This is a genomic window from Streptosporangium sp. NPDC048886, from assembly GCF_055586905.1.
The window spans coordinates 112,742-168,755 of the sequence record NZ_JBVJHH010000005.1; the positions used below are offsets into that span (position 1 = coordinate 112,742).

A 56,014-nucleotide genomic window follows, 5' to 3' on the forward strand; every position below is an offset into this window, starting at 1 on the left:
CCACCTGCCACCAGGCGCCCGGCTCACTCCTGGTCCTGGAGTCGGTGGCGGTGGAGCCGTCGACCACCCGGTCGGCGGTCGCCGTGCCCTCGGTGGAGGACTGGGCGGCCGCCCTGCCCCGCGCCAGGTCGGGCCGGAGCTGCTCCACCTCGCCGCCGCCGGCCCCCGCCTGCCGGGCCACCGCGACCACCTCGGCCGGGAGCGTCTCCAGCGAGGTGTGGTTGTCGACCATCTGCGAGCCCCGGCCGGACAGCTCCGGGGCCGTGGTGTCCGTCCAGTTGCCCCGGGCGATGTTCTCGATGCCGTATCCGGCCCAGTTGGACACCCACTTGTATCCGATCCGGGTGATGACGTTGCCCTCCACCAGGATGTGGGAGCTCTGCTCGTCGAGGTAGACGCCGTTGCCGTCACGCTCGGTGTTGCCGTACGCCGAGCGGTTGAGGTAGTTGCCGGAGATCACCGTGCCGGGCTGCGGGCCCTGGGTGTAGATCGCGCCGCCGTCGTGCTGGTCGTGCTCGACCATCATGGCGTCCACGATCCGGTTGTTGGTGATCTTGTTGTCCCGGAGCGCCGGCCGCTGCGCCTCCGGCTGGTTCCAGCCCCAGCCGACGGAGACGCCGGAGTAGGGCAGCTTCTCCAGCGTGTTGTGGTCGATCGTGAGCCCGGCCTCGTAACCGGCCCAGATGCCGACCGCGTCGGTGTACTCCACACCGGTGTGCGTGATCGTGTTGCCCGACACGGTGTTGCGCATCCCGGCCAGCTCGGGCTCGGGGTTGGGCTCGGTGTCGCCGACGTAGACGGCGCCGGAGGACAGGTCGGTGAAGCGCGAGGCGGTGACCGCGCTGTCCTGGGTGCCGCGTTCGAGGACGGCTCCGGCGCCGCCGAGGCGGGTGAAGACCGCGCCGTCCACCACGACGTTCCGGCCGCCCCGCACGGTCAGCGCGGCGGCGGGCTTGGTGTAGTGGCGGCCGGCGTGGTCCACGGGGCCGGTGGCGCCGGTGAGGGTGAGCCCGGCCTGCGTGCCGGCGTAACCCTCGTCGGTATCGGGCTGCCGGTAGGCCGCGTGCGCGAAGGTCAGGCCGTCGATCCGCACGTTACGCGCCCCGTCGAGGACCATCAGACGCTCGGTCACCGGCGTGACCGCCGTCTCCGGGTCCTCCCCCTGCCGGGGCAGGTAGGTGACGGTCCGGGCGGCGGAGTCCCAGACGAACTCGCCCGGCCGGTCGAGCAGCTCGACCGCGTTCTCGAAGAAGGCGACGCCCTTGTAGCGGGAGGAGTCGACGGTGGTGCTGTCCCAGGCGGGGCCGGTCCGGTCGGTGCCGCTCGCGGAGTTCCGCCAGCAGGGCTGGGCGAACGTCAGGGTGTCGCCGTCGACCCCGGTGATCCGGCAGTGGTAGTTGCGCCACCGGACCCGGATCACGGCCTCGGCGTCGACCGGCCGCCGCCAGCCGGCGACGCCGGCCGCGACCGCCCCGGTCATGCCGGTCCCCGTCGCGTCGCAGACGCTCGCCGCGCACGCCTCGCCCCGGGCCCGTACGGCCCGCACGCCGTTGACGAAGAGCTGTCGCGGGGTGACGCCCTCCGGCACCCGGGCCGTCCAGCGGTCGCCGTCGCGCCGCCAGCCGGTGACGGCGGCGCCGCCGTCCAGCACCGGCGTCTGGCCGGGCTCGGCGGCCCAGGTGACCGGGTGGCCCTCGCCTCCGGAGTCCTCGGCGGTCAGGGTCAGCGGTTCGACGAGCCGGTAGCGGCCGCCCGCGAGCTGGACGCGGATGTCGCGGTCCTTGCCCTTGGCCAGGGCCCTACGTACCTCCTGCCTGGCCGAGGCCAGGTCGCACGGCCGGCCGGGCGAGCAGGCGTGCCCGGAGCCGCCCGGCGCGGCGTGGAGGACCTTCGGTCCCGGCGCGGCCTGCGCCGGCAGGGCGGGGACGGTCACGGCGGCCAGCGCGGCGGCGGCCAGTACGAGCGCTCTGTTCACTGGGTTCCCCTGCTTCCTCTGCCGGTCCCGGCCCGTCACGGGCTGACCCAGTCGGGGTGTCCGGGCATCGGCGGGTTCTTCTCGCCGTACAGCCAGCCCCGCAGGAAGCCGTCGAGGTCCTGGCGGTGGGTGGTCTGCACCGCGTGCGCGACGAAGTCCTCGGTGGAGGCGTTGCCGTGCTTGTGGCGCCGCACCCAGGTGCGCATGACGCGGTCGAAGTCCTCCTCGCCGACCTGCTGCCGCAGGGCGTACAGGACGAGGGCGCCGCCGTCGTAGATGTTGTAGCCGCCCAGCCCCTTGGGTCTGCCGGGCGGGCCGTCCTTGAGCCGGACGGCGTCGAGTTTGCCGTAGACGGTCCGCATCTTGTCGGCGACCTGCTCCCAGCCCCGCTCCTGGGCCCACACGGCCGCGTAGTAGACGGCCGGCCCCTCGTTCAGCCAGGCGTCCTGCCAGGTGGCGGGGGTGACCGAGTCGCCGAACCACTGGTGGACGAGCTCGTGGACCATGGTGGTGGTGTATCTGTCGGTGCCGTCGGGCCGGTTGAACCAGCCGGTGCCGAACAGCGAGAGCGTCTGGTTCTCCAGGGCGTCCTTGTAGCCGTCGTAGATGTGGACGCCGTAGGTGCTGAACGGGAAGCGGCCGAACCGCTTCTCGGCCCAGGCGATCTGCTCGCCGGTCAGGTCGGCGATCGGACCGTACTTGGCCTCCTGCCCGGCGGGGATCACGTGCCGGAGCGGCAGGGCGTGCGGGCCGGTGCCGGAGCGCTGGACGCCCTTCACCACGGCGATGCCGAGCAGCTCGGAGGCCATCGGCTCGCGCGCCTCGAACGTCCAGACGGTCTTGCCGCCGCCGCTGTCGGCCGTGCCGGTGAGCACGCCGTTGCCGGTGGCCACATACCCCTCGGGGGCGGTGACGCGGAAGGTCCAGGTGGCCTTGTCGGAGGGGTGGTCGTTGACCGGCAGGAAGGTGTCGGCCCGGCTGGCCTGCGCGGCGGAGGCGAAGCCGCCGTCGGCGCCGAAGCTCCAGCCGCTCAGGCCGGTGTAGGGGCCGGTGCCGGTGCCGTGGTAGTCGACGGTCACGGTGAACGGCCGGCCGTACCCGATCGGCCGGTCCGGGGTGACGACCAGCTCCCCGCCGTCGTGGACCCAGGTCGCCGGCCGGCCCTCGACCGTGATCGCGTCCACGGTGTGCCGGTCGAAGTCGAGGTTGAGGGCCGACAGCGCCTGGGTGGCCTTGGCGCGGATCTCCACCTTCCCGGTGAAGGTCCTGGCCCCCGGCGTGTAGTCGAAGGACAGGTCGTAGTGCCGGACGTCGTAGCCGCCGTTGCCGAGCAGCGGGTAGAGCGGGTCGCCGAGCCCGGGGGCGCCGGGCGAGGGGACGTGGTCGGCGGGGGTGGCGGCCAGCACCGGGGGGGTGAGGGCCGCGGCGGCCAGTACGGCCGCCGCGACCGTGGCGAGACGCTTCACCGGGTGGGTCCTCCTGCCTGCTGCAGAGCCTGCTCGTACTCGGCGCGGGCCTTGTCGCCGCCCTGCGCCTTCCAGTCCTTGACCATCTGGTCGTAGTCGCTCATCGGGGCGCGGCCGGCGATGATGGACTTGATCCGGTCGCCGCGCAGGGTGACGAGGCTCTCGAATCTGCTGTCGTAGGTCGGGGAGTAGAGGCCGAGGGTGGGGTCGTCCACGCTGATCGGGATCAGCTTCGACAGGGCCTCGTGGACGTGGCGCACCCCTTCGGCGGAGGCCGCGTCGAACAGCACCTGCGGCGGGGCGGTGACGTATTTCCAGGGCACCGCGATGTCCTGGGCGCCCTGCTCGGTCACGATGGGGTTGCCCTTGTCGTCGCGCTTGTGGTCGGTGCCCTCGACGCCGTAGTTGATGAGCGTGTACTCCTCGCTGCCGAACGGCGCGGCGAAGAAGTCGGCGACCCTCAGCAGCTCCTTGATCCTGGCCTCGTCGGCCTTCTTGACCAGCGTGTAGGCGTAGAGGATGTTGTCGTTCCAGGAGACGGCCCGGCCGCCCACCGGGGCGAACGGCCGGGGGTCGAAGCTCTTGTCGATCTTCTTCATCGTCTCCAGGTGCTGGCCCGGCCCGAGGTAGGAGGGCAGGCCGTCGTAGATGTAGGCCGCCTTGCCCGCCCGGAACTCGTTGCGCATCTGCAGCTTCTGCATCCCGTCCGAGCCGGGGTGGTACACCCCGTCCTCGCGGAGCTTGCGGGAGAACTCGACGGCGGCCCTGTACTCCTCGGTCTCGATGTCGGCGACGAGCTTGCCGGTGGCCTGGTCCAGCCGCCACCAGTACGGCGCGCCGTACATCTTGGCCATGACCGTGGAGATGCCGCCGATGATCGCCCATCGGCCGTCCTTGGGCCGGGTGAGCTCCTTCATCAGCTCGGCGAACCGGTCCAGGTCCGTGATCTCGGCGAGGTCGGTGACCCCGGCCTCGGCGAACAGGTCGTGCCGGTAGAAGCCGGAGCCGCCGGTGAGGCTCCGGGGGATCGGCAGGCCGTACAGCTTGCCCGAGGTGACGCAGGACTTCCAGGCCGTCGTGGGGATGTTCGCCAGGTTCGGATACGCCTTGATCCCGTCACCCGAGAGGTGGGGGGACAGGTCGGCGCACTTGGCGGCGAGGAAGGCGGGGAGGTTGTTGACCCCGGAGCCGCCGATGTAGAGGAAGATGTCGGGCAGGTTGTCCCCGGCCACCATCGTGTTGAACTTCGTCACCCAGTCGGCGTCCGGGACGATCATCATGTCGACCGTGCCGCCGAGCCGCTTCTCGATCTCCTGCCAGGCCGGGTTCCGCTCCCTCGGCGGCGGCGGGGGCAGGAAGGTGGAGACCGCGATCTTCACGCTGCCGCCGGAGAGCGGCGGCCGCGGCACCGCCCGGAAGAGCTTGTCGGGGTAGGTGAAGTAGCCGGCCGGGACCCCCTGGGCGGTGGCCGCCAGGTCCGGAGCCCCGCCGCCGGTCAGCGCGGCGTAGGCGGGCAGCTTCACGCTCACCCCGGACGCACTGGCCGGCGCCGCGGCGCCGCCCCCGGAACACGCGGCGAGCAGCGGTGCGGCGGCCAGGCCGAAGGCCGTGCCGGCCCCCAGACGCAGTAGGTTGCGGCGGGACATGCCCGGTAGGTCGTTGCTGGACACGTCGGTATCTCCTTTCGAGGGCGCGGACTCAGCCCTTGATGGCGCCGGTGAGCACGCCCTTGGTGAAGTAGCGCTGGAGGAAGGGGTAGACGAGCAGGATCGGGACGAGGGCGACGACCAGCACGGCCATCTGGATGGCCTGGACGGGCGGCGGCGCCTCGCTCGCCGCGGCGGCGGCGTCGGTGAGCGACTGGCCCTGCAGCACGAAGGTCCGCAGGATCAGCGGGAGCGGCCACTTCTCGGTGTCGTCGAGATAGAGCACCGCGTTGAAGAACGCGTTCCAGTAGGAGACCGCGTAGAACAGCGAGACCACCGCGATCACGGCCTTCGACAGCGGCAGCACGATGCGCAGCAGGATCCGCAGGTCGCCCGCCCCGTCCATGCGGGCGCTCTCCATGAGCTCGCGGGGCAGCCCCATGAAGAACGACCGGAGCACCACCAGATTGAAGGCGCTGACCAGGCTGGGCAGCACCAGGGCCGCGAAGGTGTTGAGCAGGCCGAGCTCCCGGACGAGCAGGAAGTTCGGGATGATGCCCGGGTTGAACAGCATGGTGAACAGCGCCACCATGAGGATCACCCGGGAGCCGGTGACCTCGCGCCGGGACAGGCCGTAGGCCATGGCGACGGTGACGGACAGGCTCGCCAGGGTGCCGGCCAGCGTGACGCCGACGCTGACCAGCAGCGCCCGGGTCACCACGCCGCCCTGGAAGACGATCCGGTAGGCGTCCAGGGTCGGGGCGGCGGGCAGCAGGACCAGCCCGCTGCTCGTGGCGATCTCCGTCTCGGTCGAGAGGCTGGTCCCGATCACCCCGATGAACGGGTAGATCACGAGCAGCGTGACCAGCATGAGCAGCAGCGCCTTGAGGGCCAGGCCCAGCCTGCTCGGCGGCTCCATCCACGGCGGCCGTTTCCCCGCCGTCCTGGTCGCCGTCCTGGTCGTGGTTTTGGTTGTGGACCTGGTCGTGGGTCCGGTCGTGGGCCTGGTCGTCGGCTCATCCGCCGGCCTGGCCGTCTGCTTACTTGTCGGCACCGCGGTACACCCCCTCGTGGCCGAACAGGTGGGCCACCTTGTTCGCGCCGAGCACCAGGGCGGCGCCGACGATCGCCTTGACCATGCCGACGGCGGCGGCGGTCCCCCACTGCCCGTCCCGCACGCCGTGGAAGTAGACGTAGGTGTCGAGCACCTCGCCCGCCTCGGGGCCGACCGCGTCGCGCTGGAGCACGATCTGCTCGAAGCCGGCCGACAGGATGCTGCCGAGGTTGAGGATGAGCAGCAGGATGATGATCGGGCTGATGCCGGGCAGGGTGACGTGCCAGAGCCGCCGCCAGCGCCCGGCGCCGTCCATCGCCGCCGCCTCGTACAGCTCCGGGCCGATGCTGAGCAGCGCCGCCAGGAAGATGATCGTTCCCCAGCCCGCGTCCTTCCAGATGAGCTGGAGCGTGACCAGCCAGGGGAAGGCCCCCGGGTCGGTCATCATGTCGTAGCGGGGCAGCCCCAGCCCCTCCAGCGCGTCCGGCAGCACCCCGGTCCCGCCGAGGATCTGCTGGAAGATCGAGACGATGATGATCCAGCCGATGAAGTGCGGCAGGTAGACCACGCTCTGCACGAACCGCCGGACCCGCTCGCTGATCACGCTGTTCAGCAGCAGCGCAAGTCCGATCGGGGCCGGGAAGAACAGCAGGAGCTGGACCACGGTGATCTGCAGGGTGTTGGCCACCGCGTCCCAGAACCCGGGGTCTGAGAAGATCGTCGCGAAGTTGCCCAGGCCCACCCACGCGCTCTCGGCGAAGCCGAGGAACGGCTGGTAGTCCTGGAAGGCGATCACGTATCCGGACAGCGGCACGTAGTGGAAGACCAGGAAGTAGATCAGCCCGGGCAGGGTCAGCAGCAGCATGACCCGGTCCCGCCACAGCCGCCGCCACAGTGACTGCCCGCGGGAGCCCCGCGAGGAGGCCGCCCGCGGCGGGGACGCCTCCCGCGGAGCGGGGTCGAGCCGCGTGGGCGCCGTCTCTCCCACGACGGCCTCCGGTGGAGCACCGGAGCGGCGGAGGGCCGCCTGCGGCGGCCCTGTCTCATTACCCATGATCTTGTCCCCTTCGGCCGGGGGGCGGCCGCCCGAGGGGTGGCCGGAGTCGTTCTCGGTCCTTCGCGGATGACCCGGAAAACATCCGATGTCCACGGCGAGTTGCCCGAAGTCTGGTAAGCGCTTACGCCTTTCGTCAAGACCCCAGCGCACCCAAATTTGCGCGATCAAGCATGGATAGCCCGGTTTTCCAGCAGATATATGCATGGGAACGGCCATCGTGGTTGACGAACCCCGCCGAGTTGCCTATCGTCCAGCACGATTCATAGAACGCGCTTACTATCGGGGGCGGCGGTGCACACGACAGGCGAGACGGTTCCGGACCCACCCCGCGTGCGACGGCCCCGCGTCGTGCTCGCGATGAACACCCCGGACACGGCCGAGGTGTTCACCCCCGAGGCGTGGCGGCGCCTGCACGAGGTCGCCGAGGTCCGCCCCGGCGTGCTCACCGGCTTCGCCGGCCCGGCGGCCGCCGAGGCCCTGGCCACCGCCGAGGTGCTGCTGACCTGCTGGGGCTGTCCCAGGGTCGACGCGGCGACGCTCGACCTGGCGCCGGAACTGCGGGCGATCGTGCACGCCGCGGGGACGGTCAAGACGTTCATCGCGCCGGAGGTCCTCGACCGGGGCGTGCGGGTCACCTCCGCCGCCGCGGCCAACGCGGTCCCGGTGGCCGAGTTCACCTTCGCCGCCATCGTCTTCGGCGCCAAACGGGTCTTCCCCCTCGCCCACCGCTACCGGGCCCACCACCGCAAGCGTGACCTCTCCGGACTGCCGTGGCTCGGCACCCGGGGCATCACCGTGGGCGTGGTCGGGGCGTCGAGGATCGGCCGGCTCGTCATCGGGATGCTGCGCGCGCTCGACGCCACCGTGCTCGTCCACGACCCCTACCTGGACGCCGCCGGCGCCCGCGCGCTCGGCGTGGCCCCGGTCGGCCTCGACGAGCTGTGCCGCCGCTCCGACGTCGTGACCGTGCACGCCCCGGACATCCCCGCCACCCGCGGGCTGCTCGACCGGCGGCGCCTGGCCCTGATGCGGGACGGCACGCTGATCGTCAACACCGCCCGGGGGCCGCTGATCGACGGCGCGGCGCTCGCCGACGAGCTGGTCTCGGGGCGGCTGGACGCGGTGCTCGACGTCACCGACCCCGAGCCGCTGCCCCCGGACTCCCCGCTGTTCGACCTGCCGAACGTGCTCATCACCCCGCACGTCGCCGGCGCCCTCGGCAACGAGCAGGCCCGGCTGGGCACGCTCGCGGTCGAGGAGCTCGCCCGCTACGCCGCGGGCGAGCCCCTGGCCCACGAGGTGCGGGCGCAGGACTGGGAGCGGATCGCGTGATCCCTCCCGAGAGCCCGCGCGCACCCGGCCGCGCCGATCACGTGAACCCCCAGGCGAGCCCGCCGGCACCAGGCCGCGCCACCCGCGTGATCCCTCCCGAGAGCCCGTACACACCCGGCCGTGCCGATCATTCGGACTCTCCGGGGGGCCCGCGCGCACCCGGCCGTGCCACTACCCTGAAGCCCAGAGGAGGCCGTGTCGTGGACAGTCAGCCCAGGGGCCGCCAGCGGACGTCCGCCACCATCGCCGACGTGGCCAGACACGTGGGCGTCTCGGCGGCCACCGTGTCCCGTGTGCTCAACCAGAACTACCCGGTGGCCGCCGCCACCCGCGAGCGGGTCGAGCGCGCGATCCAGGAGCTCGGCTACGTCGTCAACGCGCACGCCCGGGCGCTCGCCGGGGTGACCACCCGCACGGTCGGCATCATCGTCAACGAGCTGGTCGACCCGTTCTACGCCTTCATCGCCCGGGGCGTCGAGACCGAGGCCACCGAGACGGGCCGGCTCTGCCTGGTCTGCTGCACCAAGGGCGACCCCCGCAAGGAGCTGGCCTTCATCGACCTGCTGCACGAGCAGCGCGCCGACGCGGTCATCCTGGTGGGCGGCAGCGTGAACGACCGGGCCTTCACCGCCGAGGTGGCCAGGCGGGCCCACGCCCTCGACGCCGGCGGCTCGCGCCTGGTGCTCTGCGGCCGCCCCTCGATCGGCTCCGACGTGCCCACCTCCGTGATCGAGTACGACAACGAGGGCGGCGCCTTCGCGGTGACCGACTACCTGCTCAACCAGGGTCACCGCCGCATCCTCTACGTCGGGGGCCCGCCGTCGCTGTCGACCACGCTCGCCCGCCTGGCCGGCCACCGGCGCGCCCTGGAGATGCGCGGCCTGCCGGGCGACCCGGCCCTGGTCCAGACCGGCGCGTTCAGCCGGCGGTTCGGCTACGACCGGGTCCGCGCCGTGCTCGCCGAGGGGCTCGACTTCACCGCCGTCTTCGCCGCCAACGACATCGTCGCGGCGGGGGCGGTGCAGGCGCTGGAGGAGGCCGGGCTCCGCATCCCGGCCGACGTCTCGATCGTCGGCTACGACGACGTGCCGGTGGCACAGGAGCTGCGGCCCATGCTGACCACCGTGCACGTCCCGCTGGAGGAGATGGGCAAGCAGGCGGTACGGCTGGCGCTGTCCGATCCCGACGACCATCTGGCCCCGGTGACGAGCTCCATCCGGATCGGCACCCACATCGTGGTGCGCTCCTCGGTGGCGCCGCCCGCCGCCGGCCGTCCTGGGACCCGCCGCTGACCGTCCTGGGACCCGCCACGGACCGTCCCGCCGGCCACCGCTGACAGCCCTGGGCCCTCCGCCGACCGTCCCGCCGGCCACCGCCGCTGACCGTCCTGGGGCGGCGGCGTCCGGGCCCTACCGATGCCGTGTCTAGTAAGCGCTTGCATCCCGAGCGGCCATCGACCGGTCAGAAGGCGCAGAAACGGCCATAGAAAGGGATAGAAAACCCATTCTGGCCTTGATCCGGCTTAGAAATCGCTTACATACTCAGCGCAGCCCCCCACGCGAAGGGACAGCAATGACCGGATCTCTTCCCCCCAGCCGCCGCGCCGTTCTCACCGCGGCCGCAGGCGCCGGCGCGGCCCTCCTGCTCGGCCGGCCGGGCACCGCCCAGGCCGCCGTCCCAGGACACCGCGCCACCCGGACCGCCGCCCCGGCGCACCGCACCGTCGTGGTCCGCGGCCGGCCGTCGGCCGAGAGCGAGCGGCTCCGGCTGCAGCAGGCCCTCGGCACCACCGAGTTCACCTCCACCGGCCTCTACCTGGCGCCGGGCGCGGCGCTGGCCCTCGACGTCAAGGCGCACGGCGGCAAGGTGCCGACCCTGCACGTCGGAGCGCCGGCCACCCACCTGGACCCGGCCTACGACAAGCCCCGCGCCCATCCGCTCGCCGAGAGCGCCAACACCGTCACCGACCCCGGCGGCGGGATGCTCTACCTGTCGCTGACCGGCGACGGGGAGCAGGCCGTGGTGCGGTTCCGCTCCGGGGCGGTGCGCGCGCCCCGCTTCGTCCTCGGCGACAGCACCGAGAGCGAGTTCGCCGAGCGGCTCGACACCTGGACCGACTCGCCCTACGCCGAGCTGGTCTCGCCCAACGCGATCGTCACCGTCACCCGCGATGGAGCGCTGCTGCACCGCGGCGAGGACCACGCGGCGCTGCTGCGCGAGCTGGAGACCGTCATCTCCTGCCACGCCGCCACCAGCGGCCTGGACGGCTCCTCCGCCCTGCACGCCCGCACCCCGCTCTCCTTCCACCTGGTGGAGTCGCCGCGCATGCCGGCCGGGGCCGGGGCCTACGCCACCCACGGCTGGACCGCCTACCCGCGCGCCTACCTCGACCGGCTGATCACCGTCGAGGGGCTGCACGGCCGGGGCTGGGGCGTCTGGCACGAGCTGGGCCACCAGCACCAGCAGATGGCCTACAAGCCGAGCGACCTCACCGAGGTGACGACCAACCTCTACCCGCTGGCCGTGCAGCGGGCCCACGGGCTGCCGTCCAACCTCACCAAGCCGGACGCCAAGACCGGGCTCACGCCGTACCAGAGCGCGCTCGCCAAGCTCGGCCAGGGCGCCGAGTTCGTCAAGGGCTACGCGCTGATGGAGAAACTGGTCATGCTCCAGCAACTCACGCTGGCCTACGGCGCGGACTTCTGGCCGCGGCTGCACCGGCTGGTCCGCGAGGAGGCCCCGGCCTCCGACTGGACCGAGACCGCCAAGCGCTACCGCCACCTCGCGCTGTACACCAGCCGGACGGCCGGCCGCGACCTGACCGGCTTCTACGACCGCTGGCGCCTGCCGCTCGACGCCGAGGGCCGCACCCGGCTCGCCGCGCTCGGGCTGCCCGCCCCCGATGTCGACCCCAGCACCCTGAGCGAGTGACGCGTGGACCTCAACCGCCGCGGGATGCTCGGCCTGGGCGCGGCCGCCGCGCTCCTGCCCCTCATGACCGGTACGGCGCCCTTCATGACCGGTACGGCCCGCGCCGCCGGTGACGAGCTCGACACGCTCAGGGCCCGCGCGGCCGACCTGATCGGCGGGGGCGCCGTCGATCCGGCCGACCCCGTCTACGCCGCCCCGCTGGCCTCGCTCACCGCGCAGGCCGCGGAGCTGCGGGGGTCGATGATCCGGGACGCCGGCCGTACCGCGCTCTGGAGCGACCTGCCGCTCGGCACGGTGCCGGACAACTTCTCGATCAGCTACACCCGCATCCGGACGATCGCCCGCGCGTGGGCGACTCCGGGCACGGCGCAGCACCGGGACGAGACGGTCGTCGCCGAGCTCCTCGGCGCGCTCGACCTGGTGTACGGGCGGGCCTACAACGAGACCAGGCGGGAGACCGGCAACTGGTGGTTCTGGGAGATCGGCGCGCCCCGGGCGCTGATGGACACCTGCGTGCTGCTCCACGACCGGCTGGGCACCGCGCGGATCGCCGCGTTCACGCGCGTGGTGGACCGCTTCTGCCCCGACCCCGACCGGCGGACCAACCTGACCGGCTTCTCCGAGACGGGGGCCAACCGCGCCGACAAGGCGATGATCGTCGCACTGCGCGGCATCGTCGGCGGGGACGCGTCCAAGATCGTCACGGCCCGGGACGGGCTGTCCGACGTCCGGGACGCCGGGCGCAACAGCCTGTTCAGATACGTCACCTCCGGCGACGGCTTCTACCGGGACGGGTCCTTCGTCCAGCACAACGACATCGCCTACACCGGCTCCTACGGCAGCGTGCTGCTGGCCGCGGTGGCACAGCTGGTGGGGCTGCTGGGCGGGTCCACCTGGCAGGTCGCCGACCCCGGCCAGACGGTCGTCCTGGACGCGGTGGAGCGGAGCTTCGCCCCCTTCCTCAAGGACGGGCTCCTGATGGACCTCGTCCGGGGCCGCGCCATGTCACGGCCGTCGCAGCAGGACCACGCCGCCGGCCGGAGCGTCATCACCTCCGTGCTGCTGCTGGCCCAGGGGGCGCCGGAGCCGTACGCGTCGAGATTCCGGGAGCTGGCCAAGGGCTGGATCACCCGGCAGACCTTCCGCCCCTACCTGGAGCACGCCGACGTCCCGGCCATCCGGCTGGCGCGGGCCGTGCTGGCCGACGGATCGGTCGCGGCGGCCGCCGAGCCGGTGGGGCACCACGTCTTCGCCGACATGGACCGCGTCGTGCACCGGCGCCCCGGGTGGTCGTTCGCGATCAGCCTGTCGTCCCGGCGGATCGCCGCCTACGAGGCGGGCAACGGGGAGAACCTGCACGGCTGGTACACCGGGGACGGCATGACCTACCTGCACACCGGCGATCTCGGCCAGTTCGGCGACGACTTCTGGCCGACGGTGAACCCCTACCGGCTGCCCGGCACCACCGTCGACACCCGGACCAGGGACGATCTGGGCGGCACGCCGGGCACCAGCACCTGGCGGCCGGCCACCGCCTGGTCGGGCGGCACCACCCTGGACGGGCTCGGCGCCGCCGGGATGGAGCTCGCGCAGAAGGACTGCACGCTGCGGGCCAGGAAGTCGTGGTTCTGCCTGGACGACGCGGTGGTGGCGCTCGGCGCCGGGATCACCAGCACCGACGGGCGGACCGTCGAGACGGTCGTGGACAACCGCAACCTGCACGACGGCTCACCCGCCTTCCTCGTGGACGGGCGGGCCGCCGGGGACGGACGGTCCACCCCGCGCTGGGCGCACCTGGAGGGCGTGGGCGGCTACGTCTTCCCCGACGGGGGGACGGTCGTGACCCTACGCGAGGACCGGACGGGGAACTGGCGGGACATCAACGTCGGCTCGGACACCTCGGGCGATCCCGGCGACGCGACCCGGCGCTACCAGGCCCTCTGGTTCGACCACGGGGTGGACCCGTCCGGCGCGACCTACGCCTACGTGCTGCTGCCCGGGGCGACCCCCGAGCGGACCCGCGCCTGGGCGGCCTCCCGCCCGGTGCGGACCCTCGTCAACAGCGCCGACGTCCAGGCGGTCGAGGACCACCGGTCCGTGGCCGCCAACTTCTTCGCGGCGGGGACGGCCGGGGAGCTCAGGGCCGACGGACCGTGTTCGGTGATCGTCAGGCGGGAGGCGGGCCGGATCAGCGTGGCCGTGGCCGACCCGACCCGGACGGCGGACACCGTCACCGTGGAGCTCGGCCATCCCGCGCACGGCGTCGAGAGGGCCGACGATACGGTGACCGTCAGGCCCGGGAAGCGCCCGGTGATCACCGTGAGGGTGGGCGGGTCGAGAGGACACACCCACACCGCTGTTCTGACGGTTGGACACTGATGACACCTCCTCACCAGGAACTGCCGCCCTACCTGGAGCTGCCGCCGAGCGACCGGATCCGCTCCCCGCGCACCGGGTGGACCCGGGCGCACTGGGAGGCGACGGCCGACCACCTGCTCGACGCGCTCGTGCCGTACGCCTCGCCCGGCTTCGCGCGGATCCGCCTGCCCGGCCGGGCCAGCTGGTCGGGCGTGGTCCTGGACGGCCTGGAGGGATACGCGCGCAGCTTCCTCACCGCCGCGTTCCGGATCGCCGGAGCGCGGGGCGAGGTCCGGCCGGACCTCGTCGAGCGCTACGCGCGGGGCCTGGACAGCGGCACCGACCCGGCGAGCGGCGAGGCGTGGCCGGTGATCACCCACTGCTCGCAGCAGATGGTGGAGGCGGCGTCGATCGCGGTCGCCCTGCACGAGACCCGGCCGTGGATCTGGGACCGGCTCTCGGACGGCACCCGCGAACGGACCGTCGAATGGCTGTCGGGATTCGTCGGGAAACGGACCTGGGACAACAACTGGATGCTGTTCCAGACGGTGACGGAGGAGTTCCTCAAGTCGGTGGGCGGCCCGTACGACCAGGGTGAGATCGAGCGCGGCCTGGACCGGATCGAGGAGTGGTACGTCGGCGACGGCTGGTACACCGACGGACCGGGACGCAACTTCGACTACTACACCGGCTGGGCGCTGCACCTCTACCCGCTGCTGTGGACGCGGATGTCGGGTGAGGAGGAGCGCGCCACGGTCTACCGGGAGCGGCTCGCGGAGTTCCTCACGACATATCAGCATTTCTTCGGGGCGGACGGCGCCCCGGTCCACCACGGCCGGTCGCTCTGCTACCGGTTCGCGTCACTCGCGCCCGTCTGGATGGGCGCGCTGGCGGAGGCGACCCCGCTCGGCCCCGGCCAGACCCGCAGGCTGGCCTCCGGCGTGTTGCGGCACTTCGTGGAGCACGGCGTGCCCGGCCGCGACGGCCTGCTCTCCCTCGGCTGGTACGACACGTTCCTGCCGGCCACGCAGTCCTACTCCGGCCCCGCCTCGCCGTACTGGGCCTCCAAGGGCCTGCTCGGCCTGCTGCTCCCGGCCGACCACCCGGTGTGGACCGCCGGGGAGGGGGCGCTGCCGATCGACGACGACGACGTGACGGCGGCGATCCCCGCCGCCGGCCTGCTGCTGCACGGCACCCGGCACGACGGGATCGTCCGCCTGGTCAACCACGGCAGCGACCACAACCCGCCCCCTCCCGAGGGCCCCGACCACGCGCGGGACGACCCGCACTACGCCAGGTTCGCCTACTCGACGCGGACCGCGCCCGAGGCCGCCGCGCACGCCTGGCGGCGCAACGTCGACAACCACCTCGCGCTGGTCGCCGACGGCGTGGCGACCAGGCGCCGGCGGATCCACCCGCTCGGCTGCGCCGGCCGCCAGGCGTCGTCGTGGCAGGAGGTCTCCGTCTCCGGCCGGCGGGGGCGGATCGAGACGCATTCGACCGTGCGCGGCCCCTGGGAGTTCCGCGTCCACTTCGTCGAGGCGCCCGAGGGCGTCGGCGTGCGGGAGGGCGGCCACCCGGTCGCCGGCCCGGCCGCCCCAGCCGCGGCCACCGGCCCCGGCTGGGCCTCGGTCCGCGGCCCCGACGGCCTCACCAGCGCGGTCGTCGGCCTGTACGGCTGGCAGGAGGCCGACCTGGCCCGCGAGGTGGAGGCCAACGCCTTCGGCCCGCACTCGGCCACGCCGTACCTCTGGACGCCCGCCCATCCGGGCGGGGTCTCGATCCACGTGTCCCTGGTCGTGCTGTCCGGGGACGCCGTCCACCCCGGCGCGCTGCGCGAGGCCGTCACGGTCGGCGTCCAGGGCTCCTCGGTCACCGTCACGCTCCCGGACGGCGACCGCTTCGAGGTCCGGCCCGCCGCGGACCCCGACGCCCCCCTGATCCGCCCGCCGACACCGGACGGAGATGCCGCTTCGCGCCCGGGAACCAAGATCGGATAGGTACCGTGGCGTCGTAGGCACGCTGCCAATCACGGGCGCTCTGCCCCGGGCGGGAGTAGGAATGACGGCGACCGTGGACTCATCGCAGCCAGCGCCCTTCGACGCGCTCTGCCCGCTGGTGGGGGTGGAGGAGGAGTATCTGGTCGTCGACCCGGTGACGCGGGCGGTGGCGCCGCGGGCCGCCGCCGTGGTGGAGCGCGCCGCCGCCGAGCTGGGCGAGCAGGTGGGCACGGAGATCACCCGGTTCCAGGTGGAGGCCAAGACGCTGCCGTGCGCCGGCATCGCCGAACTGGAGGGGCAGCTACGGCGGATGCGGGCGGCGGTGTCCGCCGCGGCCCAGGACGGAGGGCTGGCCGTGGTCGCCTCGGGCACGCCGGTGCTCGGTGAGGTCGTCCCGCCGCCGATCACCGACCACCCGCGATACGGGGTGGGGATCGGCACCTACCGGGCGCTCCACGACGAGCAGAGCATCTGCGCGGGCCACGTCCATGTGCACCTGCCGGACCGGGAGCGGGCGGTGCTGGTGAGCAACCACCTGCGACCGTGGCTGCCGGTGCTGATCGCGCTGATGGCCAACTCCCCGTTCTGGACGGGCCGCGACACCGGATACGCCAGCTGGCGGACGCTGAGCTGGGGGAAGTGGCCGGTGGCCGGGCCGCCCCCCTACTTCGCCTCCCTGGCCGAGTTCGAGGAGCTGATCGGCACGCTGACCGACACCGGGGTGCTGGTCGACCCGGGAACGATCTTCTGGGACGTCCGGCCCTCGGCGCGGCTGCCGACGCTGGAGGTGCGGGTGAGCGACGTGCCCGCCACGGCCGAGGAGTCCGCGCTGCTCGCGGCCGTGGTGCGGGGGCTGGTGGTGGTGTCGCTGGAGCGGGTGGAGCGCGGAGACCCGGGCCCGCCCCTGTCGGCCGAGCTGCTGCGGGCGGCATACTGGCGGGCGGCCCGCGACGGCCTGGACGGCCACGGCGTCGACCCGCTGACCGGCCGCCTGGTGCCCGCCGCCGAGCTGTGCGGGACGTTGCTGCGGCACATCCGCCCGGCCCTGGAGCGGACCGGCGACCTGGAGACGGTGGCCGGACGGCTGGAGCGGCTGCGCGCCGCCGGCACCGGCGCGGCGCGCCAGCGGGCGGCCCACGACAGACGCGGGCGGCCCGCCGACGTGGTCGACCATCTGATCGACCACCTGGTGGATCAGGACGGCTCGGGAGTGTGGGCCTGATCGGTCTCCGGGGCGTGGGACCGGCCGGCCTCGGGACCGTGCGACCGGCCGGCCTCGGCACCGTGCGGCCGGTCGGCCTCCGGGGCGGCGGGGAGCCGGGAGGTCAGGAACGCGCGTAGCGGCTGCACGTGCCGGACCGGGTCACGCCAGACGGCGAGGAGGTCTTCCAGCAGGTGCTGCTCGGCGACCATCTCCCCGTGCCGCCAGGCCCGGGCCACGGGATGCAGGAAGGCGCTCTCGTCCGCCCGGTCGGGGGTCGGGTGCCGCTGGATGGCGAACACGTCGCCGTGGTCACGGGGCCCCCACCGCAGGGTGAGGGTGAAATACAGGGCGTGCTCGGCGAACCGGCCGGCCGCGTAGTCCTCCGGCAGGTCCTCGTAGTGCCGGATCCGCCCGGCGTCCTGGTCGACCACATACGTGTCGCACAGGTATTCGAACTGGGTCCACAGCGCCGAGCTGTAGTTCACCCGCTCCAGCATGGTGGCCGTCAGCTGGTCGGGGTCGACCGGCAGCACCCGGTGGTCGAGCGGGGTCTCGTCGTAGCGCTCGGCGAGCAGCCGGGCCATGGTCCGCAGGTTGTAGCGGAACCCGTCGATGAACGCCGAGGAGGCGCCCTTGAAGTCGCGGCCCTGCATCAGGGTGCCGGCGAAGTAGAGGCCCTCGACGTTCGTCGACCGGAAATCGGGGCCGATCGCCGGCATGCGCCCGTTCGGGGCGAGCTCGGGCCGGCAGGAGGGGTCGAAGACGGAGGTGTCCATGGTGAAGCCGGTGCAGCGCAGCACCACGTCATATTCCAGCAGCGCCTTCTCGTCCTCGGCCAGGGTGTAGGTGATCTCCACCTTGAACCGGTCGCCCTCGCGCCGGATCTGGTCGACCTCGCACTCCAGCACACCGTGCAGGGTCTTGAACCAGTAGCTGTCCAGCAGCGCGCCGTACTGGCCCCGCACGTCGCCGGGGTGTTTGCTCGTCCACGCGAAGCGGACCGGATGCCGGCTGGCGAGATGGACGACCGCGGCGTGGCCGAGGAGGGCCTGGGCGGTCTCGAACGCCGAGTTCCCCTTGCCGATGATCAGCACCCGCCGGCCGGTGAAGTCCTCCGGGGCGATCGGCATGTCCTCGTATCCCACCGCCAGCTCGATCCCCGGGATGTCGGGGATGTTCGGGCCGCCCCAGCCGGCCGCCATGACCAGGCATTCGGCGCGGAAGGTCTGCTCCCCGGCGTGCGCGACGAAGAGGCCGTCCACCTTCTCGATCCGGTCGACGGGGGTGGAGAAGCGCACGTTGAGGGCGTGCTCGCGCTGGAAGTCGGCCAGGTAGCGCACCATGTCCTCGGCGCACGGGAAGTATTCCTGCGAGTAACGGGGGAACTGCAGGCCGGGCGCGTCGTTGAGCAGGGAGTTCCAGTCCCAGCGCAGGTTGATCTCGGGGTCCTTCTCCCCGGTGTGGACCTTGTTCAGCGAGATCAGCCTGCGGTGGCGCGGATAGCGGCGGAAGAAGCCTCCCGGGGCCTCCTCCCGCTCCAGGGTGAGATAGTCGGCGCCGGCCCGCTGCAGGAAGTAGCTGAGCTGCAGCCCGCCGGGCCCGGCTCCGATGATCAGGTAGCGGTGGACGTGCTCGCCGGATCCCGTCGTCGTCATCGGCCCCGGCCCCCCGCCGCGGCCGTGCCGGTGGTGAGAGCGGTGTGTGGCAAGGGCACTCCTTGTGCGGTCGAGGCGGTCGAGGGAACGGGGCGCCTCACGCACGGCGTGGGCGGTCCCGCCGGTCGGCTCGGACTCCCCCGGCGTGGGGCCGGAAGCGTCCGGCGGGGGCCGGCGACGTCGTCGCCGGCCCCCGTCTCACGGGGCGACGGTCTGGGAGAAGGGCGCACCGGTCAGGCCGCGGCGGGGGCGCAGCGGCAGGTCATGGCCGTCCGCTCGGCCGGGCTCGGCCTGCGGTGCAGCCACATCGCCACCACCATGGGGGCGAACACGATCGCGTTGTAGAACAGGTGCAGCTCGACCCGGGGCACCAGCAGCTGGATCAGGCTGGTCGGCACCGGCCTGCCCAGCAGGTTGTTGCCGGTCAGCGCCTGCAGGAGCAGCAACAGGTGCTCCAGGTGGTGCCAGACCTGGATGCCCAGCGAGATCGTCCACCAGGTGCGGGCGCGCCCGGTGAAGCCCCGCCGGAGCAGGAGCAGGCCGGCGAGCATGACCAGCGCGTAGCCGTAGTGCATCCATTCGGAGGTCACCAGCCACGGGAACGGCAGCCCGAGCACACCGCGCGCCTCCGGGACCGGCCAGCCCATGACATAGATCTGTACGGCCTGCACCACGTGCTCGGCCCAGTGCGCCAGCACGATCACCAGATAGACGTTCAGCCCGATCCGGTGGTAATCGGTGTTCATCGAGGTGACCAGACCTGGCCTGGCCGGTAACGCACCTGAGTGGCTCGCCATGGGTTGTCCTCCGCGGGGGTCGGGTCCGCCGGGCAGTGGATGTGTCTCAGCCCCTCTCCCGCTCGCCGCTCGGCGGAGGGACCTTCTCACGGAGCGGCGCCCGCTCCGGCCCGTCCGCCGGACGGATGCCGCGGGGGCGGCTGGTCTCGGAACGGTTGCTCTGGGAACGGTTGCTCTGGGGACGGCTGGTCTCGGAGCGGCTGGTCTCGGGACGGCACGGGAAGGCGCCCCGGAATATCGGCCCGCCCGTTTTAAGCGTGATGTTGAGCATAAATGGTCCTCTAACGGCGAGATGAAGGAATCTCCACGCCGCCTCAGCGCATAAAACCATCCGTCAAACGCTCATGATCGCCATATCGGCGCAGGCTGTCAACGGCCACTTTCCCGTCCGCGCATTTCCGCAGGCCCCGGCCATTCTTCACATCCGCCATAGCTATATGGCCCCACGGTAAGTGTGTCCTCACTCCCTTGTCGGGCCCCGTCCGTCAGGCGTAGCGTCACCGACGCCACGCAAATACACCCCAGCTACCACAAGGTGGGCATTCATGACCGAACACCCCAACATCGCCCTTGCCCGTGACAGCTACGACGCCCTCTCCAAGGGAGACCTGGACCACCTCCGCGACAATCTGCTCGCCGACGATGTCGTCTTCCACGTTCCAGGCCGTGGCCCCCTCGCCGGTGACTATCGCGGAAAGGACCAGGTGCTGGGTTATCTCGCGCGATTGACCGAAACGACTGACGGTTCGGTCCGTTTCGAACCGGAATCCATTCTGCCCGGCGACGACCGCGCCATGGCGACGGTCCGGGTCCGGGGAGAGCGTGCCGGCCGGCAGTTGGACGACCGCGGCGTCCACGTTTTCCGCATCGCCGACGGCAGGATCAGCGAGCGCTGGAGCTACCCGGAGAACCTTTACAGCACCGACGACTTCTTCGCGTAACCGGATGGGCCGTTCACGTCCCGCCCCGGCGGCCGTCCGGCACTGACCCCGGCCGCCGGTCGATCACAGCGGGCAGGCCCGCCGCCGTCCGACTGTCGCCCCCGGACCTTCCGGGCGGCGCCGGAAACCTCCGCGGCGGCCGGGTCTGCCTCTGGGCCGGCGTCTCTTCCACCACCTCTCCACGCCCTCCCACGCTCCTCCTCCTGTCTCCTCCTGTCTCCTTCTGCCTCCTCCTGTCTCCTTCTGCCTCCTCCTGTCTCCTCCCACGGTCTTTCCCTGCTTCCTCCTGTCCCCCAGGGTCCTTCTGCTCTCCCCTCCCTCCTCCCACGGTCTTCTTCCTGTTTCCTCCGGCCCCTCCCACGGTCTCTCCCGGGCACGGGCACGCCTCTCACCAGCCTCCTTCCGCTCGGATCTCCTCCGGCTCCGGCTTCCTCGCTCCAGCCTCCCTCCCCGCTCGGTCCTCCTCCGGCTCCGGCCTCCCTTCCCGCTCGGGTCTCCTCGGATCCGGGCCTCCTCCGGCCTCCCTTCTCGCTCCGGTCTCCCTTCCGGTTCCGGCCTCCTTTCAGCTCTGGTTCAGCGAGTCGGTCAGCACGGCCAGGTATCCGTCGCTGCGCTGCGCGCGCGCGGCATAGTGCGCCGGGTCGTCGGTGGCGACCGTGGCCAGGCCGTCGACGTAGCGGTTGTACATGCAGAACGCCGCCGCGATCAGCACCGTGTCGTGGATCTCCAGGTCCGTCGCGCCCGCCGCCCGCGCGGCGGCGACGTCCTCCTTGGAGACCTTCTGCCCGCTCTGCTGGACCGCGGCCGCGATGGCCAGCAGAGCCCTCAGCTTGTCCGAGACCGGCGCCGCGTCCAGGTCGGCGCGGACCTGCTCCACCAGCGTCATCCCCTCGGACAGGTGGGCGGCCGCGATGGCGGCGTGCGTGAAGAAACAGAACCGGCACTCGTTCAGCGCCGACACATACGTCGCGATCAGCTCCCGCTCACCGCGCGACAGGGAATTCTCCCTGAACAGCAGCACCTCCACCAGCCCGTTCAGCGGGAAGGCCGCCTCCGGACGGTATTTGAACAGACCGCGGATCCCGGGCTCGTCGGAGTTAAGGGTGATGTGCGGGGTCGAGGAACCCTCGTGGTTGTACTCACCTGGACCGTTCCGCACCGGCCATTCGACGTCGCATGGTAAGACCCGGGAAGAAAGTATGTCCGCGAGTTTGTCGGCGACATCCGAGCGGACAATTTTGTCGGTGGCATCCGGACGGACCGGAAGTGCGACTGCGTTCGTCATTTCTCGGCTCCCTTGCAGGCTGTTCATCTGTCCTCGCACGGATAACTGTGCGCGCTCCGCGACCTGCGGACCAGAGAACCGGAAGTCAGCAACCTGACCGCCGACAACCGCTTCCTGCCAGCCGGAAATTTGACATCCCGCACGTGCCGGATTAAACGACCCGACATCAGCCGGTAACCACGGCGTGGAATGCGCCGGCGAACATCCCTTTTATGGACGGCCAGCCGGATCCTCGTCTCCCCGTGCGCCGCCTCCAGCGCCGCCTCCACGGCGCCGATGCGGCCCGGGGATGCCGGGGTCAGAGGGGAGCGCTCCGGCTCTCCTCGGGGTCAGGGGGATCGCTCCGGCTCTCCTGGGCGGGCCATCCGCCGAGGAGGCGGCGCGGGCCGGCCCCTTCGTCGCCGAGCCGGTCGTCGGGGTTGCGCAGGACACACCGGTCGATGGACAGGCAGCCGCAGCCGATGCAGTCGGACAGGTCGTCGCGCAGGCGGGCGAGCTGGTCGATGCGGGTGTCGAGTTCGGCGCGCCAGGCCGCGGACAGGCGGGTCCAGTCGGCGCGGGTGGGAGTGCGCCCCTCGGGCAGCTCCGCCAGGGCCTCGGCGACCATGCGCAGCGGGACGCCGACCTGGTGCGCCACCCGGATGAAGGCGACCCGGCGCAGGGTGTCACGGGGGTAGCGGCGCTGGTTGCCCGCCGTCCTGCGGCTGCGGATGAGGCCTTTGTCCTCGTAGAAGTGCAGGGCGGTGACCGCCACGCCGGAGCGCGCGGCGAGCTGGCCGACGGTGAGTTCGGCGGCATCGAAAGGGGGTTTGGCCATGGCCGGATGCTATGGGTTGACCTCGACTATAGTCGAGGTTTCCTGTCGGCCGGGTGACGGCGGCTCAGCCGGTGGACGTGCCGCGACCTCATACGGCCGACGGCGGGGACGGGGACCCCGCGGTGCCGGTGATCGGGCCGAGCGGCGGGGCGAGCGTCCTGGCGGCCGACGCGTTCGACGCGGCCGGGCTGCCCGCCCTGCCGCCCTCCCCGGAACCGACCGTGACCTACCTGGCGCACCGGGGGCCTGATCACGGCCCCGGCGGTCCCGATCGGCACCGTCTCCAGCGTCTGGCGGACGCCCCCGTCCGCCACCGAGGTGGCGTACATGGTCAGCCCGACGAGTGTCGTGGTGGCGAGCAGGATCGCGCCGGAGGCCGCGAGCAGCGGGGGCGGCTCGCCGAACGCACGCCGGGACACCAGCGGTGCCCGCCCCGGCATGGAAGCGCTGCCTCCCGCGCGTCCGTCGCGTGCCGCTGTACGCACGTTCCGGTGAATCAGCGCTATAGGCAAGTTTGAGGAGAATACGGTGATAGATCCGATATATCGCGGCAACAGGGAAGTGATATTGAAATCGTGACATTAGCCGTTTCTGACGGTATTCCGACGTGCTGAACTGCGGTTCTGCCCCGGTCGACCGGAGACACCGCTGGCCCGACGTCCGCGCAGCGCCCGGCCCGGAATCCGCGCCGCCGGTGCCGGGAGGCGCGGCCCGGAATCCGTACGGCGGGCCCCGGGGGCACGGTCCGGAACCCGCACAGCCGGCGCCGAGGCACGGTCCGGAACCCGCACAGCCGGCGCCGGGACGCGGCTACGGCTCGGGCGTCCAGGTCTCGTGCAGATGCCGCCAGCGCAGTCCGTGAGGCGCGTCCGGATCGCGGAGGAACACCACGGTGGCACGGCGGTTCCGGTCGGCGCCCGTGCCGTGCTGCCACTCCTGGTAGGCGGCGACGAGCAGCGGCCCGGCCGCCGCGACCAGCTCCACCTCCCGGATCCGTATCTCGATCCCGGGCACCCGGCCGTGCGCGGCCTCGACCCAGGCCAGCACCTGGCCGCAGGTGAGCGAGGCGCCGTCCGGCCCGCTGAGCGTGAAGTCCGGCAGATGCGCCTGCGCGAATGCCGCGAACTCCCCGGTGGTGCGCGGCGTCCTGCCCGACAGCCAGCCTTCGATGATCTCGTGCAGGCGGACGATCTCCGCCCGGCAGGCCGCCACGTCGGCCGCCCCGCCAGGATCCCCGGCGGCCGTGCCGTGGGCATCCGCACCGGCCGCCCCGCGAGGATCGCCGCCGGTCGTGCCGTGGATGCCCACGCCGGCCGCCTCACCCGGGACGTCTCCCGCTGTGCCGCCCGCCGTACGACGCGGGGCGGTCATCACGCGGCTCCGGCGAGGGCGTGCCAGGGCTGGGCGGCGATCCAGGCGCGCAGCGGCGTGAGCCGGATCCCCAGGGTCTCCTCCACCGCCCGGTGGTCCACGCCGTACAGTGCCTCGCCGGCGCCGGCGACCCACCGATAGGTCGCGGCCACCCCGGCCGCCGCGGGGGCGCCGAGCGCGTGGGCCAGCCCCGCCTCGAACTCGGCGGGCTCCTGGGCGAGGTAGTCGACCCGGCGGCCCAGCTCGGCGGCGAAGGCGGCGGCCAGCTCCGGACCGGTCACCGTGTCGGGCCCGCCGAGGTCGAGGACGGTGCCGGCCAGGCCGTCCCGGGTGAGGGCGGCCACCGTCGCCGCGGCGAGGTCGCCGTGGCTGAGCCACGCGACCGGGGAGCGGGCGGGCAGCGGGTAGCGCAGCACGCCGTCACGGACGAGCGGCCCCGCCGTCCAGGGGGCGCAGAGGTTGTCGAGATAGATCGGCGGGCGCAGGACGACGGTGGGCACGCCCGAACCGAGCAGCGCCGCGGCGGCGGCCCGCCTGGTCTCGAAGGCCGCCACCTCGGTGACGGCCTCCGGCAGGCGGTTGCCGGTGTTGAACACCAGGCGCCGCAGGCCGGCCGCGAGCGCCGCGTCGGCGACGTTGCGCACGTAGGAGGCGACCTGCTCCGGCCCGTAGATCATGGGGAGCAGCACCGAGGCGTGCGTCATCCCGGCGAAGGCCGCCTTGGCCTGCCCGGGGTCGCCGAGGTCTCCGGCGAAGGGTTCCACCCCGTCCGGGAGACGGCCGCGGCCGTCGGCCGAGCGGGTCAGCCCGCGGACCCGGTGCCCCTCCTCCAGCAGCCGCCGGGCGACGGCGCCGCCCTGTGCTCCCGTCGCGCCGACCACGAGGTGGCGCTGCGGCTCGGTCGATGTCATCACATACTCCATCAGTGATCGGGGCTGTGTGCCGGTGACCAGTCTGCGCAGCCCTGTTCGATACGATCGATATAGACGGATCCCCGGAGATTTAAGGATCGTCCGTGGAATGTGACGGAGATCTGCTGAGCGAGCTGCTCGCCCCGCTGCGCCTGCACGGCGTCTTCCACAGCCGGTGGTCGGCCCGGGCGCCCTGGGGCATCGCGGGCGAGCGGGAGCACTGCGCCCTGCTGCACTACGTGCAGGAGGGCGAGTGCACGGTGGAGATGCCCGAGGCGACCGGGCCGATCCGGCTGCGCGCCGGCGACCTGGCCGTCTTCCCCCGCGGCAGCGGGCACCGGCTCGCCGACCGGCCGGGCCGTCCCACCGTCCCGCTGACCACCGTCCTGCCCGCCAGGCAGCCCGGCACCGTGCGCACCGTCGAGATCGACGGCCCGGGGCCGGCGACGACCATGCTCTGCGGCGGGCTGCACTACGACGGAGCCGCCGCGGCCCCGCTCTACCACGCGCTGCCGGCGGTGTTCGTGCTCGACCGGGCGATGCTGGAGGGTCAGCCGCTGCTGGCCGACACGCTGCGGGGGCTGGCCGGCGAGTGGGCGGACGGCGAGCCCGGTGCGGGGCTGGTGGCGCTGCGGGCCTTCGAGCTGACGTTCGTGCTCGCCCTGCGTGCCGCGCTGAGCGAGCTCACGCTCGGCGAACCGGTGCTGCGCGCGCTGCGCCACCCGGCGATCAGCAGGGCGCTGCTGGCGGTGCACAGCCGGTTCGCCGAGCCGTGGACGCTGGAGTCGCTGGCGGCCGAGGCGGGGCTGTCGCGGTCGGCCTTCGCCGCGACCTTCCGCGACCTCGTCGGCGAGCCGCCGATGCGCCATCTGACCGGCCGCCGGATGCAGGAGGCCGCCCGGCTGCTGACCGAGACGACGCTGGCACAGGGCCGCATCTCCGAACGCGTCGGCTACCGCTCCGGCGTCGGCTTCCACCTGGCCTTCCGCGCCTGGTGCGGCCAGACGCCCGGCGAGTATCGCCGCTCGCGCCCGGGCCCCGGGATCGCCGCCGGCCGGGCCCGCTCCGGCTCCGCCGTCAGAAGTAGTTCGGTGTGAGGTCGGTCGTCGGCCAGGTGGTCACGGCGCCCGCCGCCTTGCCGAGCAGCGGGTCGATCGAGTCGAAGTCGGGCGTGCCCTCCTCCTCGCGGCGGTTGAAGATGGCGCAGTAGCTGATGCCGTTCTGGATCCGGGCCAGGAAGCTGAAGGTGCCGGGCATCGAGCCGTTGTGCCAGGTGTTGAGCCCGCTGCCGTTCGAGCGGACCCACCAGCCGCCGCCGTACCACGACCCGTTGCCGTTGACGCCGATCTCCGGCTTGGCGAACACCTTGGCGATCGAGGCCGCGTTGAGCACCGGCCCGGCGGCGTCGAAGACCATGCCGAACTTCACCAGGTCGACGGCGGAGGCCAGCCAGCCGCCGTTGGCGTCCTGGTTGGGCATGTTGAAGCCGCCGTAGGGGTAGGGCACCACGGCCCCGGAGTCGTCCACCACGCTCTTGTTGGTGTATTTCGAGACGTAGGGCACCTCGGTCAGCACGGCCTCCGCCTTGAGGCTGTGGCCCAACTGCATCCGGGTGATGCCGACGGGGGCCAGCAGCTTCTGCTTGACGTAGGACTCGTAGCTCGTGCCGGAGACCTTCTCGATGATCCGGCCGAGCAGCATGTAGCCGTAGTTGCTGTAGACCATCTTCGAGCCGGGGTCGAAGTCCAGGGGGCGCGCGGTGGCGTAACGGATGATGTCGTCGTGACCGATCGGCAGCGGCACGTCCAGCGTGGCGGAGATGGTGTGGTCGATCCAGAGCTGGTCCTTCGAGACGTTCCGGTCCCAGCCGCCCAGGTGCTGCATCAGGCGGAGCACGGTGACCTGCGCGAGGCGCGGGTCGGCCTCGGCCGACAGACCGAGCAGCGTGGTGACCGGCGCCGACAGGCTGAGCTTGCCGTCCTGGACCAGCCGCATGATCGCCGCGGAGGTGAGGTGCTTGCTCAGGCTGGCGACGCGGAACAGCGCGGTGGGCTGCAGCGGGGGCAGCCAGACCGGCATGTCGCCCGATTTGCGGTCCGCGTAGCGGTAACCGCGGGCGAGCAGGATCTTGCCCTTCCTGGCCACGGCGAGCTGGGCGTGCGTGATCTGGCGTTCGGTGATGTACGTCCGCATGGCGGTGTCGAACCCGGCCAGCGCGGCGGGCACGGTCCCGGTGCCCCTGATGACGGGTGTGGCCTGGGCGGTCCCGGTGCCCAGGGCGACGGCGGGCACGAATCCCACGCCCGCTTTGAGAAGGTTCCGACGGCTGAGCACTGTCACTTCCGACCCCCAAGTCACACGCGTATCACGAGGGTCAGCATCCTAAACGCCCACGGGACCAAATAAACGGTCATATCAGAACTAGTGAATGTGTGGACCGTTTCAACGCCCCGGTTCGATGGCCCGGCCGGGCGAGGTCAGCCGGAGTCGGCGTTGAAGGACAGCTCGGAGGTCACTCGGTAGCGGTCACCCCGATAGATCGAGCGGGTGAACTCGACGATCCGGCCGGCGGCGTCGCGGGTGGTGCGCTCGAAGAGCAGGGCCGGGGCGTGCTGGGGAACGTGCAGCAGGGCGGCCTCGGTCTCGTCGGTGACGGTGGGCTCCATGGTCTGCACGGCGGTGTGGACGCCGACGTCGAAGCGCTCCCGCAGGAGCCGGTGGAACGAGCCGGACTCCATCCTGTTCGGCTTCATCACCGCGTGGAACGAGTTCGCCTTCGCCGACGCCCTGATCATCAAGGACCAGGCCGACCGGACCCTGCCCGCCTGGCTCTCCTCCCTCGGCAACGTCTTCGGCACCGACTGGGGCGCCACCATGGCCGCCTCCACGCTCTTCATGCTCCCGGTGCTGCTCGTCTTCCTGGTCCTGCAGGTGTCCGGCGGTCTGGTCAGGTATTACGTCGACGGCGTGCTCTTCGCCGAGCCCGGCGGCACCTACTGTCCGGAGACGGTGCAGTCGGTCGACTTCGACCTGTGGTTCATCAGCGGCGGCCTGGTCGGCAGCTCGGCCCAGCGCTCCTACCTCCAGCGGGTCGACTGGTTCTACCACGCCAGGAACGAGGTCGTCGCCCCCGCCGAGGTCCTGAACCGGGTGGCCGGCTACCGGTCCGCCTCGACCGCCTGAGTGGACACCGTCCCCGGCCCCTGAGCCCCCTCCGAGTCCCTGAGCCCCCACCGGCCGTACGGCCCGCGCGCTCCGGACGCCCGCCGTACGGCCGGAGCCCCGGGGGTGACCCTGAGGCTCGGCGGGGAGGTCACCGGCCGGCCGTGACCGGCGGCGGCCCGGGTGCGTGACGACAGGCCGTCGTCACGCACCCGCCGCGCGTCTCAGCGGGCGGGGGCCGCCGCGGGGCCGAGCCTGGTCTCCAGGCCGTCCAGGATGCGCTCCACGCCGTAGACGAAGTTCTCCTCACGGATCTTCTGCGGGTCGTCGTCATGCCGTGCGGCGTATCCGTCCCGCAGCCGGGGATGGTCCTGCACGGCCTGTTCGGCGGTCGGCCGCAGGTTGGCGGTCCACTCCTGCTCGCTCTGACCGCTGCGGGCGAGCATCGACAGGTAGGCCGCCTCCCTGATGGACATTCCGATGACGTAGGCGATGAGCGTGTTCATCGCCTGATCGGCCTCGACGGGCGCGAAGCCCGCCGCGTCGAACAGGGCGAGCATGCGCTCCGACTGCCGCATCAGGTTGGGCCCGAGCTCGGCGAGCCCGACCTGGCCGAGCACCGAGGCGATCCAGGGGTGGCTCAGGACCATCGAGCGCAGGCTGTGGGCGCAGCTCGTCACGGCCGCCCGCCAGGCCGCCGGGTCGTCGGCGCCGGGCACCCGCACCTCGCCGTAGACCTCGTCCACGACCAGCTCGATCAGCTCGTCCTTGCTGGCCACGTGCCGGTAGAGGGAGGTGGCCCCGGCGCCCAGCCGGGTGCCGAGGCTGCGCATGCTCAGGGCCTCGATGCCCTCGGCGTCCAGCAGCCGGACGGCCTCGGACACGATCCGGTCCCGGCTCAGCGCGGGCTGCTCCCGCTTCGTGCGCGGGCGGGCCCACACCGAAGGGACGGGCTGTTTGTCGGCTGGCATATGGGTCTCCTCTCCCTCCGGCCCCACGGTAGCGCACACCGTGCGCATCACGCGTACAGGCCGCGGACGGACACCGCGTCCGGACGGGGCCGGCCCCGGCGGCCGGTCGCCGGAGGCGCCGCCCACCTGCCACGGCACCGCCGGCGCCCGCTCGGCTAAGGTGTGCCCGGCGGGGAACCTCTGTCCGGCAGGTGAGAATGCTGCATTACGAGATCGACGGTCCCGTGACGGCTCCGCCGGTCGTGCTGTCCGGCTCGCTGGGCACCACGCTGGAGATGTGGGAGCCGCAGATGGAGGCGTTGACCCGGCGCTTCCGGGTCATCCGGCACGACCATCGCGGGCACGGGCGGTCACCGGCCGGCGGGCGGTGCTCGATCGCCGACCTGGGTGGTGACCTGCTGGAGCTGCTGGACCGGCTGGAGCTGCCGCGGGTCTCCTTCGCCGGGCTGTCGCTGGGCGGCATGGTGGGCATGTGGCTGGCGGCGCACGCGCCGGAGCGGATCCACCGGCTGGCGCTGCTGTGCACCTCCGCCAAGCTGAGCACCCCCGAATTCTGGGCCGAGCGGGCGGACGCGGCGCGGACGGGCGGCACGGCGTCGATCGCCGACGCGGTCGCCGCCCGGTGGTTCACGCCGGGCCACATCGGGCGCGAGCCGTACGTCGCGATGCTCGGCGGCGTCTCGGCCGAGGGCTACGCGGCCTGCTGCGAGGCCATCGGGGCCATGGACCTCCGCCCCGACCTGGCCGCGATCAGGGCGCCCACGCTGGTGCTGGCCGGCGCCGACGACCCGGCCACCCCGCCCGAGCACGGCGAGCGGATCGCCGCCGGCATCCCCGGCGCCCGGCTGGTCGTGCTGCCCGGAGCGGCCCACCTGGCCTCCGTCGAACGGCCCGGCGAGGTCTCCCGCGAGCTGATCGGTCACTTCCTCGGAGAGTGACCCGGCGAAAACCGGTGAGGTAACCCGATGACGCGATAGGCGAGGGGGGACCATGGGCACCGTTGCGGAGCAGTTCATCGAGGTGTTGCGCCAGGCCGGGGTGGAGCGGATCTACGGGGTGGTGGGCGACAGCCTGAACCCGATCGTGGACGCGATCCGCAAGAGCGCCGGCATCGAGTGGGTCCACGTGCGCAACGAGGAGGCGGGGGCGTTCGCCGCCGCGGCCGAGGCGCAGGTCACCGGGCGCCTGGCGGTCTGCGCGGGCAGCTGCGGGCCCGGCAACACGCACCTGGTCCAGGGCCTCTACGACGCCCAGCGCAGCGGCGCCCCGGTGCTCGCGCTGGCCTCGCACATCTCCAGCGCGGAGATCGGCACCGGATTCTTCCAGGAGACCCACCCCGGACGCCTGTTCGTGGACTGCAGCGGCTTCTGCGAGATGATCAGCACGGCCGCGCAGATGCCCCGGGTGCTGCGCACCGCCGTCCAGCACGCGATCGGCCACAGCGAGGTCGCGGTCGTGGTGCTCCCCGGCGACGTGGCGGACCTGCCGGCCAAGCACGACACCGGCACCCACGACGTCCTCACCCGGCGCGGCACCGTCCGGCCCCCCTCCGACCAGGTGGCGGAGCTGGCCACGGCGCTCAACGGCGCGGAGAAGGTGATGCTGTTCTGCGGCGCCGGAGTGCGCGGCGCGCACCAGGAGGTCATGTCGCTGGCCGCGCGCACGCTGGCGCCGGTCGGGCACGCCCTGCGCGGCAAGGAGTGGATCCAGTACGACAACCCCTACGACGTGGGGATGAGCGGCCTGCTGGGATACGGCGCGTGCTACGAGGCCATGCACGAGGCCGACCTGGTGGTGCTGGTGGGCACCGACTTCCCCTACGACGACTTCCTGCCGGGCAGGCGCACGGTCCAGATCGACCACGACCCCGCGCGGCTGGGCTGCCGGACCCCGCTGGAGCTGGCCGTGCACGGCGACGTCGGCGAGACGCTGCGGGCGGTGCTGCCGCAGGTCGCGCAGAAGACGGACCGGCGCTATCTCGACAAGATGCTCTCCAGGCACCTGAAGACGCTGGACAACGTCGTCAACGCCTACACCCGCGACATCGAGCACCACACGCCGATCCACCCGGAGTATGTGACGAGCGTCGTGGACGAGCTCGCCTCCGACGACGCGGTGTTCACCGTGGACACCGGCATGTGCAACGTCTGGGCCGCGCGCTACCTCACCCCCAACGGCCGGCGCCGGGTCATCGGCTCCTTCAAGCACGGCAGCATGGCCAACGCGCTCCCGCACGCCATGGGCGCGCAGCTCGCCGACCGCGGGCGGCAGGTCGTCTCGCTCTCCGGCGACGGCGGGCTCGGCATGCTCATGGGCGAGCTCCTCACCGTCAGGATGAACGACCTGCCCGTCAAGATCGTGGTGTTCAACAACTCCTCGCTCGGCATGGTGAGGCTGGAGATGCTCGTCGACGGGATGCCCGACTTCGGCACCGACGTCACCCCCGTCGACTACGCGGCGATCGCCGCCGCGATCGGGCTGGGCTCGGTCCGGGTCGAGAAGCCCGCGCAGGTCCGCGAGGCGCTGGCCACGGCCTTCGCGACGCCCGGCCCCTATCTGGTGGACGTGGTCACCGACCCCGACGTGCTCTCGATGCCGCCGCGCATCACCGCCAAGCAGGTCAAGGGGTTCGCCCTGGGGGCGGGGAAGGTCGTGCTGACCGGCGGGGTGGGGCGCATGATCGACATGGCCAGGGCGAACCTGCGGAACATCCCCCGCCCGTGAGCGCGCCGCGCCGGAGCACGGCGGGTACCCAGAGCGTGCCGCGCCGGAGCACGGCGGGCACCCGGAGCGTGCCGGATACGGCAAGCTGGTGGGGTGAGCAGACTTGAGCGCCGGATCGTGGAGGCGGCGGAGGCCGCGCTCGCCCAGCGGAAGTTCGTCACCGCGGTCGACGTGCTGACCGGGATCCGCTGGCTGCACGCCCGGCACGTCGACACCTGGCGGCAGGGCCGGGTGGCGGCGCTGGAGGAGCTCTCGGCGGTGGACGGCGCCAAGATGACCGACGCGGTGGCCGTGCTCCGGCGCTGGGCCCTGGCCAAGGGGCTCACCCCGAGCGAGACCGCCTACGTGTCCGGCGGCCGCGACCGGGGGGAGCTGCGCTTCGTCTCCGCCGGGGACGACAGCGCCTTCCGGGTCCACTGGATCTCACCGGACATGAGCGAGACCCGGCGGCGGCAGCTCGCCGAACGGCAGAGCAAGGCCCCCGACCTGGTGGTGGTGGAGTCGCAGCAGCCCTGGGAGTGCACGGGCTGCGGCGACACCGGCCCCTACATGATCATGGAGAACGCCGGCCCCCACTGCCTGACCTGCGCGGACATGGACCACCTCGTCTTCCTCCCGGCGGGCGACGCGGCGCTCAGCCGGCGGGCGAAGAAGGAGAGCGGGCTGGCCGCCGTGGTGGTCAGGTTCAACCCCCGGCGCAGGCGTTACGAGCGGCGGGGCATCCTGGTCGAGGAGGCCGCGCGGGAGCGGGCCGAGGAGCAGTGCCTGGCCGACGAGGAGCTACGGCTGCGCCGCCGCGAGCGCGACCGGGAGCGGCGGGCCGGCGAGGACGTGGAGTTCCAGGCCGGGATGGCCAGGGAGATCACCCGGCTGTTCCCCGGCTGCCCGCCCGAGCGGGCCGAGGAGATCGCCCGGCACGCCGGGCAGCGCGGCAGTGGCCGGGTGGGCCGGACCGCCGCCGCCAAGGTGTTCGACGAGAACGCGATCACCCTGGCGGTGGTGGCCTCGGTGCGGCATCTCGACACCGACTACGACCGGCTGCTGATGTCGGGCGTGCCCCGCGCGGAGGCCAGGGAGCGGATCCGGACGGCCATCGACCGGGTGCTCGGCCACTGGCGCGCGACTGTCGGCGCCCCCTTGCACAATGGCTCCCATGGAGAAGTGGCGTGAGGTCCGTCAGACGCTGCGCGAGTCCGCGCTGGGCCTGCCAGAGGCCTACGAGGACCATCCGTGGGGCGAGAGTGTCATCAAGGTCAACAAGAAGATCTTCGTCTTCCTCGGCGTCGAGGAGCCGGCCGGGAAGTGGAGCCCGGCCGTCGGGGTGAAGCTGCCGGAGTCCAACGGCCACGCGCTCTCCGTGCCGGGCGCGGCGCCCTCGGGATACGGGCTCGGCAGGGCGGGGTGGGTGACGATCCCGCTGATGGGCGTGCTGCCGGAGACCGAGGTGCTGCTCGACTGGGTCGAGGAGAGCTACCGGGCGGTCGCTCCCAAGAAACTCGTCGCCAGGCTCGACGCCCCCGGCCCGCTGCGCTGATTCCGAGCGCCCGCCGGACCAGGTGGTCCGGTGACCGGCGCCGCAGGCGGGCCGTAACCGCGAGCAGATATCCGACAGACCGGCAGCGGACCGGCGTAAACGCCTTTTCACCGTGCCTTTCCCTGTTTAGTGGACTCCGCCTCGGCATGGCGTCGCGAAGCCCTCCTCGGTGGCTGTAAGGATCTCCAATGTCACGCTGAGTCACTAAGCGGACGGGCATGGGCCGTACTCCGGCCCGCGAGTTAGTCGCGGCCGCGGGCCGCGTTCCGGAAGGAACGGTATCTCCATATGTTCATGTCCAATCCCCGGAGGGGAGCCACCGCCACCCGTCCCCGGCCGATGCGGAGGCTGGCGACCCTGACCCTGGCCGGATCTCTCTCCATGACCCTGGCCACCGCCGTCGCCCCGCCCGTGTTCGCGGCCGACGACCCGCACGGGGGGCGCGACCCGCGGAACGCCACGCTCAGGGATGAGGCCGACAGGAGGTGCTCGCCCGGCAACTTCTTCAGGTTCCACTCCTTCAAGCCGAGGAACTTCTTCGTTCCCCGCACCCGCTTCATCGACGGCCCCGGCGGCACGATGACGGCGTCGGTCCGGCGGCAGCACCGGGTCTACTTCGAGGTCGAGATCGAAAGGGAGAAGGGGTCCGAGATCGACAGGCTCCATACCGACACCACCACCAGGACCGTCGGCGACAACACCTTCAGCGACGCCGACACGCGCGCCCTGCTCCGCCGCCTGCGCAACAACGTCAACCCCCTGCTCGCCGAGGAGCTCATCGTCGAGACCGGGCACGAATACACGCAGGAGGTCAGCGACGGGATGTACGGCAACCTGTGGTACCGCGTCTTCGGCTACCGGGTGGGCTTCTCGTCCTGGCACCAGCTCGAAGACTGCACCTCGCACCGGGTCCTCACCGGTATCGCCAGCGTCCCCGCGAGGGTGGAGGGCTGGAGATACTGGGAGACCAGGCACCCGATGTTCAAGGGCCGCCGTCTGTCCGACAAGTGAGCCGCCTGCCCGGCGGGCCGGATGCGGCCCACCGGAGCCGGGACGTGAGCCGGGGCCGGGGTCAGGGCTGCTGCACGGCCAGCCTGATCGCGAAGCCGACCAGGAGCAGGCCGGTGGCCTGCTCCACCCGGGCCCGGATCCTGGGCGTGCGGAGCAGCGCGCCGATCCGGTCCACCGCCACGTTGTAGAAGCTGAACCAGAGCAGATAGAGCCCGGCGAAGATGGCCGACAGCAGCATGGCCTGGTTCAGCGTGTCACCGTGGGCGGGGAGAAACTGCGGCAGGAACGTGACGAAGAACAGCGCGACCTTGGGGTTGAGCGTGTTCGACAGGAAACCGTTGCGGACGTGCTGCATCGGGGAGCGGGCCTCCAACGCGACGGGCTCCGGGGCGGCGGCCGTACGGCGGCTCGAGCGCAGGGACTGGATGCCCAGCCAGAGCAGATAGACGACGCCCACGATCTTCAAAACGGTGAAGGCGGTGGCGGAGGCCAGCAGCAGGGCCGACAGCCCGACGGCGGCGGCGGTGGCGTGGACGGTGAGGCCGATCAGGCCGCCGAACATGGTCAGCAGGCCGGCGGTGCGGCCGAAGGCAAGGGCGTTGCGCGTGATCAGGGCCTGGTCGGGCCCTGGAATCATGATCATTACAAGCGCCGTGACCGCGAAGGTCGTCAGCATGGAACGGGGGTCTCCCTGAACATCGGATGGTGCGGAGCGCCTTGTGGGCGCGCCCATCCTACGCATGCAGGGAGACCCCTCCTCCTGCCCGGCAGGGAGGTGGGGTGCCCCGGCCGGACGAGGTGTCACCTGGCGCTGTTGCGGAACGGCCGGGCGGGCCTGCCCAGGTTCGGAGCGCCGAGCAGCTTCTTGGAGGAGACGGCGTAGATGCCGTCGTTGGTGAAGACCCAGACGATCTTGCGGTCCCACTCGACGTAGGTGCCGTGGGTCTGGTTGCCCAGGGCGTAGTCGGGGACGCCCTTGCCGTAACCCGAGGGGACGAACTGCGCGACGATCTTGGGGTGCTTCAGGTCGCGGGTGTCGAAGAACTGCACGCCCGCGTTGTAGAACGCGTACGGCAGCAGGCCCTGCCGGGGGTCGCCGGGCGAGGTGTAGTAACCCGAGCGCTTGGGTCCGAAGCTGCCGCCGCGCTGACAGTAGTCGTCGAACGGGGCGTCCGCGGCGGGCCGGGGCCGGGGCAGGGCGCCGACGATGCGGGGCCGGGCCGGGTCACGGACGTCGATCTGGAAGATGTCCTTGTAGGGCTCGTGGCAGTCCTCGCCCAGCGGGTAGCCGGAGACGTAGATCATGCCGGTCTTCTCGAACTGGGAGACGTCCACGTTGTCGGCCTCGGTGCCGCCGACCGACATGGGCAGGTCCAGGTGGGCGACCTCGTTCATCTTGGCGGGGTCGGAGATGTCCAGCACCGACAGGCCGTAGCCGCCCAGGGCCGCGAAGCCGTACCTGCCGCCCTGCTCGACCGGCTTGGGGACGGCCAGCGGCATGCGCGCGCCCATCCAGGAGGTCTGGTTGCCGCAGCGCGGGTTCCTGGCGTAGTCGGCGGACTCGTCGGCGACCTGGCCCTTCCGGTGCCACTCACCGATCTTCTTCGGCCTGGCCGGGTCGGACATGTCGTAGGCCTGGTAGCCGGCCGAGTACAGGTAGGTGGGCACCTCGGTGTTGCTCCAGGTGTCCAGCGGAGCCGCGGCGACGAACATGTACCTGCCGCCGGTCCAGTACGGCACGTCCAGCGAGCCCGAGCCCTGCTGCGGCCCGTCGACCGGCGCGTTCAGCGGGTTGTCGGCCGAGCCGTCGGTGGTGACGGTGGCCAGCAGCTTCCAGTCCTTCTTGCGCGGGCCGTCGAGCCGGTAGACCTTGAAGCCCTTGAAGCTCGTGGTCTCCCGGAGCTTCCGGACGCCCTCGGGGTTGTGGAACTTGGAGTGCTCCACCGAGTCGCCCAGCTCGCCGACCTGGCGCTTCTGCTCGAAGCTCTGGACCATGACGTAGGCGCCGAGCTTGGCGTTCCACTGGATGGTGGAGGCGCCCCAGTAGTCGTGGGCCTTCCAGTCCTTGCCGTCCTTGAGCTCGACGTTCTCGCCGTACTCGGCCTTGATGTCGTTGCGGCTGAGCGACTCGACGATCTTTACTTTCCTGACGTCGGTCACGTCGTAGACGCGGGCCTCGCTCCGGTCGTACTGGAACAGGTAGCGGCGGCCGTCGAAGTCGACGATGTTCTGCCAGCTGTGGAAGTAGTCCGGGGTGAACGCGGGGCCGCGGTAGGCGGCCTCCAGCTTGATCGGGCCCTCGACGTAGGACTGCGGGTCGTAGCCCTTGGTCTTGCCGAAGATGTCCTGGGCGCCGCCGGGGAAGGAGAAGCGCTCCTCTCCCGCCGGGGTCAGGGACGGGTGCCGGAAGGTGCCGTCGAGCTGCATGCCGTAGGTGCCGGGCTGGGGGTCGGCGGGGCGGCGGTCGCCGCAGATCGAGGGGATGCCGGGATCGTCGGGGGCCGCTGCCCGCACCGCCGTGCCGGAGACGAGGACGAGACCCGCGACGCCGGAAGTGATCAGGGCATGCCGGAGGAAGTGGCGCATGGCGCGACCTTTCACAGGAAAGGGAGGAACGCCCTCAGGGTCCTGGTTCCGCCCGCCTCCGGCCACGCCGCGTTCCATGGGATGGAACCGGGAGGGTTCCATCCCATGGAACGCCGCCCCTCAGGTGACGGCCAGGCGCTGCCGGTAGCGCTCGTCCTGCCAGTGCTCCTTTTCCAGCACCTCGGCCAGGATGGCGACCGCGTCGTAGACGTCGACGTAGCGGATGTAGAGCGGGGCGAAGCCGAAGCGCAGGATGTCCGGGGCGCGGAAGTCCCCGTGGACGCCGCGGTCGATCAGCGCGCGCATGACCGGGTAGCCGTCGGGGTGGCGGAGGCTGACCTGGCTGCCGCGGCGCTCCGGGTCGCGGGGGGTGACCACCTCGAGGCCGTACGGCGCGCACAGCTCCTCGACCAGGTCGATGAAGAGCGATGTCAGCGCCACGCTCTTGGCCCGGACCTGGTCCAGGTCCACCCGCTCCCAGATGTCCAGCGAGGCGTTGAGCGGGGCGAAGGACAGCACGTGCGGGGTGCCCACGGTGAAGCGCCGGATGCCCTCGGCGGGGCGGTAGCCCGGTTCGAACGCGAACGGCGCCGCGTGGCCGTGCCAGCCGGTCAGCATCTGCTCGGCCTCGGCGTGGTGACGCGGGTGGACGTAGACGAACGCCGGGGCCCCGGGGCCGGCGTTGAGGTATTTGTAGGTGCACCCGACCGCGAAGTCGGCCTGCGACACGTCGACCTGGTAGGCGCCGGCGCTGTGGCACAGGTCCCAGATCATCAGGGCGCCCGCCGCCTGGACCCGCGCGGTCACCGCGGCGGTGTCGTGGCGCTCCCCGGTCCGGTAGTCCACCTCCGACATCAGCACGCAGGCGACGTCGTCGGCCAGCACCTCGTCGAGGACCCCGAGGTCGCGGACCTCGTAGCCGCCCACCGCCTTGACCAGCCCTTCGACCACGTAGCGGTCGGTCGGGAAGTTGGCCAGGTCGGAGACGACCACCCGGCGGCCGGGGCGCAGGCGCATCGCGGCCGAGACGGCCTTGACGATCGCGATCGAGGTGCTGTCGCCCACCGCGACCTGCCCGGGGCCCGCGCCGATCATCGGGGCCAGGCGGTCGCCGGTGGTCAGCGGCAGGTCGAACCAGCCGGCGGAGTTCCAGCCGCCGACCAGTTGCCGGCCCCACTCCTCCGTCACGACCCGCGCCGTCGCGGCCGAGGCCGCCACGGGCATGGCGCCGAGCGAGTTGCCGACCAGATAGATCGTCTCATCGGGCAGGACGAACTCGTCCCTGAGGTGCTTGAGGGGGTCGTCGGCGTCGAGGGCGGCGCAGTCCGCGCGGCTGATAGTCACGAATCATCTCCGGGTTAGGTGCTTACCAGCCCTTCTATCATCCGGCATCGGCGGAGGCCAAGACATCGGGTCGTTCCGGGAAACGGAACCTCCGCCCGGCATGCCGGGGGAAGTCGGAGCCGGAGCGCCCCGGGGGCCGGCCGGGGCCCGGCCGGCCCCTGGGGACGCGGTGGGTGTGGACGTCGACGACCGGGGGCTACCCCTTGCCCGGGTGGAGCGCGCCGCAGCCGTCGCAGGTGCGGGCCTTCTCGTCGTCGTAGAAGGCCTGGAAGATCGGCGGCAGGTCGGCCACGATGTCACGGACCTGGAGCTCGACCTCGTGGACCACGGCGTCGCACTCCGGGCAGTACCACCGGAACTTCTCCAGCACGCCCTCCGGCCTGACCCGCTCCACCAGGAAGCCGACCGAGCCCTCCTCCGGACGCTGCGGCGAGTGCGGCAGGCCCGCCGGGAGCAGCCACATCTGGCCCTCGCGGACGTGGACGGTCTCCGGCCCCTCGGGCGTCATGACGTTGATGTGCATGTTGCCGCGGACCTGGTAGAACAGCTCCTCGTAGGGGTCGACGTGGAAGTCGGTCCGCGCGTTCGGGCCGCCGACGACCATCACGATGAGGTCGCCGGCCCCCTCGAAGATGATCTTGTTGCCCACCGGCGGCTTGAGCAGATGAGCGTGCTCGTCGATCCACTTGCTGAAGTCGATGGGGGGGATCACTGGCGTTCCTCCGGTCGGTGGGCCACGGCCTGAATCTCGATGAGCAGGTGAGGGTGGGGAAGCTGGTGGACGGCCACGGTGGTGCGGGTCGGGCCGCTCTCGTCGAAATACTCCGCGTAGACCGCGTTGTAGCCGTCGAAGTCGTCCATGTCCACCAGGTAGGCGGTGATCTGGACGAGGTCGCTCAGCTCTGCCCCGACCGCCCGGAGGATGTCGCCGATGTTCTCGATCACGGCCCGGGTCTGCACGGCGATGTCGAGCTTCACCGCGCCGGACCCGTCGGCCTCGGCCCCGGCGATCGTGTCGTCCGGCCGGCGGGAGCTGGTGCCGGACACGTATATGAGGTCCCCGGCCCGCTTGACGTGCGGGAACCTCCCGCGCGGCGTGGCCTTCCCGCTGACGACGAGTCCGTCGCTCATGACTGTCCTCCCACGACGTCGGACGGGGCCTGCCCGGCGGTGAACGAGACCGAGCCCAGGTGCTGGACCTCGACCCTGACGTGGGCGCCGGGGGTCAACGGCTCGGCGGGCGTGGCGGCCCCGGCGAGCAGGATCCACCCGGGCTCCAGCACCACCCCGTGGGCCGCGGCCAGGCGCGCGGCCTCCACGACGGCCCGGCGCGGATCTCCGAGGACGGCGCCGGTGGACCCGATCTGGACGGGACGGCCGTCGACCTCGAAGACGACGCCGAGGTTCCACCGGTCGGGGTCGTAGGGCCGCCACGGGCCGACCACGTATCCGGCGGCCGAGGTGTTGTCGGCGATCACGTCCGGCAGGGAGAACCGGAAGTTCTCATAGCGCGAGTCGATGATCTCGATGCCGGGGGCGACCGCCGCGACGGCGCCGGGCGCGAGGGCGTCGGCGACCGTGGCGATGCGGTGGCCGATCAGGTAGACGACCTCCGGCTCGACACGAGGGTGGATGTAGCGCGAAATATCGGCGTATGAGCCGTCGAGGATGGCCGACGACTCCGGCACCCGGCCGAAGATCACGTCGTGCACGCCCATCTGGCGGCGCTTGCCCTCGCTGGTGAAGCCCAGCTTCACCCCCGACAGCCGGTCGCCCCGCTCCAGCCGGAGCCGGAGCAGCTCCTCCTGGACCCGGTAGGCGGCGGCCACGTCGTAGCCCTGCCCGGGCTGCGGCACCGCCCGGACCGTGCGCGCGGCCTCGTCCAGCACGGCGGCGAGCCCGCGGATGTCGGTCACCGCTCCCCCTCCGCCCGCGCCAGGTCCAGCGCGATGTCCACGATCATGTCCTCCTGCCCGCCGACCATCCGGCGGCGGCCCGCCTCGGTCAGGATCGTCCGGGTGTCGACCCCGTAACGCGACGACGCCGCCTCTGCGTGACGCAGGAAGCTGGAGTAGACCCCGGCGTAGCCGAGCGTCAGCGTCTCCCGGTCCACCCGGACCGGCCGGTCCTGCAGCGGCCTGATCAGGTCGTCGGCCGCGTCCATCAGGGCGTGCAGGTCACAGCCGTGCTCCCAGCCCATCAGGTCGGCCACCGCGACGAACACCTCGATCGGGCAGTTGCCCGCGCCCGCGCCCATCCCGGCGAGGGAGGCGTCGACCCGGTAGGTGCCGTTCTCGACCGCGACGACCGAGTTGGCCACGCCCAGGCCCAGGTTGTGGTGGGCGTGGATGCCGATCTCCGTCCCCTCGTCGAGCACCGAGCGGTAGGCGCGGACCCGGTCCCGGACCCCGTCCATGGTCAGCCGGCCGCCGGAGTCGGTCACGTAGACGCACTGCGCGCCGTACGACTCCATGAGCTTGGCCTGCCGCGCCAGCTCCTCGGCGGGCGCCATGTGGGACATCATCAGGAACCCGGCGACGTCCATGCCGAGCTCCCGCGCGGTGGCGATGTGCTGGGCGGAGATGTCGGCCTCGGTGCAGTGGGTGGCGACCCGGACCGAGGTCACGCCGAGCGCGTGGGCACGCCTGAGGTCGTGGATGGTGCCGATGCCGGGCAGCAGCAGGGTCGTCAGCCTCGCCCGCCGTACGGCTCCCGCGACCGCCTCGATCCACTCGTCGTCGGTGTGCGCGCCCGCGCCGTAGTTGAAGCTGCCTCCCGCGAGGCCGTCGCCGTGGGCGATCTCGATGGCCGCCACGCCGGCGGCGTCCAGCGCGGCGGCGATCTCGGCGGCCTGGGTCGTGGTGTAGCGGTGCCGGATGGCGTGCATGCCGTCCCGCAACGTCACGTCCTGGACATAGAGCCTCACGCGCCCACCCCCGTCTCGACGCTCTGTCCGGCGCGGTCCGGCCGCTCCGCCAGCCGTTCGGCGGTGCGCAGCGCGGCCGAGGTCATGATGTCCAGGTTCCCCGCGTAGGCGGGCAGGTAGTGGGCCGCGCCCTCCACCTCCAGGAAGACGCTCACCTTGGTCCCGCCGGTCCGGCTCCCGTCGGGCAGCGGTTCTCCCGCCGGGACCCTCTCGAACTGCACGTCCTGCTTGAGCCGGTAGCCCGGCACGTAGTCGCGGACCCTGTCCACCATGGCCCGTACGGCTCCCGCCACGGCGGCCTCGTCGCAGTCGTCGACCAGGCAGTAGACCGTGTCACGCATGATCAGCGGCGGCTCGGCCGGGTTGAGGACGATGATCGCCTTGCCCTTGGCCGCCCCGCCGACCTCCTCGATCGCCCGCGAGGTCGTCTCGGTGAACTCGTCGATGTTGGCGCGGGTGCCGGGCCCGGCGGACCTGGAGGCGATCGAGGCGACGATCTCGGCGTAGCGGACGGGGACCTGCGAGGCCACCGCCGCCACGATCGGGATCGTCGCCTGCCCGCCGCAGGTGACCATGTTGAGGTTGCGCTCGCCGAGGTGGTCGTCCAGGTTGACCGGCGGCACCACGTAGGGCCCGACGGCGGCGGGGGTCAGGTCGATGACCCGCTTGCCGTGCGCGCTGAGCACCCGGTCGTTGTGCAGGTGCGCCTTCGCCGAGGTCGCGTCGAGGACGAGGTCCACGCCGGCGAAGCCGGGCAGCCCGACCAGGCCCTCGACCCCCTCGTGGGTGGTGGCCACCCCGCGGCGGCGGGCCCGGGCCAGGCCGTCGGAGTCAGGGTCGATGCCCGCCATGGCGACGACCTCCACCCGCTCCGACAGCAGCGCCTTGAACATCAGGTCGGTGCCGATGTTCCCGGAACCGATGATCGCGATCTTCACCCGCTCCGCGGGCCGTGGCGTGGCCGCGCCGGTGTCGCCGAGGGTCATGAGAACACCGCCCGCACCGAACCGAGACCGTCGATGACGGCCTCGAAGACGTCGCCGGGCTCGACGGGCACCATCGGGCCGAGCGCGCCGGTGAGCACGATGTCCCCGGCGCGCAGCGGGAAGTCCCTGCCGCCCAGCGCGTCGGCCAGCCAGACGGCGGCGTTCAGCGGGTGCCCCATGCAGGCCGCGCCCGCACCGGTGGAGACCTCCTGCCCGCGCCGGCTCATGGTCATCCCGGCCAGCCGCAGATCCAGGCCGGCGAGCGGGACGGGCGTGTTGCCCAGGACGAAGGCGCCGCTGGAGGCGTTGTCGGCGATGGTGTCGACGAGCGCGATGTCCCACCCCGCGATCCGGCTGTCGACGATCTCGATCGCGGGCAGCGCGAAGTCGACGGCCCGGATGACCTCCGCCACCGTGAACGGCCCGCCGACCAGGTCGCTCTTGAGGACCAGCGCGACCTCGGCCTCGACCCTGGGCTGCAGGAAGCGGCCGGCCGGGATGGGCAGGCCGTCGAGGTGGGCCATGTCCGCGAAGAGCATGCCGAAGTCCGGCTCGTCGATCCCGAACTGTTTCTGCACCGCCGGGCTCGTGATGCCGATCTTCCGCCCGACCAGCCGCCGCCCGTCGTCCAGCGCCCGCCGGGTGTTGATCTCCTGTACGGCGTAGCCGGTCTCGGCGGTCCCGACCGGCAGCGTCTCACGCACCGGCGGACAGGGCTTGCCGCTCCGGGCCGCCTCCAGCAGCCGGTCGGCCGCCTCGGCGAGCACGTCGGTGGCCTCGCTCCACTCAGTCATGTCCCGGCTCCAGCTTGATCGTGATCGTGGTGGGTTCGGAGTAGAAGTCCAGCGAGTGCGTGCCGCCCTCCCGGCCGATGCCCGACAGCTTCACCCCGCCGAACGGGGTGCGCAGGTCCCGCAGGTACCAGGTGTTGACCCAGACCAGCCCGGCCTCCAGCGACCGGGCGACCCGGTGGGCCCGGTTCAGGTCGGCGGTCCAGACCGTCGCCGCCAGGCCGTAATCGCTGTCGTTGGCCAGCTCGACCGCCTCGGCCTCGGTGTCGAACGGGGCGATGTGGCAGACCGGGCCGAAGATCTCCTCCCGGTTCACCCGGGAGTCGCGGGACAGGCCGGTCAGCACCGTCGGCTCGACGTAGTAGCCGCCGTCGCGGTCGTCCCCGAAGTGCGGCACGCCGCCCCCGGCATGGATCCGGGCCCCCTCGTCCTTGGCCAGCCCGTAGTAGGAGAGCACCTTGTCACGGTGCTCCGCCGAGATCATCGGCATCATCGTGGTGTCCTCGTCCGCGGGCCGCCCGAACCTCAGCTCCCCCGCCCGCTCGGCCAGCCGCGCGGTGAACTCCTCGAAGACGGGCCGCTCCACGTAGAGCCGCTCGGTGCACAGGCAGACCTGGCCGCCGTTGGTGAAGGCCGACCGCACGCTCCCCTCGACGGCCGCGTCCAGGTCGGCGTCGGCGAAGACCAGCCCGGCGTTCTTGCCGCCCAGCTCGAACGAGACCGGCTTGACCCGGTCCGCCACACTCTTCATGATCGTCGACCCGGTACGGCTCTCGCCGGTGAAGGTGACCGCGTCCACCCCCGGGTGCTCCACCAGGAACTGGCCGGTGGAGCCGGCGCCGAACCCGTGCACCACGTTCAGGACACCGGGCGGCAGCCCGATCGAGGCGGCGATCTCCGCCAGCACCGCGACCGAGCCCGGCGTGTGCTCCGAGGGCTTGACCACGATGGTGTTGCCCGCGACGAGCGAAGGGCCGATCTTCCAGGTCGCCAGCAGGAACGGCAGGTTCCACGGCACGATCACCGCGACCACGCCCAGCGGCCTGCGCACGGTGTAGCTCAGCACGTCCTTCAGGTGGAAGGCGCTCTCCGGGCGCTGAGCGGCGATCTCGGCGAAGGACCGGAAGTTCGCCGCGCCCCGCGGGATGTCCAGCGTCCGGGTCTGGGTGATCGACTTACCGGTGTCGGCGATCTCCGCGGCCACCAGATCCTCGAAGCGCTCCTCGATCGCGTCGGCGAGACGGCGCATCCAGGCGGCCCGCTCGGCCACCGGCAGCGCCGCCCATCCCGGCAGGGCCGCGCGGGCGGCGGCGACCGCCCGGTCGACGACCGCTCGGTCCGCCTCGTGGACCCGGCGGACCGGGCGGCCGGTCACCGGGTCGTGCGTGGCGAACGTCGCGCCCTCGGCCGCCGGCACCCCACCGATGAAGTGGGTTACCTGGTCAGACAAGACTTCTCCTCACGATAGGACCCCGATGGGTCACTAGGTATGGGTATAGAGGCGGGAGCCGTTCATCGGCAACAATGCGTTCCGTGAAACGGAACCCAGACCGCCTCTCGATGCTGGAGAAGTCGTGGCTCGTGCTCGACTCGTTCCGCCCCACGGGAGGCCCCCTGCGCCTGGCCGACGTCGCCGAACGCTGCCACCTGCCCAAGACCACGGCCTTCCGGCTGCTCACCGAGCTCACCGAGATCGGCGCGGTCGCCCGCCGCGAGGACGGCTACTACCTCGGCCGCCGGCTCTTCGAGCTCGGTTGCATCGTGCCCCTCGAACGAGATCTGAGACATGCGGCCCTGCCCTTCATGCACGACCTCTACGAGGCGACCCACGAGACCGTCCACCTGGGCGTGCGCGACGGCCTGGACGTCGTCTACGTCGAGAAGATCCGCGGTCAGGAGGCGTTCGCCCTGCCCTCCCGGGTCGGCGGACGGCTCCCGCTGACCTGCACCGCGATCGGCAAGGCCCTGCTGGCCTACTCCGGGCCCGACCTGATCGACGAGGTTCTCGGCCGTCCCCTGCGCCGCCTGACCCCTCACTCGATCGTGGACCCGCAGCGGCTTGAGGAGACCATCGGCCAGATCCAGGCGGCGGGCCTGGCCTACGAACGCGAGGAGGCCCAGCTCGGCGGGGCCTGCATCGCGGCCCCCGTGTTCGGCGACGGCATGGCCGTCGCCGCCCTGTCCGTCTCCGTCCCCCTGGCCCGCTTCCAGCCCACCCGGCTGGCCCCCGTCGTCAAAGCCGCGGCGCTGGGCATCTCCCGCGCGCTGGCCAGGACCATCTGACCGGCCCGGCAGTCCGGCGGGCCTCCGCGCGGTAGCACTCGACGTGCGCCTCTCCCCTCTCGTCGATGAGACCGAACACGCAACCGTGAACGCGGAGGTGGAGCAAAATAGTTCGAGCTACGAACTGAATCCGACTTCTGGGCCTCGTGATCGCAGCATCCTGGGCACGCTGAAATAGAGGATTTATATCCTCGTGTGCCTTTTATTTGTTTTGCTGGAAATGGCGAGATTGATCCAGCTATGGGGCTAACGTGGCAGATGATATTGACAGGATTTCGGACGACCCTGAGCTCGGCGAGCAGGACGTCCGGCGGTAGAAAAAGGATCTGTTACGTGAGTCCATCCCCCAAGTCGCTTCCGATGACAGGGTTTCTGTTCTCCGCCGCCGGTGTCGGCGGCGTGGTCCTGCAGATGCTGGCCGTCGCCTACCCCGATGGCGACCCGGCCAAGGCGCGCGAGGCCGCGCGGCTGTTGCGGCAGCTGGCCAAGCGAGTGGACGTCAGCCTGGACGACGTGGAGGAGGTCGCGGGCAGGGTGTGGCGGCCGCCCAGCTCCGGCGCGGGCATCGACGCCTTCAGGAAATACTTCAACAACGAGATCGCGCCCTGTCCGCCGCGGATGTCCGCGTACATCCGCGGGCTGGCCGACGCGGTCGACGACTACGCGGGCATGCTGGAGCAGACCCAGCACGCGCTCCGGACGATGGCCATGATCCAGTGGATCGAGCTGCTGATGTTCTTCTGCTGGCCGGCGATCGACAAGAAGGTCCAGGTGATGATCAACTGGGCGATGCGCAGGTCGCAGGCACGGCTGCTGCTCAAGATGTTCAATCACGCGGTGGGGAAGCGGTTCATCTATGCCGCGGGGGGCAGCCTCACCTACACGGTCCTGGACCAGGCGGTCGTTGACGGGCTCAAGTTGGCCAGAGGCGAGGACATGGGGTCGTGGGGCGACCGCGGCGAATACATGTTGAAGAACTTCGCCGCGGCCATGGTCTTCTACCACGTGGATCCTGCCAATTTCGGAAAGGCCGCGAACCTGCTGCCGAAGAACCAGGCGGCGCAGAACGCCGTCGTGTTCTTGACCGGGTCCACCATCTTCAGCACCACGGCGAACGCGCTCAACCGGCCCGGCGACGTGATCGACGATCCGGTCAGCCTGTTGCCCACATGGGAGCAGATGCTCGCCAAGCTGGGTGTCGCCGCAGGCCAGGACCAGTTCAGGCGCTGGCGCGGATACTGACCGCCGGTGACCACGTAGCTAGTCCTGGCTGAAACGCCTGACCCCGTCGGCGAACGGGGTCAGGCCGTCCGTCATCATCCCGGCCATCTGCGCGGTCAGGTCCGTGGCGGCGCCGCCGGCGGCGGCGAGCACCGCCTCCGCCAGCGCGTCCGCGCCGAGCCGCATCGCCCGCGGGTCGATGCGCAGGCCGCCGAGCGCGCCGGTCGGCAGCACCTCGGCCCTCACCTGACCATTGGCCGCCTCACCTCGGCCACGGATGGCGTTGAGGCCCTCCTGCAATTCTTCCAGTGGCCGGGTGTCGGCTTGGAACTGGGCGAGAAGGCGGCGCATTTCCTCGTCGAGGAAGGATGTGCCGTCGTCCGGTGTGATCATCAGGTCTCCAGGAAATTTCAGAGGTTGAACTTTTTGTCCGACTTCGAGTACTTGGGCGGGTCGGGCACTTTCGGCAGGGATTCGATGCTGGCCCAGTTCGCGACCTCGAAGCCGGTCCTGATAGCGGCCAGCCGTTCGGCGACTGCGGGATAAACGTCGCGTAGCGCGTTGACGTACGTCTCGGATTTCTTCAACGCCGTGGAATAGCCCTGCCTGAACGTGTTCGCCGTCTCATCCGTGCCGGCGAAATCACCCAGGGCGGCGATGGCGTCGAGAATCCGGCGGACATCCTTCGCCAGCTCATCGTGCTCGGCGATGAATCCGCCGGCCGCCTTGGTGAAGATGCTCCCGCGGATATCGACGTCCGGCCGGCCTGGCCGTTCGAGACCAGGCGAGGTCGGCGAAGGGACGGGGGCGGGGCTCGACGTGGGCGTCCCCGTGGGGGTGGGACTCGACGTGGGCTTCGGAGTTGGGGTGGCTGTCCCCGTGGGGGTGGGTGACGGTGTGGGCGATGAGGACGGAGTGGATGAACCCATCTCAGACATGGCATTTCTCCTCGTCAGTGCGCCTTACCGTGCCGTCGCGTAGGCACGGGACACAGCCGTCCCCACATTACCTACACTAACTGTAGGAATAGTGTACTTTGTGGCGGCCGGACGCGAGTCTTGGTGATCGACCTCACGTGAGGGCTACGCGGCCGGCGGCAGGTCCATGGGTCCCCGGCCGAAGGGAAGCCGCGTCATCGGTCGGCGCGGCTCGCAACTCTTGCGGCTCAGCGGGTATGCGGTTCACTGGTCGTCCCACCCGATCAGTCCGCAGGAGGATCCCATGGAAGCCCGCACCGAGACGGTCACCGTCGCCGACGGCACGTTCGACCTGCACCTGTGGCTGCCGGAGAGCGGCCGGGGGCCGGTCGTCCTGCTGATCCAGGAGGTCTGGGGGGTCGGCCCCTACATCAGGAAGGTCGCCGAGGACCTCGCGGGGCTCGGATACGTCGTCGGCGCGCCCGACCTGTTCTGGCGGCTGCGGCGCAACTGGGTGGCCGACCACGACGAGGCCGGGCTGGCGGCGTCGATGAAGGTGGCCTCCGAGTTCGACGTCCCGCACGGGGTGTCCGACTCGGCTCTGGCACTGGCGCACCTGAAGGGGCTGCCCGAGGCCGAGGGAGGGGCCGCGGCGATGGGGTTCTGCCTGGGCGGCTCGATCGCCTACCTCCTGGCGGCCACCACCGAGGTGGACGCGGTGCTGTCGTTCTACGGCTCCGCCGTACCGGACGCCGCCGGCCTGATGGAGAAGATCACCTCTCCGGTGTTGTTCGTGTTCGGCGGCTCCGACCCCTACATCCCCCGCGAGCAGGTCGCCAAGGTGGAGGAGGCCGCGGCGGGGCGGCCGGACATCGAGATGCACGTCGCCGAGCAGGCCGGACACGCCTTCCACAACCACGAGGCCCCGCAGTTCTACGACCCCGAGGCCGCGCCGGTCGCCTGGGAGCGGGCCGTGGGCTTCCTCAGGCGCCATCTCGGGTAGCCGCCGGCCGGCGCGGGTGACATTCCGGGCGGAGACCCTTGCCTGAAGGTCACCTTCCCGTAACCGCAGGGGCCGCCCGGCGGGGGGCCCGGACCCGGCATCATTGCCCCATGTACCAGGTGTGGCAGGTATGGGGAAATATCATCATCACGGCTGTGGTGGCGCTCCCACTGGCCCTCGCCGCCGCCCGCCTCCTCGCCCTCCGCCGCCTCCGCGCCGGCCATCCCCTCCCCGTCCGCACGGCCGTCGCCGACGTCGCCGTGGCGGCCGGGACCGCCCCCTGGATCTGGATGATCCTCACCCCCGCGACGGGCCCCGGCGGCTTCAGCCTCATCCCCTTCAGGGACCTGTGGGCGGTGCTCCAGGGGCCGGGCGAGACGGCGTTTGTGCAGGTTGGGGGCAATCTGCTGGTCTTCGCCGCGCTCGGCGCGATGCTCCCGGTCCGCTCGGCGCACTCCGCCTCACTCGCCAGGGTCGCCGCCGTGGCGGCCGCGGCGTCACTCACCGTCGAACTCCTCCAGTACGGCCTGCGGCTGGGCCGGGTGAGCTCCGTCGACGACGTGCTGGTCAATACAGCGGGTGCTGTTCTGGCCGCGGCCGTCACACGGCGATGGTGGGCCCGGCCAATAGCGGCTGGGACCGTTCCACGGTAACGGGCCGGGAAAACTCCCGGAGATCGTCACATAGGCACGATCCTCTCAAAAGAAGCACGGGACCAACCTCTGCATCTGTGCGATCGTGGACAAGACGGGGCAAGTTCTCTGGAGACGCCAAACCCGGTTGGTGACAGAGGGTGATCAAACGTGCAGCAGTCCCCGGTTCCTCCCGAGCCCCCGATCTATCGGCGCATCGCCGACGGGCTTCGCGAAGCGATCCTGTCCGGCGAGCTCCGAGACGGGGATCGGCTTCCGGGCGAGAACGCCCTGATGGCGGAGTACGGCATAGCCCGCGCGACCGCCAGACAGGCCCTTTCCGTGCTCATCAACGAAGGACTGGCCGTGCCCAAGCGCGGCTCGGGAGTCTACGTCCGCCAGTTCCGGCCGATCAGGCGGCACGGTTCCCGGCGGCTCTCCCATGAACAGTGGGGGCAGGGCCAGGCGATCTGGGAGTCCGACACCAGAGGCCGCCCCTACACCGTGGACGACATGAACATCGACAGGGAGATCGCCGAGGACACCGTGGCCCGGGTGCTCAACAGCACCGAGGTGTGGGTGCGGCGGCGGCGCTACTCGGTGGACGGCAGGCCGGTCCAGCTGTCGGTCTCCCACTTCCCCGCCGCCCTGGTGGAGGACACCCCGATCACACAGCCCGACACCGGGCCCGGGGGCGTCTACGCGCGCCTGGGCGACCTCGGCCACACCCCCGTGCGCTTCAGCGAGGAGGTGCGGGCCCGCATGCCCCATCCTCACGAGACCGTCCAGCTCGACCTGCCGGCCGGCACCCCGGTCATCGTGATCGGCCGGATCGCCTACACCGCGGGCGGCGTCCCGGTCGAGGTCAACGAGATGATCCTCGACGCCGCCTCTTATGTACTCCAATACGACTTCGATTCATAGATCAAGACGATCCGTCAACCGATAGGTTGACCTGTCCCCTGCGATCATTGATTTCTCTAGAGAAGTGCATCACCTTCGGAGATGGAAGGTCACACGGCCGGGCCTGGGCGCGGGGAAGGTGCGTAGATGTCATTCGACCGGCATCTGGCGGAGATCGCCCGGGAGTTCCCCGACTGGACGATCTGGCGGAGTGACGCGGGTCGGTGGTGGGCTACCCGCCACCACCCGCTCACCTCCGACCAGCGTGACCTCGGCTGCGCGATGACCGTCGACGCCGACGACCCGGAAGGACTGCGAGAGCAGTTACGCGACCAACAGGACCGCTCCGGCGGGAGGGGTTCCTGGTAGCCGCCCGGTGCCCGGGTCAGCGGATCTCACGCGGCCCCGGCGCCGGGCCCCCAATCGCGGAAGCCCCCGACCCGATCGGGGGCGGGGGCTTCCGCTTGACCTCAGCGGCCGCGGGGCCGTGGCATGTGGGGGATGGACCGGCCCGTACGGGCCGCGGCCGTCATTTCCGCGCGGCGTACTCGTCGTCGTCCTTGGCGGCCCGGCCCAGGCTCACCTCGGTGTCGTCGAAGATCTCGGTGCGGTGGTCGCCGGCGGGGTGATCGCCGTGCTCCTCGACCTCGTCGTCCACGATCACCCGGACGGCCTCGACGTCGGACTCGATGTCGGGCTCGACCTCGGGCCCGGCGACCTCCCCGGCCGGAGCGGCCTCCACGGGGGCGGACTGGACGGGGAACAGCGGGAGCACGGAGGCCTCGTCGATCAGGGCTCCGGCGGCGTTCTCCCGGTGCAGCAGGTCGCCCAGCACGGCGCCCATCTCGTTGAGGCGGCGCATGACCTCGCGGTGGGTGTCGGTGAGGTAGGTGACCCGCCGGCCGGTCGTCTCGTCGAGGATCGTCGAGCGCTGCTGGGCCGCGGCCAGCATGGCGTGGGCCTCGGCGTTGGCGGAGGACACGGTCGACTCCGCCTCGGTCCTGGCGCTCTCGATCGTCCGCTCGGCCTCGTTCCTGGCCGAGACGACCATCCGCTCGGCCTCGGCGCGGGCGCCGCGCAGGGTCTCCTCGGACTCGGCGCGCGCCGCGTTGAGGGTCTCCTCGGCGTCGCCGCCGGCCTGGGCGAGCATCTGCTCGGCGGCGGCGGTGGCCTCGGCGACCCGGCGCTCGGCCTCCTGCTGCGCGGCGTTCATGATGCCCTCGGCCCGCTCCAGCGCCGAGCTGACCATCCGCTGGGCCTCTTCGGCGGCGTCTTCGCGCAGCTTGCTGGCCTCGGCGTCGGCGACCTGCCGTTTGGAGGCCGCCTCCTCTTCGCCCAGCTTCAGGATCTGGCTGAGCCGCTGGCCCAGCTCGTCGTAGTCTTGCGGAGCGTCGGAGAGCCTCCGTCGGGCCTCGGCCAACTCGATCCGGCCCCGCTCGGCCTGCTCGATCGCCCGGGCGAGCCGTTCTTCCAGATCGCGGATCTGGTTGCGGTTGCGGTTCATGTAGTCGTGAACCTGACGACGGTTGTAACCGCGCATGACGACCTCGAACGAGTCTTCATGCATCAGGTCGGGAAAGCTCTCGTGCTGGTTTGTCATGGCGCTGCCCGTGGAGGTTGTGTGGCGGGAAAGGAGACGTCAGGAGACGACTTTCCTGCTTACTGTCCAAGTCCGCAACCGGAACGCCCGACCTGCTTGCGGAAATATCGGGCAAGCTCACGCACCGTAACATCAATCACATGGACATCAGCCCCTACATCGCCGCCCTCGACGAGGACGCGATCCCCCAGATCCACCCAGATGCCTACGTCGCCCCCGGCGCGGTGGTCGTCGGCCGCGTACGGCTGGGCCGGGCCGCGAACGTCTGGTACGGCGCGGTCCTCCGCGGCGACGACGAGCGGATCGAGGTCGGCGAGGAGTGCAACATCCAGGACCTGTGCTGCCTGCACGCCGATCCCGGCGAGCCCGCCGTGCTGGAGCCCCGGGTCAGCCTGGGCCACAAGGCCATGGTGCACGGCGCGCACGTGGAGACCGGCGCGCTCGTCGGCATCGGCGCCGTCGTGCTCGGTGGGGCCCGGATCGGCGCGGGCTCGCTCGTCGCGGCCGGCGCCCTCGTGGGGCCGGGCAAGAAGATCCCGGCCGGGGTGCTCGTGGCGGGCGTCCCCGGCCGGATCATCCGCGAGCTGACCGACGACGACCGCGCCTCCTTCGCCCGCACCCCCGACAACTACATGGCCAAGGCCGCGCGGCACCGGGCGGCCGTCGCGGTCGCGCCGGGCGAGCGGGCCGGAGATCGCTGACGCGCCGGGCGGGCATCGGTAACATGACCGCCGTGCGGCAGTGGGACGGTTTCGACACCATCGAGAGCGACGTGCGCACCATGGTCGCCGACCACCGGTGGGCGAGGCTCCCGCTGCCCGCCCGCGCCCAGGCCGTCGCGCTGCGCGTCCTGGCCGCCCCGGACGGCGGGCGCTGGCTGTTCGGCGCGCACGCCCGGTGGTACCGCCAGGATCCCGCCGACGGCCGCTGGCACCTGGCGGCGCCCCCGGCCGATCCGGGCTTCCGGGCGGCGGCGCACGTCGTCCACGCCACCACGGCGATCCTGCCGCACCTGGTCCCGGCCGGCCCCGACTTCACCGCGGACCGGGGGTCGGTCCAGGGGTTCGTCGGACCGGACGTGCCCCCCGAGATCACCGAACGGGTCCGGGAGCTGGTCATCGCCCAGCGCGGCCGGCGCAGGGAGGACTTCCCGCTCCACGGGCCGGCCGCCGCGCTCTTCGCCGGTGAGGTCGCCAGCCCGGTCGCGGCGGTCTGGGACACGCTCATGTGGTGCGCCTACGCCCCGGCCTTCGACGGCAACGAGGTGCTGCTGTCGATGTTCGGGGAGTTCCTGGCCCGCCCGCTGCCCGGTGACGAGTGGGTCCGCTGGCTGCCTCCCTCCTCGCTCGACGACCTGGTGGCGCTGTACGGCGAGCGGGTCAGGGCGGGCCACCCCGAGGCCGGGCTCCGGCTGGTCGCGCTGATGGCCGACACCGCCGACGCGATCCGCGGCGACCGGCGCTTCCGCCCCCGGGCCGAGGCCCTGCTGGCCATGGTGGAGCCGGTGCTCCGCCGTACCGGCCCCGACCACTCCGTCGCCCACTACGGCGACGACGCCGTACGGCAGGCGTGGCTGTCGCGCTGCCCGCCCCACGTGACGCTGCCGGACTCCTCCCCCGGGGAGCACTTCCAGCACGCGCTCTACGACCTGGTCCAGGCGCTGGGGTTCCTCGTGCCCAAGGGCGCCGACCCCCGGGCGGTGGCGACCTCGCTGCTGGCGGCCGACCTGTCGGCGACCGCCCCCCGGGCGGCCGACGCGCTCTATCCCTGGCTGGACCCGGAGCTGCGCCACATCCTCCACGTGGTGCTCACCGACCCGTCCCACCCGCTGCGGGGGTGCTGGCCGCGCTCGGGCGGGCTGCACTCGGCGCTCCATCCGCCGGACCGGGCCTCGGCGGCGGCCCTGCTGGGCGCCGCCTACGCCACGGGGCTCGCGTGGTGCCGGCTCAGCGGGACCACGGTGCCGGAGCGCGGGTTCGTCACCGCCGCGGCGGTCGTGCACCGGCTGACGCACGAGCGGGACGACCCGGTCCCGGGCATATCAGGGACTTTCCCCCGCCACTTCTGACACGCATCAGCATACTTAAACCACAAATTCAGTTATTTTCTCCTTACTCTCCTTATATCCCTCTATCCCCCCGCACATCGGCTGTTTGTCTGAATCGTGATCTCGGAATCGGGAAATGATCCTTCTGAGGGCGCGACCGTGCCGGAAGGAATGGTCCCGATGGGCCATGGGCACGAAAGACCGCCCGCCGTAACCTCGAAGTGGGTGTGGGCTGCGGAAGGAAGGACGACGCGGTGGGGCACGACGACCTGGACTCTAGGGTCCACGACCGTGTCGCGTTGGACGAGATCGCGCTCTATGCCGAGGTGCTTACCGCCGTCGCCATCAGCGAACGGCCACTCACCTTGGCGGAGCTCGACAACGCGCTCGGATTGAGTGCTTCGGCGATCTGCTGAAGCCGATGAGAGAACCGTCCGGACGACCTAGTCCCGGACTCCTCGACAGGGGTCCGGGACGTGGTCAGGAAAGATGGTCCGGTGACTAGTCACGAACGGACGAGGCGGGCGATCGCCGCCGTGGCCTCCTTGACCTTCTCCTCCGCCTCGGGGCCTCCGCTGTTGATGGCGTCGGTGACGCAGTGCCCGATGTGGTCCTCCAGCAGGCCGAGCGCCACCGCCTGAAGCGCCCGCGTGGCGGCCGACACCTGTGTCAGCACGTCGATGCAGTAGGCATCCTCTTCGACCATCCGCTGCAGGCCCCTGATCTGCCCCTCGATCCGCCGCAGCCGGGTCAGATAAGCCTGCTTGTCTCCGCTGTACCCATGCATGCCCCAACCGTACCCGGGCCGGGCTCAGTGGGAAGCTGCCGCGATCAGTTTCTCCCACTGCTCCGCCACCGGAGGCGCCGCGTAGGCGGCCGCGGCCGCCAGCGCGCCGGCCGACAGCTCCCGGCGCCGGCGCTCGTCGTCGATGAGCGCGAGCAGCGCGGACGCGTACGCCTCGATCTCGCCCTCCCCCTCGGGGACCAGGACTCCGCTGCGGCCGTCGGCCACGAACTCGCCCGGTCCCCTCGGGCTGTCGAATCCGATCACCGGCACCCCGCTGGCCATCGCCTCGATCACGGTCATCCCGAGCACCTCGGCCCGGGAGCTCACCGCCACGATCGACGCCTTGGCGAACTCGCCGGTCAGGTCGGAGGTGGTGCCCATGAAGTAGACGTGGTTGTGCAGGTTGAGATCCTGGACCAGGGCGCGCAGGCGCTTGTCCTCCGGGCCCCCGCCGTACAGCCGCAGCCGCCAGTCGGGGCGCTTGCCGGCGACGGCGGCGAAGGCGCGGATCAGCCGGTCGTAGGCCTTCACCGGCACCCACCGCCCGCCCGCGGCGACGATGCGGTTGTCCATCCGCGAGCGCGGCCAGGGGCCGGCCGGGAGCGCGTCCGGGATCAGCCTGACCTCGGTGCCGCCGTTCAGCAGGCGGTCCCAGTCCTGGCGGCTCGTCTCGGTGGCCGTGGCGACCGCGTCGAGACGCGGGTAGAACTTCCTGATCGGCCCGGGCACCGGCGGGCGACCCCACTCGCGGGCGATCCGCACGGCGTCGCGGGACGCGTGCCGGGCCACCTGGACGCTCAGCCCCGGCCTGGTGCTGATGATCACATCGGTCTTGAGCGCGCGCAGCCGCCGCCACAGGGCGACCTCGGTGCGCATCTGCCCCGGCGGCAGCAGGTGCCGCGCACCGGGCTGGGCGTCGACCACCCAGGACAGCCGCACCTCCGGCGCCACGGGGAAGAACGGTCTCTCCCGGTGGCGGCGGACGCTGATGATCTCGACGTCGTGGCGCCCGGCGAGCTCTCCCGCGAGGTTGACGGCCGACCGGACGTCGCCCCGCATGCCGTAGACGGAGGGGAGGAGCAGGCAGATCCTCACCCGCCGACCTCGATCCTGAGCTCGTCGTCGGCCGTGTAACGGGGCCGGATCGGCACCCCGTCGATCTCCTCGGCCGGGTAGTGCAGGCGGCGGCGCTTGCCGTCCACGTCGTCGAGCCGGGAGCCCAGGCGGAGCGGCGCGGGCAGGCCGTCCACCTCCAGGGAGGGCTCCCACGTGCCCGACTGCTCGGGCGCGGCGGCGAGCACGTCGCACAGGGAGAGCGCGGCGTGGAAGCGCACCCCCTGGACCGTCGCGACGGCGGTCAGCTCGGCGTCGGGGTGGCTGCGGCGGAGCGCGAGCCGCGCCTCGTGCCGGGACTCGTCGTCGTCGAGGCCGGTGAAGGCCAGCAGCCCGGTGACCTCGAAGCGGCCCTCCCGGAACCAGACCGCGCGGACCTCGGCGGCGGGACCGGCCTCGTCGACCTTCAGGGCCAGGAAGCCGTTGCGGGTCCGGTAGGCCCGGTAGGCCAGCGTGCGGCGGCTCAGCGCGTAGGTGTCGAGATGGTCGAGGGAGAAACCCGGATCGACGCTCGGCAGCCGGATGCGTGTCCCGTCCTGCCTGAGATAGACGTCCCAGCGGCCGGGGGTGAGCGCCAGCGGCGCGAGGGAGACGGCGAGGGTCGCGTCACGCGCGTCGGCGCCCGGGGTGCCCAGCACCACGGAGATCTCGACGGCGGTGACCCGGTGGCGCA

The 56,014-nt window shown here is 71.7% G+C and carries 53 protein-coding genes (2 of these 53 cut by a window edge); 22 read left to right on the forward strand and 31 right to left on the reverse strand.

Annotated features, from left to right (window positions below):
* The 5 genes in view from ACZ6R6_RS07670 to ACZ6R6_RS07690 are tightly spaced (at most 35 nt apart) and all read right to left on the reverse strand, a layout consistent with a single transcriptional unit that may run on beyond the window.
* Positions 1-1,975 carry the 5' portion of a galactose-binding domain-containing protein gene (locus ACZ6R6_RS07670; RefSeq protein WP_470091062.1) on the reverse strand. It extends 242 nt beyond the left edge of the window, so 1,975 of the gene's 2,217 nt are visible here — the first part of the coding sequence; it begins with the start codon at positions 1,973-1,975; its stop codon lies off the left edge, out of view.
* A gap of 35 nt (positions 1,976-2,010) precedes the next feature.
* Complete coding sequence (locus ACZ6R6_RS07675; protein WP_470091063.1) at positions 2,011-3,441, reverse strand: M1 family metallopeptidase; 1,431 nt, start codon at positions 3,439-3,441, stop codon at positions 2,011-2,013.
* On the reverse strand, positions 3,438-5,111 hold the full coding sequence (locus ACZ6R6_RS07680; RefSeq protein WP_470091065.1) for an extracellular solute-binding protein: 1,674 nt from the start codon (positions 5,109-5,111) through the stop codon (positions 3,438-3,440). The genes ACZ6R6_RS07675 and ACZ6R6_RS07680 overlap by 4 nt, the downstream gene beginning before the upstream one ends.
* A 28-nt stretch (positions 5,112-5,139) precedes the next feature.
* Entirely contained in the window at positions 5,140-6,141 is a 1,002-nt protein-coding gene (locus ACZ6R6_RS07685; RefSeq protein ID WP_470091066.1) for a carbohydrate ABC transporter permease, read from the reverse strand.
* Positions 6,128-7,195, reverse strand: coding sequence for an ABC transporter permease (locus tag ACZ6R6_RS07690; protein ID WP_470091067.1), 1,068 nt, complete (start codon positions 7,193-7,195; stop codon positions 6,128-6,130). The genes ACZ6R6_RS07685 and ACZ6R6_RS07690 overlap by 14 nt, the downstream gene beginning before the upstream one ends.
* A 333-nt stretch (positions 7,196-7,528) precedes the next feature.
* Here ACZ6R6_RS07690 and ACZ6R6_RS07695 point away from each other — a divergent pair, with 333 nt between their 5' ends.
* The 6 genes from ACZ6R6_RS07695 to ACZ6R6_RS07720 all read left to right on the forward strand — a co-directional run bounded on the left by ACZ6R6_RS07695 (position 7,529) and on the right by ACZ6R6_RS07720 (position 17,041).
* The gene (locus ACZ6R6_RS07695; protein WP_470091069.1) at positions 7,529-8,530 is read left to right on the forward strand and encodes a hydroxyacid dehydrogenase; all 1,002 of its coding nucleotides are present in this window, start codon (positions 7,529-7,531) and stop codon (positions 8,528-8,530) included.
* 200 nt (positions 8,531-8,730) lie between these two features.
* Positions 8,731-9,822, forward strand: a complete 1,092-nt coding sequence (locus tag ACZ6R6_RS07700; RefSeq protein WP_470091070.1) for a LacI family DNA-binding transcriptional regulator — start codon at positions 8,731-8,733, stop codon at positions 9,820-9,822.
* A gap of 280 nt (positions 9,823-10,102) precedes the next feature.
* A complete protein-coding gene (locus ACZ6R6_RS07705) occupies positions 10,103-11,461 on the forward strand; it encodes a M60 family metallopeptidase (RefSeq protein WP_470091071.1) in 1,359 nt (452 codons plus the stop codon).
* A 3-nt stretch (positions 11,462-11,464) separates the two neighbouring features.
* The gene (locus ACZ6R6_RS07710) at positions 11,465-13,840 is read left to right on the forward strand and encodes a polysaccharide lyase 8 family protein (RefSeq protein WP_470091073.1); all 2,376 of its coding nucleotides are present in this window, start codon (positions 11,465-11,467) and stop codon (positions 13,838-13,840) included.
* Complete coding sequence (locus tag ACZ6R6_RS07715) at positions 13,840-15,819, forward strand: DUF2264 domain-containing protein (protein ID WP_470091074.1); 1,980 nt, start codon at positions 13,840-13,842, stop codon at positions 15,817-15,819. The genes ACZ6R6_RS07710 and ACZ6R6_RS07715 overlap by 1 nt, the downstream gene beginning before the upstream one ends.
* 61 nt (positions 15,820-15,880) lie before the next feature.
* Positions 15,881-17,041 carry a carboxylate-amine ligase gene (locus ACZ6R6_RS07720; RefSeq protein ID WP_470091075.1) on the forward strand — a complete coding sequence of 387 codons (1,161 nt, stop codon included), beginning with the start codon at positions 15,881-15,883 and terminating at the stop codon, positions 17,039-17,041.
* Here the strand turns inward: ACZ6R6_RS07720 and ACZ6R6_RS07725 are convergent.
* Together ACZ6R6_RS07725 and ACZ6R6_RS07730 are read right to left on the reverse strand one after the other, a co-directional pair.
* Complete coding sequence (locus ACZ6R6_RS07725) at positions 17,014-18,678, reverse strand: NAD(P)-binding domain-containing protein (RefSeq protein ID WP_470091077.1); 1,665 nt, start codon at positions 18,676-18,678, stop codon at positions 17,014-17,016. The genes ACZ6R6_RS07720 and ACZ6R6_RS07725 overlap by 28 nt on opposite strands.
* A 233-nt stretch (positions 18,679-18,911) precedes the next feature.
* Positions 18,912-19,424 carry a hypothetical protein gene (locus ACZ6R6_RS07730; RefSeq protein ID WP_470091079.1) on the reverse strand — a complete coding sequence of 171 codons (513 nt, stop codon included), beginning with the start codon at positions 19,422-19,424 and terminating at the stop codon, positions 18,912-18,914.
* Between the two features lie 596 nt (positions 19,425-20,020).
* On the opposite strand from ACZ6R6_RS07730, the gene ACZ6R6_RS07735 reads away from it, so the two are divergent.
* Positions 20,021-20,416, forward strand: coding sequence for a nuclear transport factor 2 family protein (locus tag ACZ6R6_RS07735; protein ID WP_470091081.1), 396 nt, complete (start codon positions 20,021-20,023; stop codon positions 20,414-20,416).
* 562 nt (positions 20,417-20,978) lie between these two features.
* Here ACZ6R6_RS07735 and ACZ6R6_RS07740 read toward each other — a convergent pair.
* From ACZ6R6_RS07740 to ACZ6R6_RS07760, 5 genes are all read right to left on the reverse strand, one after another.
* The gene (locus tag ACZ6R6_RS07740) at positions 20,979-21,575 is read right to left on the reverse strand and encodes a carboxymuconolactone decarboxylase family protein (RefSeq protein WP_470091083.1); all 597 of its coding nucleotides are present in this window, start codon (positions 21,573-21,575) and stop codon (positions 20,979-20,981) included.
* Positions 21,576-21,999: 424 nt separating this feature from the next.
* Positions 22,000-22,518: a redox-sensitive transcriptional activator SoxR gene (soxR, locus tag ACZ6R6_RS07745; RefSeq protein WP_470091085.1), complete on the reverse strand. Its 519-nt coding sequence runs from the start codon at positions 22,516-22,518 to the stop codon at positions 22,000-22,002.
* 26 nt (positions 22,519-22,544) lie between these two features.
* Entirely contained in the window at positions 22,545-22,958 is a 414-nt protein-coding gene (locus tag ACZ6R6_RS07750; RefSeq protein ID WP_470091087.1) for a hypothetical protein, read from the reverse strand.
* 370 nt (positions 22,959-23,328) lie between these two features.
* Positions 23,329-23,889 carry a hypothetical protein gene (locus ACZ6R6_RS07755; RefSeq protein WP_470091088.1) on the reverse strand — a complete coding sequence of 187 codons (561 nt, stop codon included), beginning with the start codon at positions 23,887-23,889 and terminating at the stop codon, positions 23,329-23,331.
* Positions 23,889-24,800, reverse strand: a complete 912-nt coding sequence (locus tag ACZ6R6_RS07760; RefSeq protein ID WP_470091089.1) for an SDR family oxidoreductase — start codon at positions 24,798-24,800, stop codon at positions 23,889-23,891. The genes ACZ6R6_RS07755 and ACZ6R6_RS07760 overlap by 1 nt, the downstream gene beginning before the upstream one ends.
* Before the next feature lie 104 nt (positions 24,801-24,904).
* Between ACZ6R6_RS07760 and ACZ6R6_RS07765 the strand changes: the two genes are divergently transcribed.
* Positions 24,905-25,897: an AraC family transcriptional regulator gene (locus tag ACZ6R6_RS07765; RefSeq protein WP_470091090.1), complete on the forward strand. Its 993-nt coding sequence runs from the start codon at positions 24,905-24,907 to the stop codon at positions 25,895-25,897.
* Here ACZ6R6_RS07765 and ACZ6R6_RS07770 read toward each other — a convergent pair.
* Together ACZ6R6_RS07770 and ACZ6R6_RS07775 are read right to left on the reverse strand one after the other, a co-directional pair.
* Positions 25,878-27,101, reverse strand: a complete 1,224-nt coding sequence (locus ACZ6R6_RS07770) for a serine hydrolase domain-containing protein (protein WP_470091092.1) — start codon at positions 27,099-27,101, stop codon at positions 25,878-25,880. The genes ACZ6R6_RS07765 and ACZ6R6_RS07770 overlap by 20 nt on opposite strands.
* Positions 27,102-27,277: 176 nt before the next feature.
* A complete protein-coding gene (locus ACZ6R6_RS07775; RefSeq protein WP_470091093.1) occupies positions 27,278-27,553 on the reverse strand; it encodes a UTRA domain-containing protein in 276 nt (91 codons plus the stop codon).
* On the opposite strand from ACZ6R6_RS07775, the gene ACZ6R6_RS07780 reads away from it, so the two are divergent.
* Positions 27,465-27,983, forward strand: a complete 519-nt coding sequence (locus ACZ6R6_RS07780) for a hypothetical protein (RefSeq protein WP_470091359.1) — start codon at positions 27,465-27,467, stop codon at positions 27,981-27,983. The two genes, ACZ6R6_RS07775 and ACZ6R6_RS07780, sit on opposite strands and share 89 nt — an antisense overlap.
* Before the next feature lie 203 nt (positions 27,984-28,186).
* Here the strand turns inward: ACZ6R6_RS07780 and ACZ6R6_RS07785 are convergent, their stop codons facing one another.
* Entirely contained in the window at positions 28,187-28,933 is a 747-nt protein-coding gene (locus ACZ6R6_RS07785; protein WP_470091094.1) for a TetR/AcrR family transcriptional regulator, read from the reverse strand.
* 197 nt (positions 28,934-29,130) lie between these two features.
* Here ACZ6R6_RS07785 and pcaD point away from each other — a divergent pair, with 197 nt between their 5' ends.
* The 5 genes from pcaD (at position 29,131) to ACZ6R6_RS07810 (ending at position 34,202) form a co-directional block, all read left to right on the forward strand.
* The gene (gene pcaD / locus ACZ6R6_RS07790; protein WP_470091353.1) at positions 29,131-29,871 is read left to right on the forward strand and encodes a 3-oxoadipate enol-lactonase; all 741 of its coding nucleotides are present in this window, start codon (positions 29,131-29,133) and stop codon (positions 29,869-29,871) included.
* A 52-nt stretch (positions 29,872-29,923) separates the two neighbouring features.
* Complete coding sequence (locus tag ACZ6R6_RS07795) at positions 29,924-31,657, forward strand: pyruvate dehydrogenase (RefSeq protein WP_470091096.1); 1,734 nt, start codon at positions 29,924-29,926, stop codon at positions 31,655-31,657.
* Positions 31,658-31,750: 93 nt separating this feature from the next.
* Positions 31,751-32,827, forward strand: coding sequence for a DUF2293 domain-containing protein (locus ACZ6R6_RS07800; RefSeq protein ID WP_470091098.1), 1,077 nt, complete (start codon positions 31,751-31,753; stop codon positions 32,825-32,827).
* The gene (locus ACZ6R6_RS07805; protein ID WP_470091100.1) at positions 32,811-33,191 is read left to right on the forward strand and encodes an MmcQ/YjbR family DNA-binding protein; all 381 of its coding nucleotides are present in this window, start codon (positions 32,811-32,813) and stop codon (positions 33,189-33,191) included. Before ACZ6R6_RS07800 ends, ACZ6R6_RS07805 begins: the two co-directional genes overlap by 17 nt.
* A gap of 294 nt (positions 33,192-33,485) precedes the next feature.
* A complete protein-coding gene (locus ACZ6R6_RS07810; protein WP_470091101.1) occupies positions 33,486-34,202 on the forward strand; it encodes a hypothetical protein in 717 nt (238 codons plus the stop codon).
* A gap of 61 nt (positions 34,203-34,263) precedes the next feature.
* Here ACZ6R6_RS07810 and ACZ6R6_RS07815 read toward each other — a convergent pair whose 3' ends face one another.
* From ACZ6R6_RS07815 to ACZ6R6_RS07860, 10 genes are all read right to left on the reverse strand, one after another.
* On the reverse strand, positions 34,264-34,878 hold the full coding sequence (locus ACZ6R6_RS07815; RefSeq protein ID WP_470091102.1) for a LysE family translocator: 615 nt from the start codon (positions 34,876-34,878) through the stop codon (positions 34,264-34,266).
* 125 nt (positions 34,879-35,003) lie between these two features.
* Positions 35,004-36,788, reverse strand: a complete 1,785-nt coding sequence (locus ACZ6R6_RS07820; protein ID WP_470091104.1) for an LVIVD repeat-containing protein — start codon at positions 36,786-36,788, stop codon at positions 35,004-35,006.
* A 120-nt stretch (positions 36,789-36,908) separates the two neighbouring features.
* Positions 36,909-38,132 (reverse strand): kynureninase, encoded by a 1,224-nt coding sequence (gene kynU / locus ACZ6R6_RS07825; protein ID WP_470091106.1) that lies wholly within the window; start codon positions 38,130-38,132, stop codon positions 36,909-36,911.
* A gap of 196 nt (positions 38,133-38,328) precedes the next feature.
* Positions 38,329-38,844 (reverse strand): 3-hydroxyanthranilate 3,4-dioxygenase, encoded by a 516-nt coding sequence (locus ACZ6R6_RS07830; protein WP_470091108.1) that lies wholly within the window; start codon positions 38,842-38,844, stop codon positions 38,329-38,331.
* On the reverse strand, positions 38,841-39,263 hold the full coding sequence (locus ACZ6R6_RS07835; protein WP_470091110.1) for a RidA family protein: 423 nt from the start codon (positions 39,261-39,263) through the stop codon (positions 38,841-38,843). The genes ACZ6R6_RS07830 and ACZ6R6_RS07835 overlap by 4 nt, the downstream gene beginning before the upstream one ends.
* Positions 39,260-40,048 (reverse strand): 2-keto-4-pentenoate hydratase, encoded by a 789-nt coding sequence (locus tag ACZ6R6_RS07840; protein ID WP_470091112.1) that lies wholly within the window; start codon positions 40,046-40,048, stop codon positions 39,260-39,262. The genes ACZ6R6_RS07835 and ACZ6R6_RS07840 overlap by 4 nt, the downstream gene beginning before the upstream one ends.
* On the reverse strand, positions 40,045-41,058 hold the full coding sequence (gene dmpG / locus ACZ6R6_RS07845) for a 4-hydroxy-2-oxovalerate aldolase (RefSeq protein WP_470091114.1): 1,014 nt from the start codon (positions 41,056-41,058) through the stop codon (positions 40,045-40,047). Before dmpG ends, ACZ6R6_RS07840 begins: the two co-directional genes overlap by 4 nt.
* Positions 41,055-42,044: an acetaldehyde dehydrogenase (acetylating) gene (locus ACZ6R6_RS07850; protein ID WP_470091115.1), complete on the reverse strand. Its 990-nt coding sequence runs from the start codon at positions 42,042-42,044 to the stop codon at positions 41,055-41,057. The genes dmpG and ACZ6R6_RS07850 overlap by 4 nt, the downstream gene beginning before the upstream one ends.
* Positions 42,041-42,838 (reverse strand): 2-keto-4-pentenoate hydratase, encoded by a 798-nt coding sequence (locus ACZ6R6_RS07855; protein ID WP_470091116.1) that lies wholly within the window; start codon positions 42,836-42,838, stop codon positions 42,041-42,043. Before ACZ6R6_RS07855 ends, ACZ6R6_RS07850 begins: the two co-directional genes overlap by 4 nt.
* Positions 42,831-44,285, reverse strand: a complete 1,455-nt coding sequence (locus ACZ6R6_RS07860; protein ID WP_470091118.1) for a 2-hydroxymuconic semialdehyde dehydrogenase — start codon at positions 44,283-44,285, stop codon at positions 42,831-42,833. The genes ACZ6R6_RS07855 and ACZ6R6_RS07860 overlap by 8 nt, the downstream gene beginning before the upstream one ends.
* Before the next feature lie 74 nt (positions 44,286-44,359).
* On the opposite strand from ACZ6R6_RS07860, the gene ACZ6R6_RS07865 reads away from it, so the two are divergent.
* Both ACZ6R6_RS07865 and ACZ6R6_RS07870 read left to right on the forward strand, forming a co-directional pair.
* Entirely contained in the window at positions 44,360-45,118 is a 759-nt protein-coding gene (locus ACZ6R6_RS07865; RefSeq protein WP_470091119.1) for an IclR family transcriptional regulator, read from the forward strand.
* Between the two features lie 360 nt (positions 45,119-45,478).
* The gene (locus tag ACZ6R6_RS07870; protein ID WP_470091121.1) at positions 45,479-46,360 is read left to right on the forward strand and encodes a hypothetical protein; all 882 of its coding nucleotides are present in this window, start codon (positions 45,479-45,481) and stop codon (positions 46,358-46,360) included.
* A gap of 18 nt (positions 46,361-46,378) precedes the next feature.
* Here ACZ6R6_RS07870 and ACZ6R6_RS07875 read toward each other — a convergent pair whose 3' ends face one another.
* Both ACZ6R6_RS07875 and ACZ6R6_RS07880 read right to left on the reverse strand, forming a co-directional pair.
* On the reverse strand, positions 46,379-46,732 hold the full coding sequence (locus ACZ6R6_RS07875; RefSeq protein WP_470091122.1) for a YbaB/EbfC family nucleoid-associated protein: 354 nt from the start codon (positions 46,730-46,732) through the stop codon (positions 46,379-46,381).
* Between the two features lie 17 nt (positions 46,733-46,749).
* Positions 46,750-47,277, reverse strand: coding sequence for a hypothetical protein (locus ACZ6R6_RS07880; RefSeq protein WP_470091124.1), 528 nt, complete (start codon positions 47,275-47,277; stop codon positions 46,750-46,752).
* A gap of 283 nt (positions 47,278-47,560) precedes the next feature.
* Here ACZ6R6_RS07880 and ACZ6R6_RS07885 point away from each other — a divergent pair, with 283 nt between their 5' ends.
* From ACZ6R6_RS07885 to ACZ6R6_RS07900, 4 genes are all read left to right on the forward strand, one after another.
* Positions 47,561-48,259 (forward strand): dienelactone hydrolase family protein, encoded by a 699-nt coding sequence (locus tag ACZ6R6_RS07885; RefSeq protein ID WP_470091125.1) that lies wholly within the window; start codon positions 47,561-47,563, stop codon positions 48,257-48,259.
* Between the two features lie 155 nt (positions 48,260-48,414).
* Positions 48,415-48,912, forward strand: a complete 498-nt coding sequence (locus ACZ6R6_RS07890; protein WP_470091126.1) for a VanZ family protein — start codon at positions 48,415-48,417, stop codon at positions 48,910-48,912.
* A gap of 150 nt (positions 48,913-49,062) precedes the next feature.
* Positions 49,063-49,815 (forward strand): GntR family transcriptional regulator, encoded by a 753-nt coding sequence (locus ACZ6R6_RS07895; protein ID WP_306862246.1) that lies wholly within the window; start codon positions 49,063-49,065, stop codon positions 49,813-49,815.
* Positions 49,816-49,941: 126 nt separating this feature from the next.
* Positions 49,942-50,163 (forward strand): hypothetical protein, encoded by a 222-nt coding sequence (locus tag ACZ6R6_RS07900; protein WP_470091128.1) that lies wholly within the window; start codon positions 49,942-49,944, stop codon positions 50,161-50,163.
* Positions 50,164-50,323: 160 nt separating this feature from the next.
* Here ACZ6R6_RS07900 and ACZ6R6_RS07905 read toward each other — a convergent pair whose 3' ends face one another.
* On the reverse strand, positions 50,324-51,394 hold the full coding sequence (locus ACZ6R6_RS07905) for a hypothetical protein (protein ID WP_470091129.1): 1,071 nt from the start codon (positions 51,392-51,394) through the stop codon (positions 50,324-50,326).
* A 140-nt stretch (positions 51,395-51,534) separates the two neighbouring features.
* On the opposite strand from ACZ6R6_RS07905, the gene ACZ6R6_RS07910 reads away from it, so the two are divergent.
* A complete protein-coding gene (locus ACZ6R6_RS07910) occupies positions 51,535-52,095 on the forward strand; it encodes a gamma carbonic anhydrase family protein (RefSeq protein ID WP_470091131.1) in 561 nt (186 codons plus the stop codon).
* Positions 52,096-52,118: 23 nt separating this feature from the next.
* Positions 52,119-53,462: a hypothetical protein gene (locus ACZ6R6_RS07915; RefSeq protein ID WP_470091133.1), complete on the forward strand. Its 1,344-nt coding sequence runs from the start codon at positions 52,119-52,121 to the stop codon at positions 53,460-53,462.
* 484 nt (positions 53,463-53,946) lie between these two features.
* Here the strand turns inward: ACZ6R6_RS07915 and ACZ6R6_RS07920 are convergent, their stop codons facing one another.
* The 3 genes in view from ACZ6R6_RS07920 to ACZ6R6_RS07930 are tightly spaced (at most 24 nt apart) and all read right to left on the reverse strand, a layout consistent with a single transcriptional unit that may run on beyond the window.
* Positions 53,947-54,228: a metal-sensitive transcriptional regulator gene (locus tag ACZ6R6_RS07920; RefSeq protein ID WP_470091134.1), complete on the reverse strand. Its 282-nt coding sequence runs from the start codon at positions 54,226-54,228 to the stop codon at positions 53,947-53,949.
* A gap of 24 nt (positions 54,229-54,252) precedes the next feature.
* Positions 54,253-55,323, reverse strand: a complete 1,071-nt coding sequence (locus ACZ6R6_RS07925) for a glycosyltransferase (RefSeq protein ID WP_470091136.1) — start codon at positions 55,321-55,323, stop codon at positions 54,253-54,255.
* Positions 55,320-56,014 carry the 3' portion of a hypothetical protein gene (locus ACZ6R6_RS07930; RefSeq protein WP_470091137.1) on the reverse strand. The gene runs 100 nt beyond the window's last position, so 695 of the gene's 795 nt are visible here — the last part of the coding sequence; its start codon lies off the right edge, out of view — the gene reads right to left on this strand; the stop codon is at positions 55,320-55,322. The genes ACZ6R6_RS07925 and ACZ6R6_RS07930 overlap by 4 nt, the downstream gene beginning before the upstream one ends.

Excerpts from the sequence above, each read along its gene's own strand:
- ACZ6R6_RS07850 (WP_470091115.1), bottom strand. The coding sequence starts at position 42,044 with ATGACCCTCGGCGACACCGGCGCGGCCACGCCACGGCCCGCGGAGCGG.
- ACZ6R6_RS07885 (WP_470091125.1), top strand. The coding sequence starts at position 47,561 with ATGGAAGCCCGCACCGAGACGGTCACCGTCGCCGACGGCACGTTCGAC.
- ACZ6R6_RS07835 (WP_470091110.1), bottom strand. The coding sequence starts at position 39,263 with ATGAGCGACGGACTCGTCGTCAGCGGGAAGGCCACGCCGCGCGGGAGG.
- pcaD (WP_470091353.1), top strand. The coding sequence starts at position 29,131 with ATGCTGCATTACGAGATCGACGGTCCCGTGACGGCTCCGCCGGTCGTG.
- ACZ6R6_RS07730 (WP_470091079.1), bottom strand. The coding sequence starts at position 19,424 with ATGAACACCGATTACCACCGGATCGGGCTGAACGTCTATCTGGTGATC.
- ACZ6R6_RS07720 (WP_470091075.1), top strand. The coding sequence starts at position 15,881 with ATGACGGCGACCGTGGACTCATCGCAGCCAGCGCCCTTCGACGCGCTC.
- ACZ6R6_RS07875 (WP_470091122.1), bottom strand. The coding sequence starts at position 46,732 with ATGATCACACCGGACGACGGCACATCCTTCCTCGACGAGGAAATGCGC.
- ACZ6R6_RS07755 (WP_470091088.1), bottom strand. The coding sequence starts at position 23,889 with ATGACCGCCCCGCGTCGTACGGCGGGCGGCACAGCGGGAGACGTCCCG.
- ACZ6R6_RS07795 (WP_470091096.1), top strand. The coding sequence starts at position 29,924 with ATGGGCACCGTTGCGGAGCAGTTCATCGAGGTGTTGCGCCAGGCCGGG.
- ACZ6R6_RS07855 (WP_470091116.1), bottom strand. The coding sequence starts at position 42,838 with ATGACTGAGTGGAGCGAGGCCACCGACGTGCTCGCCGAGGCGGCCGAC.
- ACZ6R6_RS07920 (WP_470091134.1), bottom strand. The coding sequence starts at position 54,228 with ATGCATGGGTACAGCGGAGACAAGCAGGCTTATCTGACCCGGCTGCGG.
- ACZ6R6_RS07775 (WP_470091093.1), bottom strand. The coding sequence starts at position 27,553 with ATGAAGCCGAACAGGATGGAGTCCGGCTCGTTCCACCGGCTCCTGCGG.
- ACZ6R6_RS07810 (WP_470091101.1), top strand. The coding sequence starts at position 33,486 with ATGTCCAATCCCCGGAGGGGAGCCACCGCCACCCGTCCCCGGCCGATG.
- ACZ6R6_RS07725 (WP_470091077.1), bottom strand. The coding sequence starts at position 18,678 with ATGACGACGACGGGATCCGGCGAGCACGTCCACCGCTACCTGATCATC.
- ACZ6R6_RS07910 (WP_470091131.1), top strand. The coding sequence starts at position 51,535 with ATGGACATCAGCCCCTACATCGCCGCCCTCGACGAGGACGCGATCCCC.
- ACZ6R6_RS07900 (WP_470091128.1), top strand. The coding sequence starts at position 49,942 with ATGTCATTCGACCGGCATCTGGCGGAGATCGCCCGGGAGTTCCCCGAC.
- ACZ6R6_RS07880 (WP_470091124.1), bottom strand. The coding sequence starts at position 47,277 with ATGTCTGAGATGGGTTCATCCACTCCGTCCTCATCGCCCACACCGTCA.
- ACZ6R6_RS07905 (WP_470091129.1), bottom strand. The coding sequence starts at position 51,394 with ATGACAAACCAGCACGAGAGCTTTCCCGACCTGATGCATGAAGACTCG.
- ACZ6R6_RS07915 (WP_470091133.1), top strand. The coding sequence starts at position 52,119 with ATGACCGCCGTGCGGCAGTGGGACGGTTTCGACACCATCGAGAGCGAC.
- ACZ6R6_RS07870 (WP_470091121.1), top strand. The coding sequence starts at position 45,479 with ATGACAGGGTTTCTGTTCTCCGCCGCCGGTGTCGGCGGCGTGGTCCTG.
- soxR (WP_470091085.1), bottom strand. The coding sequence starts at position 22,518 with ATGGCCAAACCCCCTTTCGATGCCGCCGAACTCACCGTCGGCCAGCTC.
- ACZ6R6_RS07820 (WP_470091104.1), bottom strand. The coding sequence starts at position 36,788 with ATGCGCCACTTCCTCCGGCATGCCCTGATCACTTCCGGCGTCGCGGGT.
- ACZ6R6_RS07805 (WP_470091100.1), top strand. The coding sequence starts at position 32,811 with ATGGAGAAGTGGCGTGAGGTCCGTCAGACGCTGCGCGAGTCCGCGCTG.
- ACZ6R6_RS07750 (WP_470091087.1), bottom strand. The coding sequence starts at position 22,958 with ATGCCGGGGCGGGCACCGCTGGTGTCCCGGCGTGCGTTCGGCGAGCCG.
- ACZ6R6_RS07735 (WP_470091081.1), top strand. The coding sequence starts at position 20,021 with ATGACCGAACACCCCAACATCGCCCTTGCCCGTGACAGCTACGACGCC.
- ACZ6R6_RS07760 (WP_470091089.1), bottom strand. The coding sequence starts at position 24,800 with ATGACATCGACCGAGCCGCAGCGCCACCTCGTGGTCGGCGCGACGGGA.
- ACZ6R6_RS07705 (WP_470091071.1), top strand. The coding sequence starts at position 10,103 with ATGACCGGATCTCTTCCCCCCAGCCGCCGCGCCGTTCTCACCGCGGCC.
- ACZ6R6_RS07690 (WP_470091067.1), bottom strand. The coding sequence starts at position 7,195 with ATGGGTAATGAGACAGGGCCGCCGCAGGCGGCCCTCCGCCGCTCCGGT.
- ACZ6R6_RS07785 (WP_470091094.1), bottom strand. The coding sequence starts at position 28,933 with ATGCCAGCCGACAAACAGCCCGTCCCTTCGGTGTGGGCCCGCCCGCGC.
- ACZ6R6_RS07865 (WP_470091119.1), top strand. The coding sequence starts at position 44,360 with ATGCGTTCCGTGAAACGGAACCCAGACCGCCTCTCGATGCTGGAGAAG.
- ACZ6R6_RS07780 (WP_470091359.1), top strand. The coding sequence starts at position 27,465 with ATGGTCTGCACGGCGGTGTGGACGCCGACGTCGAAGCGCTCCCGCAGG.
- ACZ6R6_RS07815 (WP_470091102.1), bottom strand. The coding sequence starts at position 34,878 with ATGCTGACGACCTTCGCGGTCACGGCGCTTGTAATGATCATGATTCCA.
- ACZ6R6_RS07715 (WP_470091074.1), top strand. The coding sequence starts at position 13,840 with ATGACACCTCCTCACCAGGAACTGCCGCCCTACCTGGAGCTGCCGCCG.